The organism is Pseudarthrobacter sp. RHLT3-21 (assembly GCF_059383495.1).
The window spans coordinates 223731-281242 of the sequence record NZ_JBWZCI010000004.1 but is presented as its reverse complement, the minus strand read 5'-3'; the positions used below and the strand labels follow the sequence as shown (position 1 = coordinate 281242).

The following is a 57512-nucleotide window of genomic DNA, read 5'->3' as shown; positions in this document are numbered from 1 at the left end:
CCGTCCAGAGTTGCAGCCGGGGGTCCACGTCACGGTGCTGGAGCCCGCCACGCTCGAGTGGTGATGCAACGTAGTCGTCGAACGCCTTAAACAGGCTGTCCGGAACCAGCTCAACATCGGCGCCCACCGGCGTCCCGGCGGGAGCGGCTGCCGCCATCACCACGCCGTGGCTGCGGGACAGGCTGAGGCTGACGCCGTCCACCCCGGGTTTTCTGTGCTCCGGGCTGCCGCAGCCGGAGCAGAGCCGGGTAACGGCCAAGCCGGCGGCGGCGACCGGTGGCAGGCCCAGCCGGTATGCGGCCAGCAGCCTGAAAAGAGCATGGGAAGCCGCGTAGTCAAGGCGGTCACCGGCCCGGGTGAAGCGGCCGGCGGCACTGACTTCGGCGGCGGAGAGATAGGCGGACAGCCCGCCCTCGGCAGGGCAGTCCGCCTCAAGGTCGCCTGAGCGGACGCAGAGGTACACGACGCCGGACCGGGCGCCGCTGCCAGCGCCGGACCGTGCGCCGACACCGGGGACTGTGCCGCCGTCGTCGGCCGTCACCGTTTGCTGATGCGCCGGTATTGGGCGATAGCCAGCGGGGCGAAGACGGCAATGATGCCCACACTGCACAGCACTGAGTACAGCACGGCATTTTCGGCGGGCCAGCCGCTCGGCACACCGAAGCCGGCCGGGGCCGGATTGCCAAAGAGTTCGCGGGCGGCGGTTGCCACCGCGGTGACGGGGTTCCATTCGGCGATGGTGCGCAGCAGGCCGGGGAGCGAGTTCACGGACACAAAGGCGCCGGAAACGAACGTGACCGGGAAAAGCCAGACCAGGCCCAGGCTCTGCGCCACTTCAACGCTCCGGGCGGTCAGGGCAATCACGGCCCCGATCCAGGAGACGGCGAAGGCAAACAGCAGTAGCAGAGCCAGCGCGGCCAGGGCCGGGGCCGGTCCGGTGGTGATCCGCCAGCCGATCGCGAGGCCGCAGATCAGTGTCACCAGTACCGACAGCACGCTTGTGAACAGGTCTGAGGAGGTGCGGCCCAGGATGACGGCCACACGGGACATCGGCAGGGACCGGAACCGGTCGATCAGCCCGAGCTGCAGGTCCTTGGCCAGGTACACGGCCGTGAAGGAGGCGTTGAACGTCAGGGTCTGCGCCAGGATGCCGCCGATCAGGTAGCTGCGGTACTGGTCCCCGCCCAGCGTGCCGCCGAAGACGAACCCCAGCAGCAGCACAAACATAACCGGCTGCACGATGCCTGTGACCAGCGCGCCGGGTGTGCGAAGAACACTGAGGAGGTTGCGGCGGGCAATGACTGAACTGTCCCGGGCGGCTGCGGTGATGGCGCTCATGCGGGCACCCCTTCCTTCTGGGCGGTTGCTTCGTCCCCGGCGGCCGCGTAATTCCCGGCGGCGGGCGCGTGGCCGGTGAGCTGCAGGAACACATCGTCCAAGGTGGGGCGGCGCAAGGAGGCCTCCTCAACCGGCAGCGCGCGGGCGTCAAGTTCGGAGAGGACCCGGACCAGAAGGCGGTGGCCACCGGCGGCGGCCACGGAGACACGCAGGTTCTGCGGATCCAGTTCCGGGCGGCAATCCGGCCCGGCTGCCCGTTCCAGCACGGCGGCAGCGGCGGTGAGGTCCGCGGCGTTGCGCATGACGACGTCGATCCGTTCCGAACCGGCGTTTTGCTTCAGTTCCGTGGCGGTCCCCTCGGCAATGACGCGGCCGTGGTTGATGACGGCGATGTGGTCTGCCAGCCGGTCCGCTTCCTCAAGGTACTGGGTGGTCAGCAGCACGGTGGTGCCGTCCGCCACGAGGCGGGACACCACGTCCCAGGTGTCCAGCCGGCCGCGCGGGTCCAGCCCGGTGGTGGGCTCGTCCAGGACCACCACCTTGGGCCGGGCCACGATGGCCCCTGCAAGGTCAAGCCGCCGGCGCATGCCGCCGGAAAAGGTTCCGGAACGTTTGCCGGCGACGTCGGTCAGCCGGAAGTTTTCCAGCAGTTCGTTGGCCCGGGCCGAGGCGTTGCGCCTGTTCATGCCATAGAGCCTGCCCACCATGTGCAGGTTTTCGAAGGCGGTGAGTTTCTCGTCCACGGCGGCGTACTGGCCGGACAGGCCCAGGTTCCGGCGCACCAGGTCCGGGTCAGCCAGCACTGAGTGGCCGGCCACCCGCGCGTCGCCGCCGTCCGGGGACAGCAGCGTGGTGAGCACTTTGACGGTGGTGGTTTTTCCGGATCCGTTGGGTCCCAGCAGGCCCAGAACGGTCCCCTCCCGGGCGTGCAGGGAGAGGCCGTCCAGGGCTTTGAAGCTGCCGAAACTCTTGGTGACGTTCTCGACCCGGATCAATGCGCGGCGGCGAGCTCGGCGACCTTGCGCGGAGCCATGTCCGTCCAGGTGCGGGACACGTAGTCGAGGCAGGCCTCGCGGTTGTCCGGGCCGAACATGGTGACCCAGCCCTGCGGAACGGCGGCGAAGGCCGGCCACAGCGAGTGCTGCTGATAGTCGTTGACGAGGACGGAGAACGTTGCGGACTTGTCATCGAATGGATTCGTCATGGTGACTTTCCTGTCTGTTCTGGCGGGTGGATAGGCTCCCCTTCTGTAACAGGAGCATCACTGGTTATTCGGCTCCGCTGCCCAGCCGGATGGCCAACGCGGGCATTATTGTGCTGAGAGACCGGTCACTTAAGAGCTCTGAATGGCGGGTGTCCACGGCGATATCAGTGATGGTTCCGGTGATGTAAGGGGCCCAGGCCGCGCTCCCTGGCGTGCCTTCCGGCACTTCGTCGGTGGCCTGGAAGAACAGCAGGTCGCCAGTGAACACCTGGGGCTGGTCCTGGCGGATCAGCTTTGCCAGCGCTGGGAAGTTGCCCGCCATGGCCTGGACCGAATCCAGCGGAACGTTGCCCAGCGGATTGTGGTTTTCCCGCAGGATTTCCTGGGTGCGTGCGGCGTCCAGGGCCTGCAGGTCCTCGCCTGCAAGATCGTAGCCCTGGGCGTCGAGATAGCTTGCCCAAAGCGCCGGTCCCGTTCCGACGTCGGCATTGTCATCCTGGCCGGGAAATGCATCCAGGATGGCCAGGAACGCCACCTCCTCGCCGAGCTCCTGCAGCCTGGTGGCAAGCCGGTGGACCAGGGACCCGCCGAACGAGTAGCCCATCAGGTGATAGGGCCCCTCGGGCTGCACGGTGCGGATCTGCGCAATGTAGTCATCGGCCAGTCCGGTCAGCGTTGCCGCCTGGACCGGATGGGTCCGGCCCGGCTCCATCCCGGGCATCTGCAGGCCGATCAGGGGGCGTTCCGGGTCCAGCCGGCCCAGCATCGAGGCATAGCCCCAGCTGATGCCGGACGCCGGGTGCACCGCGAACAGGGGTTGCTTGGTTCCCGTGGTGCGCAGCGGGAGCAGCTGCCTGAGGCTGTCCGCGGCGCTCTCGCCAGCCCCCTTCGATGCCTCCAGGAGCAGCCCTTCCACCGTGGGGGCCCGGAACAGCGACTGGACCTGCAGGTCCGTTCCCAGCGCGGCGTTGACCCTGGCAATCAGCGGCTGCGCCAGGAACGAATGGCCACCCAGTTCGAAGAATGATTCGTCCACTCCGGCGCGGTCCAGGGACAGCACGTCGGCGAAGATGCCGGCCACGGTCACTTCACGCGGGGTCCGTGGACTCCGCCCGGCGTTGCGGGTTGCGGTGCCGGGGTCCGGGAGCGCCGCTGTGTCCACCTTCCCGTGCGGGGTCAGCGGCACGTCAGGGATGACCACGACGGCGGCGGGCACCATATAGTCCGGCAGCAGGCCCCGCACGTGGTGGCGGACGACGTCGGACAGGGCACCGCTGGCGGGTTCCGCACCGGCCGCCGGCACAACGTAGGCGATCAGGCGAAGGTCGTCGTCGTTTCCGACAGCACGGACCACCGCCTCGCCGACGCCGGGCGCGCTGCGGAGTGCATTCTCCACTTCGCCGGGCTCCACCCGGAAGCCGCGGATCTTCAGCTGGTCATCGTTGCGGCCGGCAAACACGAGCCGGCCGTCGGCGTGCCGGTAGGCCACATCGCCGGTGCGGTACATCCGTTCGCCGCTGCCCGCGAAGGGGTCCGCCACAAACCGCTCGGCGGTCAGCCCGGGCATGCCGCGGTAACCCCGGGCCAGCTGGCGGCCAGCGATGTACAGCTCACCGGCCGCGCCGGGCAGGGCGTGCTGCAGCCTCGCGTCGAGGACATAAAGCCGTGTTCCCGCGGTTGGCCTGCCCAGGACAGGTGTCTCCGTGTCACCCACCCGCGCCACCACGGTGTCCACGGTGGCTTCGGTGGGTCCATACAGGTTCCACGCCTGGACGCCCGGGTGCGCCGCGACGGTTTCCCAGAGCCCGGCGTCGAACGCTTCGCCGCCGAGGGCCAGGCTGAAGGCATCCGCGCCGCCGGCGTGTCCGTCCAGGAGGCCGGTGAATGCCGGCTCGGTGAGGAGCTGGCGCAGGTAGCCGGGGGTGGTTTCCCAGGCGTTGATGCGGTGCCGGGCGAAGTAGGCGGCAAGCTGCCGGGAGTCCCGGCGGGTGTGGTCGGCGATCAGGTGCAGCTCGTGGCCCGCCACCATCCAGAGGATCGGGTCCCAGGACGCGTCGAAGCCGACGCCCGTGGTGTGTGCCACGCGCCGGCGGCTGATACCTGACAGAAGCGTCTCCCGATGTGAGGCGAGCAGCGCCGCCAAGGCGCCGTGGCTGACTTCCACGCCCTTGGGCCGGCCGGTGGAGCCCGACGTAAAGATCACGTAGGCCAGGGCCCGGGGGCCGGGGCTGTGGACGGGGACCTCGTGCACGTTTACTTCGGCTGCGAGGCCGGCGCCGGCGGATTCGGCGGCCAGGTCTTCGAGGAGGAGGACGCGGGGCCGGACAGCGAGGCCGTCAAGGATCAGCGGCACCCTGCCGGCCAGTGCCGCGGTGGTCAGGATTGCCTGCGGTGCGGCATCCTCAAGGATGGCCGCGGCGCGCTCGTCCGGGTACTCGGTGTCGATGGGGTTGTAGACGGCCCCCGCGGACAGGACACCCAGCAGGCTTTGCACCGTTCCCGACGAGCGCGGCAGCAGCACAGAGACAACGTTGCCGTGGCTGACTCCCGCCGCGGTCAGCCCGGCAGCGATCCGGGACGCCGAAGCTGCCAGGCCGGCGAAACTCAAGGTCCCGCCGTCGGACGCTTCCTCGGTTCCGTCCGTTCCTGTGGCGACCAGGGCCGTGGAATCGGGCGTTGCCCTGACCGTCGCGGCGAAGGCTGCCAGGATTCCGGTTTCCTCGTTCCACGCGGCGGCCCCAACGCCGGAGTCCGAGCGGGCCCCGGCGGTGGCGGCCATCAGGCTGGCCGCTTCCGCTTCCCCGACCATCGGCAGGGCGGACACAGGGGTGTCGGGGGACACGGACGCGAGGTCCAGCAGCCGGCCGAAGTCTTCGGTGAGCCGTTGGGCGGTGTCCGTGCTGAACATGGCGGCGTTGTAGTCAACGGTCGCGGCCAGGCCGCCGCCGTCCTCGGGCCGGAAGGTGAAGGACAGATCAAACTTGGCTTCCCCTGACGCGGTCTCCGGCTCCGGAGTCACGGTGACGCCCGGCAGCTGCGGGACGGCAGGCGCCTCGTTGTCCACCGTGAGCATGGTCTGGAACAGGGGGTGCCGGCCCAGTTCCCGCTCCGGGTTCACGGCTTCGACGAGCCGTTCGAAGGGCACGTCGTCGTGGTCGAAGGCATCAAGGATGCCCTCCCTCGATCGGCCGAGCATGGTCCGGAGGCTGGGATCCCCGGCGGCACTGACCCGCAGCGGCAGGGTGTTCACGAAGAACCCCACAAGCTCGGCCAGGGCAGGATCCGTCCTGCCGGCGGTGGGGGAGCCAATCACCAGATCGTCGCCTGCACCGGTGCGGTGCAGGAAGGAAGCCAGCCCGGCGTGGAGCGCCATAAAGAGGGACGCGTTCGACGCCGAGGCCAGGGTGTTGAGGGCGGTGACGCTGCCGGGACTGATCCGGAACCTTAGCTGCGCACCGGGTTGGCGCGATTCGCGGGGGCGGCGGTGGTCCGCGGGCAGCGTGAGTTCGGCCGGGATCCCGGCCAGCGTGTGCTGCCAGTGTTCCAGCCCGGACGTAAGGGCTTTCCCGTCGAGCTGCTGCCGCTGCTGCTGCTGCTGCCGCTGCCAGATGCTGAAGTCCGCGTACTGCAGGGGAAGCGGGGCAGGTCCGGCCGCCGGACCCGTGCCAACCGCCGGACCAGTGCCGAGGGCGGCCTCGTAGGCGGCGGTGAGGTCACGCGCCAGCGGGGCCATGGAGGCTCCGTCGCTGGCGATGTGGTGCATCACCAGGTGCAGGACCCACTGGGACGGACCGCCGTCGGCCGCGGCGCGGATCAGCCGGGCACGCAGCGGCAGGTCGGTGCGGACATCGAAGCCGCGTTCGGCGTCCTCCCGCAGGAGCTGCCGGACGTGGTGGTCCGAGGCCGCGGTGCTGACGGCAAGGTGCGTGCCGGCGGCGCTCGTTTCCAGGTCCAGGATCAGCTGCTCGGGAACGCCGTTGGTCTCCGGGTAGATGGTCCGGAGGACTTCGTGCCGCTGGAACAAGGACTCGACGGCGGAGGCCAGGGCCGGCTCGTTGAGCTCGCCGGACAGGCGGACCGCCAGGGAGATGTTGTAGTCCGCTGAGCCCGGATCCAGCTGGTTCAGGAACCACATCCGGGACTGGGCGTAGGACAGTTCCAGGCGGTCGGGGCGGATGGCGCCCGGGCCGGCCAGCCACTCCGGGAGTGGAGTGGGCAGGTCCTGGGCTTCACGGGTGCTCGTCGTTTCGACAGATGCCGCGGCTGCCGCGGATGCGGCGGATCCGGCGGACCCTGTGGATCCCGTGGACGCTTTGGACCCGGCGGTACATACGGGCCCGCGCACGGCATCCAGCAGCCCGGCCGGGGTGGGCTGGTCAAAGAGGGTGCGCAGCGGCAGCTCGGTGCCGAACTCGTCCCTGATCCGGCCCATCATGGAGATGGCCAGCAGCGAGTGGCCGCCCAGGACAAAGAAGTCGTCCGCCATGAAGACGTTCTCCACCCCCAGGATTTCGCCGAAGATCCCGCACATGGTGCGTTCGTCAGCGGTGGCCGGAGCGGTGCCCAGGGCGCTGCCGGCGGCCATCGGGGCGGGCAGGGCCTTGCGGTCCAGCTTGCCGTGCGGCGTCAGCGGCATTACGGGGATGGGCATCAGGACGGCCGGGACCATGTAGTCCGGCAACCTGTCCGCAGCCAGGAGGCGGAGGTCCTCGGGCGTGATGCTTCCTGTGTAGTAGGCCACCACCCGGTGGGCCGGTTCGCCGTCGGGAAGGGCAACGGCCCGCTCAACGCCGGGGTGCGCGGAAAGCACCGCTTCAATCTCGCCGAGTTCGAGCCGGAACCCGCGGACTTTGACCTGCTCGTCCGTGCGGGACAGGAACTCCAGCGAGCCGTTGCGGGCGCGCCGGACCAGGTCTCCGGTGCGGTACATCCGGCCGCCGTCGGCCGCGAAAGGATTGGCCACAAAACGGGATGCTGTTTCGGCCGGCCGAAGATCGTAGCCGCGTGCCATGCCCGGTCCGGCCAGGTACAGCTCACCGGGGATGCCGGCCGGAACCAGGGCCAGGTACTGGTCCAGCACAAAAGTATCCGTGTTGGCGATGCCGCGGCCGATGCTCGGTGCGTCCCCGCTGATTTTGGCCGTGAGGGAGTCCACGGTGAACTCAGTGGGGCCGTAGAAGTTGTAGGCCTCCACCTGCGGCGTGGACGCCAGCAGGGTCCACAGCTCGGCCGGGACCGCTTCGCCGCCGAGGGCCAGCAGCAGCGGCTGGTCCCGCCCGGCATCCAGCAGGCCGCTCTGCAGCAGCTGGCCGGCGTAGGACGGGGTTGTCTCCAGAACGTCGATGGCGTGGTCGCGGCAGTAGCCGCTCAGTGCTTCCGCATCGCCGCGGACCTCATCCGCCACCATGTGGAGTTCAGCCCCGGCCACCAGCCAGAGCATCGGATCCCACGCGGCGTCGAAGCCCAGGCCGGCGATGTGCGCCACGGACACCGGGGAAGTGCCCGCATCCCGGAAGTGCGGGGCATACAGGGTGCGGTGGTGATGGAAGTAGAGGTTGGCGAGGGCACTGTGCTCCACGGCCACGCCCTTGGGGCGACCGGTGGAACCCGACGTGTAGAGCACGTAGGCCAGGTCCGCGGCTGCCGGGAGCCGCTGTTCCAGCGCCGCGTCCGGGACGTCCGTGCCGGCATCGTGCAGCATCTGCATGCTGAAGGTCCGGGGACCGCCGGAACCATAAGCTTCCGGTCCTGCCGCGTCCGGTCCAGCGGCGCCGGCTTCCGCCGTGTCAGCTCCTGCGGCGGCAGGTGCGGCGATCACGACAGCCGGGGCTCCGTCGTCGAGGATCATTCCGATCCGTTCCGCCGGATAGCTCAGGTCCACCGGAATGTACACGGCACCGGCGGCCAGGACGGCCAGGGATGCAACAACCACGTCGGCCGTGCGGGGCAGCAAAACGGCAACGCGGTCGCCGGGTTTAACGCCCGAGGCCACGAGGCCCTTCGCGGCGGATGCCACCCGGCCGTGGAGCTCGCCGAAGCTGATGCCATGGTCCGGCCCGGACGCGTCGATGAGCGCCGACGCCCGGGGAGTCCGAGCGGCGGTGGCAAGGAATGCATCAACCACGGTGCCGGACTCTTCGGCGTCCGGTCCTGGGGTTTTGGGGGTGCCGGTGCGGAGGCTCTGCTCCAACGCGAGATTCTGCTTTTCGTGCGATTGGATCCGGAGGCGGTCCAGCGTGATGCCGGGATCAGCGGCGAACTGCTCGACGACGGCAACGTAGCCTTCCACCAGCTGCTCGGCCGTGGCGCGGGTAAACAGTGCCGGGTTGTAGGCCAGGGATCCGCGGATGCCGGATGCGGCGCCTTCCCCGGCACGGTTGCCTTCTGCGGCGGCTTCGGCGGCTTCGGCGGCAGCTTCAGCAAGGTCCAGGAGCAGGTCGAACTTGGCCCCGCCGGGCTCCTGGCTGAGGTCCGCCGTGGCATCCAGCCCGTCCATGGCGAGTCCGGCCGCGGCGGTGTTCTGCAAGGTGAGCATGACCTGGAAGAGCGGGTGGCGGTGCTGGGAACGGGCCGGGTTGAGCTCCTCAACCACGCGTTCAAAGGGCGCATCCTGGTTGGCGTAGGCGTGCAGGTTGGTGTACCGGACGCTCTCCACCAGCTCGGCGGCCGTGGGGTTGCCGGAGGTGTTTGTGCGCAGCACCAGGGTGTTGACGAAGAAGCCCACCAGTTCGTTCAGCTGGGTGTCCGTCCGGCCGGCCACGGGCGTGCCCAGCGGGATGTCGTCACCGGCGCCGGACTTGGTCAGCAGGGCCGCGAGCGCGGCCTGCAGGACCATAAAGAGGCTGGCGTTGTGCTGCCGGGCCAGGGCGTTGAGCCGGGCGCTGGTTTCCGGCCCGATGGCCAGGGGAACGGACGACGCCGGCCCTGTTGCGCCGTGCGCGCCCCGGCTGTAGTCGAACGGGAGCCGGAGTTCCTCGGGGGCGCCGCGCAGTTCGCGCGTCCAGAAGTCCAGCTGCCGGGAGATGGCACTCTCCGGGTCGTCCTCGCTGCCCAGTTCGGCGCGCTGCCAGAGGGTGTAGTCGGCGTATTGGACCGGCAGGGGAGCCGGCGGCACGTCCTGACCGGAGGCCAGGCCGTTGTAGGCCTCCGAGAGGTCCCGGGCGAGGGGGGCAAGGGACCAGCCGTCAGCGGCAATATGGTGCAGGGTAATCGCCAGCACGTGATGGTCCGGGGCCAGCTGGAACAGGACAGCGCGGAGCGGAAGCTCGCGGCTGAGGTCAAATCCCCGGTTGGTTTCGGCCTCGAGGGCGCCGGCCAGGCCATCCGCGGAGCACTGCACAGCCAGCATTCCCGGCGGGCGCTCGCCGCCGGGCAGGATCTGCTGGACGGGTTCGCCGTCCACCAGCGGGAAAATGGTCCGCAGGGTCTCATGGCGGCCTGCCACGCGGCCGATGGCTGCCTCCAGCGCAGCAACGTCCAGGGACCCCTTGAGGTCCAGTACCACCGGGATGTTGTAAGCGCCCGATTCGGGGTCGAACCGGTTCAGGAACCACAGCCGCCGCTGGGCGAAGGACAGCGGCACCACGGCCGGGCGTTCCGCCGGTACGAGGGGATGGGCATTTCCGGCGCCAAGCTCGAGCGACTCGGCGAGGCCGGCCACAGTGGGCTTTTCAAACACGGTGCCGAGCGCCGGCGCCACTCCTGTCCTGTCCCGGAGGAGCGCCACGAGCCGGGTGGCCAGCAGCGAGTGGCCGCCGAGGTCAAAGAAGTCATCGTCCAGCCCCACGGCCTGGAGCCCCAGGACTTCCTTGAAGGCGTCGGACACGATCCATTCACGCCGGTTCCGTGGTTCGGTATCGGCGGATTCCTGGGCCGGCGCGGGCAGCGCGCGGGTGTCCAGTTTGCCGTTCGGTGTCAGCGGGATGGCCGGGATCTGCTGGATCGCCGCAGGAACCATGTAGCCCGGCAGTTGCCGGCGCGCCAGCTTCCGGAGTTCCACCGGGTCCAGTGCGGATCCGGTTTCGTCTGTGCTTCCTCCGCCGGCACTTCCCGCAACGGCGGCCGCGGTGACGTAGCCCAGCAGCTGGTCGTAGCCCGCGCGGTTTTTGCTCACCGCAACGGCCGCGTGTTCCACACCGTCCAGGCCACGAAGGACCTCCTCGATTTCGGCCAGCTCGATGCGGAAGCCGCGGATCTTGACCTGCGCATCCATGCGCCCCCGGAACTCAAGGGTGCCGTCGGGAAGGCGGCGGACGACGTCGCCCGTCCGGTACATGCGTGAGCCGTCCAGCGCGAACGGGTCGGCCACAAAACGTTCCGCGCTGAGGCCGGGCTGGTCGAGGTAGCCGCGGGCCAGGTTGATCCCGGCGACGTACAGTTCGCCGACGGCGCTGACGGGCACGGGGTTCAGGCCGGAGTCCAGGATGTAGTGGCGGCTGTTGCTGACCGAGCCGCCCAGGGTTGGTTCGGTGCCGGGCTCCATCACGGCCGTGAGGGAATCCACGGTGGTCTCGGTGGGGCCGTAGAAGTTGTAGGCCACCACCCCGTCCTTCTCCGCAAGGGCGCTCCAAAGCGTGGCATCCACGGCCTCGCCGCCAAGGGCCACCACTGACGGGTGCGTGTCCTGGTCGAACAGGCCGCCGGCCAGCAGCACCTTGGCGAAGGACGGCGTGGTCTCGATCGAGTCGATGCCGGTGCTAGCGAGGTAGCTGCTGAGCGCTTCGGGATCGCGGCGGGTCTGGTTGTCCACAAGATGGAGTTCGTGCCCGGCGATGAGCCACAGGATGGGGTCCCACGAGGCGTCGAAGGACAGCCCGGCGGTGTGCGCCACCCGCAGTTTCCGGCCCAGTCGGGCTTCCGCCGGCAGGAAGATGCTGTCCCGGTGGGAGGTGTAGAGGTTCAGCAGGGCGAGGTGTTCGACGCCGACGCCCTTGGGCCGCCCGGTGGAACCGGACGTGAAGATCACGTAGGCGAGGTCCTGCTGGCCGGCGGTGGGCACCGTCGCGGAGGCGTCCTTGCCGTCCAGGCAGGCGGCCATCAGGGCCGAGTCCAGGACGGTGACGGGCACGTCGGTGGTGAGTTCCTCGTGGCTGGCGCCCTCCCCGGTGAACGCGGAGGTGGTCAGCAGGCGGACCGGGGCGGCGTCGTCGAGCATGCCCTCAACCCGGCCGGCCGGGTAGTCCGGGTCCAGCGGAAGGTACGCGGCACCGGACTTCAGGATCGCCAGGATGGCGACCGGCAGCAGGACACCGCGGTCCAGCCGGACAGCAACGGTGCTTCCCGGGCCCGCGCCGAGGCCGCGGAGGAACCTGGCGAGCTGGTTCGAACGCGCCTCCAGTTCACCGAAGCTGAGCTCGCCGTCGGGAGCAACCACGGCGGTCCGTGCGCCGTCCTTCGCGGCGTTGAGCTGGAACTCCTCCACGATGGTGTGCCGCGGAAGGGTCAGGTCAGCCGCTTCCCCGGCAGCGAGCAGCGAGCGTTCCTCTGACCCGGTGGTGACTGCCAGATCGGCCAGGCGGGCGTCCGGCCGCGTGGCCACGTGCTCCAGGAGCCGGATGAACCGGTCCAGGTGGTCCTCGAGCCGGTGGGTGCTGTAGAGGGCGGCGTTCCCTTCGAATTGGACGGTCGCCGGACCCGCTCCGGTGGCCTGCCCGGCGCCGGGCGCCTGCCCGCCGTCGTCTGTTCGGTTGCCGGTGCCCGCGCTGGCGCCCAGCCCGTGGATAACGATCGAAAGGTCATCGATGGGTCCGGTGGAGAGGATGTTCATGGTGCCCCGGGCCGCGCCGAAGCTGATGTCGTCAAGGACAGGCAGGATATTCACCGACGGGCCAAGGTAGCCGCCCTGGGAGCCCAGGTCTTCATAGCGGAAGCGCTGGTGGACGAGGGCGCCGCGCAACGTTGCGCCGACCGCCTCGATGGTTCCGCGCACCGTCGCCCCGGGATCCACGCCCAGCCTGACGGGCACGATGTTGGACAGCATGGACGGCGTGGATTTGGCCAGTTTGCCGCGCCGCGCGGTCACCGGCAGGGCCACGGAGACGTCGCGTTCGCCGGTGATCCGGTGCAGGTAGAGGGCAGCCGCGGTGAGGACCAACGCGGGTGCACTGCCGGCGGCAGATGCCAGGGCGGCAGCAGCTGATCCGGGCAACGCCCGGCTGGCGCGCACCAGGGAGGTGGCGGCGGCGTCGGGCCGGCCGGCCAACCCGGCCGCAGGCGCGGCATCCGCCAGTTGCGCATCCCAATATGTGCGGTCTGCCGCGGCAGCGGAAGACTCCGGGTAGCTGCCTTCGACGGCGAGGAGTTCATTCAGCCGCCGGAAGCGGGGCCCACCGTCAGTGCTGCCGGTTTCGGGACCGGCCAGCTGTGCGTTGTCCAGCTGTGCGTTGTCCGGCAGCGAGTTGTAGAGCCCGGCCACACGCTTGAGGACCAGCACGGCCGAGTAGCCGTCCAGCATCAGGTGGTGCACGCGCTGGTAGAAGAAATGGCGTTCCGCGGAGATCCGGATCAGCTCGGTGTGCAGAAGCTCGTCCGTGGCGGCGTTGCGGGGAAGACCCAGATCGGAGTCCATCAGCGACCTGGCCTCGGCCTCCGGGTCCTTGGCCTTGCCCAGATCGGTGATGTCCAGGGCCGCTGCTTTGCGCTGGGGGTACTGGAACGGCCCGCCGTCATCCTCGGCGAAGGCCATGTTGAGGGCGTCGGTTTCGGATACCGCCTGGTGCAGCGCGTCGGCCAGCACCTCCACGTCCAGGGGCCCGACGATCTCGATGAACTGGCCGATCTGGAACATCGGGTTCTCCGGTGCCAGCTTCTGGGCGTACCAGATGCCGCGCTGGGCCGGGGTCAGGTCCAGCCTTGCCGCGGCGTCATGGGCGGGGAAGTTCAAGGAGTTCGGGGACATGTTCCTTCTCGGGTATCTGCTGCAGGGAAAGGGATCCGGGCACGCCAAAGGGACCCGCACTGCGGGGCCGGGCAGGGGAAGACTCCCACGGACCGGCCATCACGGCCGGCCTGCGGGAAATCAGGACAGGATTGTCAGCTGACGATTACTGGAACTGGCCGAACTGGAACGGGCCGGTATCGCCCATGTCCACCAGGGGGCCATCTACGACGGGGCCGTTCACCACGCCGCCATTGAGGAAGCCGCCGTCAACCAGCGGTCCGACAGTGAAATCGTTCCCGGCGGCCGGCTGGGTGGCCGAAGTGGCGGTGTCCGGAATCCCGCCGGCCTGGGCCGGCATTGACGTCACGGCGAAGGCAGAGAATGCCAGTGCTGATCCTGCGGCGATCCGGGTTGCGGTCTTGAAGGTCTTATTCACGTTCATCTCCAGTTAGGTAGCCAAATAGTTTCCACGCACCACGAAGGTGTCATAGGAGTATTCGGACCCGTTGGCAGTCCGGATGGGCCTACCTGGCTTGGCGCGCTCCGAGCCGCGACACGGCCAGCGCCAGCCACAGCTGCACACGGTCCGCCGTGACCGAAGGATCGTAGCCGGTCAGCTCGGTGATCTGCGCCAGCCGGTACCGCACGGTGTTCCGGTGCAGGGTCAGGGCTTCGGCGACGGCGGCCACGGAACCGTTGTTGTTCAGGTAGCTTTCCAGGGTGGTCACCAGTTCCGCACCGTGGGCGGCGTCGAACGCGCGCAGCGGGTTCAGCGACTCGTGGGCCATGTCGGCCAGAGGAACGTCTTCGCTGGCCAGCAACAGGGACGTCAGGCTCAGGCGTTCCGGCTCGTTCACCGGCAGGCCGTGGCTCGCCGCATCGCGCGCCTCGAAGTAGCTCCAGCGCAGGCCGTTGGGCTTGGTGTACGCGCCGCCGATCCCGATCGTCGCGTGGATCCCGGCCTCAGCCAGGTGGTCGCTGAGGCGCCTGGCCAGCGCAGGTGCCGCACCGCCGTCGTCGTTAATCACCACCACGAGGTCCTTCCCGACGACGGCGGCCACCGCGTTCTCCAGCGGCTGCGGCACCGAGGTGCTCACCAGTGCCTTGTGATGAGCGGCCGAAACGGCCAGCAGCACCACGTTCTTGCGCGTGCTGTTCAGGCCCACGCCGGCGAGCCGGCGCTGGGCCTCGCTGGTCTCCAGGGCGCCGTGGATGACGTCCTCCAGCACCTGGCCGCACAGGGCGCGCTGGGCCTGGCGCTGCTTGACCATGTTGTTCAGCTCCACGCTGATCAGGTTCTGGGCGTAGCCGATGATGCCCGAATCCTCGAAGGGCTGGCGGACCCACAGCGTGCAGGCATCGCGGCGACCGGTGGGGATGGGGTAGGAGGCCCAGGTGTCAGCGAAGGGGAGCTCGGCGCTGCTGTTGTAGAGGTGGGCGGTGAACTGGGTGAGGGCAATCTCCGTCCTCAGCATGCCGCCCAGGTGCTTCAGGAGCTGCGCGAGGCCGCCGCCGGTGAGGAGGGCGCGGGCCAGGACCTGGTGGCCCGCGATCAAGCGCTCCAGCTTGGCGACGTGATCAGCGGCCTGCGCTTCCGCCACCAGTTTGCCGATGGCAATGAACGGGGTCTCGTAAGGCACCTGGACGATCGGCAGCCCCCAGCGGTTGGCCTCGGCAATCAGGGCCGGCGGGACGGCGTCGTGCGTCAGTCCTGTCCCGAAGCCGATGCCCACGGCTCCGGCGCGCTGGACCTGCCGGACGAAGCGCCGCTGCTCGGGCGCGGACTTCAGGCGCATGCCGGTGGTGAGCACCAGTTCGCCGCCGCTGAGGAAGCGTTGCGGGTCTTCCAGTTCCGTGACGGCAACCCAGTTGATGTCCTCGTGCCAGGTGGTCTCGGCAAGGCCGGCGCTGGACAGGTGGAGGGAGTGCACGCCGAGCAACGTGGCGAGGGAAATGGCCATGGCTCAAGGATAGACGGGTGCTGGTCAACCGCACTAAACATTGCGTCCAAGGGTGTGCAGGTGGCTATTCCCCGGGGTGAAGGTGCTGGCATAGGCTCAAGGCAGTCGCAACCATCCGCTTCGCAGCTGATGTTCCCTATGAAAGAGGTTGTACACCGTGGTTCAAACCTTGCAGAACTTCATCAACGGTGAGTTCGTCACGCCCGCGGGCACTGACCTGCTGGACATCGTCAATCCCACCAACGGCGAGGTAGTGGCGCAGTCGCCCGTGTCCATCCAGGCCGACGTCGACGCTGCCATGACCGCGGCCAAGGATGCCTTCAAGACCTGGAAGCATGTCACCCCCGGGCAGCGCCAGCTGATGCTGCTCAAGCTCGCCGACGCCGTTGAGGCCAACAGTGATGAACTTGTGGAGGCCCAGCACCGCAACACCGGGCAGGTGCGTTCGCTCATCGCGTCCGAGGAAGTTGCCGCCGGCGCCGACCAGCTCCGCTTCTTCGCCGGTGCCGCGCGCATCCTGGAAGGTAAGTCCGCCGGGGAGTACTTCGAAGGCCACACCTCCTACGTGCGCCGCGAACCCATCGGCGTGGTGGCCCAGGTTGCCCCGTGGAACTACCCGTTCCTGATGGCCATCTGGAAGATCGGCCCCGCCCTCGCGGCCGGCAACACCGTGGTCCTCAAGCCGTCCGACACCACCCCCGAATCCACTCTGGTGCTGGCCCGCCTGGCAGGCGACATCCTGCCCGCCGGCGTCCTCAACGTGGTGCTGGGAACGGGTGCAACAGGCGCCATGATGGTGGAGCACAAGGTCCCCGGCCTGGTCTCCATCACGGGTTCGGTCCGCGCCGGCATCGCCGTCGCTTCCGGAGCCGCCAAGGGCCTCAAGCGCGCCCACCTGGAGCTCGGTGGCAAGGCCCCGGCCATCGTTTTCAAGGATGCCGACATCAAGAAGAGCGCCGCGGCCATCGCCGAGTTCGCCTTCTTCAACGCCGGCCAGGACTGCACCGCCATCACCCGGGTGCTGGTTGAGGATTCGGTCCACGACGACGTCGTGGCGGCCATGGTGGAGCACACCAAGACCCTGCACACGGGCTCGCAGAACGATGAAGACAACTACTTCGGCCCGCTGAACAACGTGAACCACTTCAACGCCGTCACCTCCGTGGTGGAGCACCTCCCGGAGAACTGCAAGGTCGTGACCGGTGGCCACCGCGCCGGCGACAAGGGCTTCTTCTTCGAACCCACCATCGTTACCGGTGCCAAGCAGACGGACGATATCGTCCAGAAGGAAACCTTCGGCCCGGTCATCACCGTGCAGAAGTTCACCTCCGAGGCGGAGGCTCTCGAACTGGCGAACGACGTCGAATACGCCCTCGCGTCCAGCGTCTGGACGTCCGATCACGGCACGGCCATGCGGATGAGCCGCGACCTGGACTTCGGCGCGGTCTGGATCAACACCCACATCCTCCTCACCGCCGAAATGCCCCACGGCGGCTTCAAGCAGTCCGGCTACGGCAAGGACCTCTCCATGTACGGCGTCGAGGACTACACCCGCATCAAGCACGTCATGAGCGCACTCGACGCCTAGCAACTCTCCCGGTGGTCGAGCCTCCCCACCGGCGCCCTAACCTCGCTTCGCTTCGGCCAGGTAACCCTGCCGGCGTGGGCCCATTCAGTAAAGAAAGAGACACCCATGACTGCCACAGCAAACGACATCACGTTCCGCCTGGAACAGAAGCGCCGTGTCCAGGCCGACTTCCCGGGCCCCAAGTCCATCGCCCTGACCGAGCGCCGCAAGGCAGTTGTCGCCGCCGGTGTCGCGTCTGCCGTTCCCGTTTACGTTGCGGACGCCGACGGCGGCATCATCCACGACGTCGACGGCAACTCCTTCATCGACCTCGGCTCGGGCATCGCGGTGACCAGCGTCGGCGCGTCCGATCCCGCCGTCGTCGGGGCCGTGAAGGAAGCCGTGGAGCACTTCACCCACACCTGCTTTATGGTCACCCCGTACGAAAGCTACGTGGCCCTCGCGGAGCAGCTCAACCGCCTGACCCCGGGCGACCACGAGAAGCGGACGGTGCTGTTCAACTCCGGTGCCGAGGCTGTGGAGAACGCCGTCAAGGTGGCCCGCCTCGCCACGGGGCGTGACGCCGTCGTCGCCTTTGACCACGCCTACCACGGCCGCACCAACCTGACCATGGCGCTGACCGCGAAGGCCATGCCGTACAAGACCAACTTCGGCCCGTTCGCGCCCGAGGTCTACCGCATGCCCATGAGCTACCCGTACCGCGAGGAGAACCCCTCGATCACCGGTGCCGAGGCCGCCAAGCGCGCCATCACCATGATCGAGAAGCAGATCGGCGGCGACCAGGTGGCCGCGATCATCATCGAACCCATCCAGGGCGAGGGCGGCTTCATTGTCCCCGCCGAGGGCTTCCTCCCCGCGCTGGCGGCCTGGGCCAAGGCCAACGGTGTGGTGTTCATCGCCGACGAGGTCCAGTCCGGTTTCTGCCGCACCGGTGAATGGTTTGCGGTAGACCACGAGGGCGTTGTCCCGGACATCATCACCATGGCCAAGGGCATCGCCGGCGGCATGCCGCTGTCCGCCATCACCGGCCGCGCGGACCTGCTCGACGCCGTCCACCCGGGCGGCCTGGGCGGCACCTACGGCGGCAACCCGGTTGCCTGTGCCGCAGCGCTTGCCGCGATCGGTTCCATGGAGGAATACAACCTTGCCGGACGTGCGCGCCACATCGAGGCGCTTGCTACGGGACGCCTGCAGGAGCTGCAGGCCGAGCTGGCCGGCGCCGGGACTGCCGTGATCGGCGACATCCGTGGCCGCGGCGCAATGCTGGCCGTCGAACTGGTCCAGGCCGGCTCGAAGGAACCCAACGCCGAGCTGACAAAGGCCGTGGCCGCTGCCTGCCTCAAGGAGGGTGTCATCATCCTCACCTGCGGCACCTACGGCAACGTCATCCGCCTGTTGCCCCCGCTGGTCATCACCGACGACCTGCTGAACGACGGCCTGGACGTCCTGGCTGCGGCCATCAAGGCCAACGCCTAGGACCCACCCCCACCACCCACAGCGCGAACTGGCAGCTAATGACGTCAAATCCCCGGATTTGAGGTCATTAGCTGCCAGTTCGCGCTATTCCAGGAAGGCGTCGCTGAGGAGTAGTTGGAGCCCCTCGGCCATAGTCGGGTGGGTGATGACGGCGTCGCGCACCTGCTGGTAGCGCAGGCCGCCCAGCATCGCCATCTGCACTACGCCGATGACCTCGCTGGCCTCGGCGCTGAGCAGTGCGGCGCCCAGGATCAGGTCGGTGCCACGGTCGACGACGGCTGTCCAGACGCCGTCGAGCTCGCTGATGGTGCGGGCCCGGGGAATCGCGGAAACGGGCATGCGGGCCACGCGGACGTTGTGTCCGGCCGCGCGTGCTTCAGTTTCGGTCAGCCCCACACGGCCGAGCTCCGGAGTGATAAAGACCGCGTAGGGAACCAGCCGGTCCTTCGTGCTGAGGTTACCTCCGGCCAGGTTGGCTTTCAGGATGCGGTAATCGTTCCAGGACGCGTGGGTGAACTGCGGGGAGCCGGCAATATCGCCGGCCGCCCAGACGCCGGAGGCCGTGGTGCGCAGGTGCTGGTCCATTGCCACAAACCCGCGCGGTGTCAGCTCGACGCCGGTTTTCTCCAGTCCCAGCCCTGCCGTGACCGGCTCGCGGCCCAGCGCCACCAGGATGTCCTGGGCGGAAACTGTGCCGCCGTCGGAAAGTTCCACGCGCACTGTGCCGTCGGTGGCACGCGTGACCCGGGTGGCCTCCACGCCGAGCCGGACCTCGATGCCGTCCCGGGTGAAGGCCTCTGCCACGGCGGCCGCGACGTCGGGATCTTCGCGGCCCAGCAGGTGCGCCCCGCGGTGCACCACCGTGACGCGCACGCCCATCAGATGGAGCATTGACGCATACTCGACGCCGATGTAGCCGCCACCCAGAACCACCATGCTGGCCGGCAGTTCCAGCAGCCGGAGGATGCTTTCGCTGGTCTGGACATCGGCGCCGGCAAGCCCGTCGATGGGCGGCAAGGACGGGACCATGCCGGTGCTAATGACCACGTTGGTGCCGCTGATGGTGCGGGTGCCGCCGCCGTCGAGCGCTACCTCCACGGTGCGGTCCGCCACAAACTTGGCCTCCCCGATCACCAGATCCATGCCCGAGGCGAGGAAAGACTTCCGCTGCCCGGCCACCATGGTGCCCACAACGTCGTCCTTGCGGCGGCGGAGGAGATTGACGTCCATGGCGGGGGACTCGGCGCCGGTGATGCCGAGCTCGGCCGCGCGGCGCTTGGTTTTCAGGAGCCGGGCGCTGTTGACGAGGGTTTAGGTGGGGATGCAGGCCACGTTGATGCACGTGCCGCCGATCATGCCCCGCTCCACCATGGCCACGCTTTGGCCGGCCGCGGCGAGGTCCATTGCCAGGGACTTTCCTGCTTTGCCGCCGCCGATGACGAGTAGATCCACGTTAGGAGACTGCATTCAGCTTTGCCCGCTTCCTATTCCTCGAGTTTTTGCGGGTGGCGCGGAGCATATCGACGGTCAGCAGCAGCAGGGCGAGCCACACTACGCCGAAGCCGATCCAGCGGCCGGGCGTCATGGCTTCCTGGAACACCACCAGCGCCACGATGAACTGCAGCACCGGGGCGACGTACTGGAGCAGCCCGATGGTGGTCATGGGCAGCCGGCGGGCCGATGCGCCGAAGAACAGCAGGGGCACCGCGGTGATCACGCCGGAGGCCACCAGGAGCCAGAAGTGCCCCGGACCCTGGCTGGCCAGGGTGGCCGAGCCGCTGACACCAAGGAACACCATGGTGGCCGCAGCGATCGGGGCCAGCACGATGGTCTCCACGCTGAGGCTGGTCACCGCATCCACCCTGGGGCCAACGCGTTTCTTCACAAACCCGTACAGGCCGAAGCTGAAGGCCAGCGTCAGTGCGATCCAGGGCAGTTTGCCGTAGCTCACCGTGAGTACGGCTACCGCTACAAAACCGATTCCGACGGCGGCCCACTGGAGCGGGCGCAGCTTTTCCTTGAGGACGAACACACCGATGAGGACGGAGACCAGGGGGTTAATGAAGTAGCCCAGGGCGGCTTCGACGGCCTGGCCGGTGGTGACGCCGTAGGTATAGGTCAGCCAGTTCACGGCAATGAGGGCGGCAGCGATGGCCAGCGTGCCAAAAACGGAGCGGTCGCGGAAGGCCTTGGCGAGCGCGCGCCAGGACCGGGTCACGGTGATCAGGAGGACGCAGAACAGCAGCGACCAGACCACGCGGTTGGCCACGATCTCCACCGCTCCGGCGGGCATCAGCGCAAAGAAGTACAGGGGGAGCAGCCCCCACAGCCCGTACGCCCCGAAGCCGAACAGGACTCCCGCCGTCGTCTCCTTGTCCACAGCCTTAAGACCGGATGGAGCGGTGACAGCGGTCTTGGGCAAGGAGTTCGTTTCAGGGGGAGTAGGCACCTAACCAATAACACCAGTTGTTGGACTCGTATTCCAGTCAATAGTCAGTACGCTTTCCTTCATGGAACCGATAAACCGGCAGGATGCCGCCCCGTGAGGCTCCGCCGCAGCAACGCGAACGGCCGAGGCTACCGTCGTGTGCCCGCCGGGACGGGCTTCAGCTACCGGGACCTGGACGGTTCCACGCTGCCGCCGGGGCCCGTCCGGGACAGGCTGGAAGGCATCGGCATCCCGCCGGCCTGGACGGACGTGTGGATTGCGCCGTTCGACAACGGGCACATCCAAGCCACGGGCCTGGACGCGGTGGGCCGGCGGCAGTACATCTACCATCCTGAATGGCGCGAGCGGAAAGACCGCGTGAAGTTTGACCGCGCCCTGCAGCTGGCGGAGTCGCTGCCCACCGCCCGCAGGCTGGTCACCCTGAACCTGCGCAGCGACGGTCCCAGCCGGGAACGCGTGCTGGCGGCGGCGTTCCGGATGCTGGACAGCGGGTCCCTCAGGGTGGGATCCGAGCGGTACACCAACGAGAACGGCAGCCGCGGCCTGGCCACGCTCCTGTGTGCGCATGTCCACGTCCGGAGGGAGTGCCTGGAGCTGAGCTTTCCGGCCAAGAGCGGGAAGGACTGGGAATCGGAGATTCACGACGCCGACCTCGCCGCCCTGGTGCGGACGCTCAAGCGCCGCGGTGGAAATGCCAGGCTGCTGGCATTCAAGGACGGCCGGACCTGGCGGCCGGTCACCAGCGCGGACATCAATGCCTACGTTAAGGAGCGGACGGGCCTGGACTTCACCGCCAAGGATTTCCGGACGCTGCACGGGACCGTGGCGGCCGCCGTCAGCCTGGCGCGCAGCGGTCCGCAACCTACAGTGGCGACGCGGAAGGGCGCCATCAGCGTGGCCATGCTGGAGGCTGCCGCGGTGTTGGGGAACACGCCGTCGATCGCCCGGAAGAGCTATGTTGATCCCCGGCTGCTGGACCACTATGCCGCGGGGGAGACCATCGACCCCAAACGCCTGGACTCCGCGGAGGCCGAGCTTCGGGCCCTGCTGTACCAAGAAGGTGATGTGGTGCCGCTGCAACAAAGCGGCTGAGGCCTCCAGCACGGGTTGCCGCGTGGCGGCGCGTCCCGCCCGTGCACATTCGGAACCCGCGCACATTTAGAATGGGGACATTGTGCGCAACTGCACTGTGCGCCTCCGTCGCAATCTCCTCGTTCCAGAAGGGCTCCCGGTGTCCAACCCAGGCGAAACCACCTCCAAACGTCCACTCCGCGTTGCTATTGTGGGTGCGGGACCGGCGGGTGTGTATGCGGCGGACATTTTGACCAAGTCCAACGGCGTCAAGGACGGCGATTTTGAGGTCAGTATCGACCTTTTTGAGGCCTACCCCGCCCCGTACGGCCTGATCCGCTACGGCGTGGCCCCTGATCACCCGCGCATCAAGGGGATCGTGAACGCCCTGCACAAGGTCCTGGACCGCGGCGACATCCGCTTCCTGGGCAACGTCACGTACGGCCGCGACCTCACCCTGCACGACTTCCGCGCCTTCTACGACGCCGTCATCTTCTCCACTGGCGCCATCAAGGACGCGGACCTGGACGTCCCGGGCATCGACCTGGCCGGATCGTTCGGCGGCGCCGACTTTGTGTCCTGGTACGACGGCCACCCGGACGTGCCCCGCGACTGGCCACTCGACGCGAAGGAAATCGCCGTGATCGGCAACGGGAACGTGGCGCTGGATGTGGCCCGGATGCTGGTCAAGCACGCCGACGAGCTCCTCACCACCGAGATCCCGGAGAACGTCTACCAGGGCCTGAAGAACTCCCCGGTCACCGACGTCCATGTTTTCGGCCGCCGTGGCCCGGCGCAGGTCAAGTTCACGCCGCTGGAGCTGCGCGAACTGAGCCACATGAAGGACGTGGACATAGTCCTGTACCCGGAGGACTTCGAGTTCGACGAAGCCTCCGATGATGCCATCCGCAGCAACAACCAGATCAAGACCATGGTGAACACGCTGACCAACTGGCTCGTGGAGGAGCACGCCGAATCGGAAGAACCGTCCTCCCGCCGCCTGCACCTGCACTTCCTGCACAGCCCCGTGGAGATTTACCAGGACCCCGACGACGGCGGATCCGGCCAGGTGGCCGGCATCAAGTTTGAGCGTATGGAGCTGGACGGCACCGGCAACGTCAAGGGCACCGGCGAGTTTGTGGACTACCCGGTCGAGGCCGTGTACCGCGCCATCGGCTACCACGGCTCACCCCTGGACGAGCTGGAATACGACGCCAAGCGCGGAGTGATCCCCAACGAGGGCGGCCGGGTGCTGGACGCGGCTGGCAGCCCCGTCCCCGGAATCTACGCCACCGGCTGGATCAAGCGCGGGCCGGTCGGCCTGATCGGCCACACCAAGGGCGACGCCCTGGAGACCATCGGCTTCCTGCTGGAGGACCGCCTGACGCTGCCTCCGGCGCAGAACCCGGATCCGCAGGCCATCATCGATCTCCTGACGGAGCGCGGCATCGAGTTCACCACGTGGGAGGGGTGGATCAAGCTGGACGCGCACGAAGCAGCCCTCGGCGCCGCGTGGACAGAAGGCGAGCCCGGCTCCGACGCGACTGCCGACGTCGTGCGTGAACGCATCAAAGTAGTCCCGCGCGAGGAAATGATCAACATCTCCCGCGCCTGACCCACACCCCCTGACCATTCCAAAACAGCGCGAACGGACACTTGCGGCCCCAGGGGCCGCAAGTGTCCGTTCGCGCAAGAGGGTTGGCGCTGGAGGCCTCGCGCCGGCGGCCAGTAGACTTGCAGGACCGAGGGGAGTTCGATGCGGAACCTGATCCTGCCGCCGGCGTCCGGCGGCGAAGCGACAGCGCTGGCTCAGCGTTATGCCCTGGCCGCCCATGAGCAGCTCGACGCCCAAGCGTTTCCGGGCGCACCGGAAATCCCCGGGCTGCGCAGGCTGATCCGGGAATCCTGGCAGCGGTCCGTCAAGTTGCATGCCAACCCTGACAACCCCGAAGCGCCACTTGCCCTGGACACTGACGAGCTCGAGGAATACCGGCGGCAGCACCCCTTGGCCAGCATCATGCCCGTGATCCACAAGCTCCTGGTCCAGCCCAGCCACGACAGTGGCCTGCTCGTTGCCGTCGGTGACGAAGTGGGCCGGCTGCTCTGGGTGGAAGGGGATCCCGCCCTGCAGCGCCGTGCCGAGGGCATGATGTTCGTCCCGGGCGCCGACTGGTCAGAGGCCACCGTGGGGACCAGCGCGCCGGGAACTGCCCTGGCCCTGGGCCGCGGGATCCAGATTTCCGGGGCGGAGCATTACCAGCGGTCCGTGCACGCGTGGAGCTGCACCGCGGTCCCGTTCCACGATCCGGATTCCGGCGCGCTGCTGGGCGTTGTGGACATCACGGGCAAGGCCAGTGCGGTGGCGGCCCACACCCTGTCCCTCGTCGAGGCGACCGTCGCTGCCGCGCAGGCGCAGCTCCGTGTTGAGCGACTGCAGCTGGCGGCGACCCTTGCCAGCCGGCCAGCCCGACGGCGGAACGCCAGTTCGGCGGCCAGGCCGGATTCGGCGCGGGCCGGGGGAGCCGGCGGCGCGAAGGAAGGCAGCCTGTACCGCAACAGCCTGCAGCTTCTGGGCCGCGACCAGGCGTTGCTCAGCATCGAAGGCAAAACGGTGGCGCTGTCCGCCCGGCACAGTGAAATCCTCGCCCTGCTCAGCACTCACCCCGAGGGGCTGAGCGCCGAGGAGCTCAGTGTCCTGCTCTACCCGGGCGACGGCCCCACCATGACGCTCCGCGCGGAAATGGTCCGGCTGCGCAAGATCCTCCAGCAGCTCAACCCGGCCGCCGTCCCGGAATCCCGGCCGTACAAACTCACCATGGACCTGGTCCCGGACAGCGGGCAGGTGCTGAACTGCCTGCAGCGCGGCGCCCACCGGATTGCGCTGGAAATCTACCGCGGCGCGGTGCTGCCGCGCTCCGAAGCGCCAGGCATCATCGACCTCCGCGACAGGGTCTCCTCTCTCATGCGCGAAGCGGTTCTGACTGACGGCAGTGCCGAGACACTGCTCAAGTACGCTGCCCTCCCGGAGGCGAGGGACGACGTCGACGTCCGGACTGCCGCCCTGAAGCTGCTGCCGCCGCGCTCGCCCAAGCGGGCCGCCGTCGTCGCGGACCTTGAGCGGCTGGAAGCCGAACTCAGCGCCTGACCGCCGCACCCCGCCGGTCGAGACCCAGTCACCTGCCGTGAGCTGGCTCACACCGGCGCAACCTGACTGCAACCTTCACACTCCTACGCTGAAACCAACGGCGGCCGCCAGCATCAGGCGCCACCTTTCATGCACAGCAAAGGAGCTAGCAATGACTGTTTACGCACAGCCCGGTACCGAGGGTTCGAAGGTCACGTTCAAGGACCGCTACGAGAACTGGATCGGCGGCGAGTGGGTTGCCCCCGTCAAGGGCCAGTACTTCGAGAACATCACACCCGTCACCGGCAAGGTCTTCTGCGAAGTGGCCCGCGGCACCGCCGAGGACATCGAGCTGGCACTGGACGCCGCCCACAAGATTGCACCCTCCTGGGGCAAGACCTCCGTCGCCGAGCGCGCCGCCATCCTGAACAAGATCGCCGACCGCATCGACGAGAACCTTGAGATGCTCGCCGTCGCCGAATCCTGGGACAACGGCAAGCCCATCCGAGAGACCCTGAACGCGGACATCCCGCTCGCCGCGGACCACTTCCGCTACTTCGCCTCGGCCGTCCGCGCCCAGGAAGGCCGGCTTTCACAGCTCGACGACGACACCACGGCCTACCACTACCACGAGCCCCTCGGCGTTGTGGGCCAGATCATCCCGTGGAACTTCCCCATCCTGATGGCCGTCTGGAAGCTCGCCCCGGCCCTGGCGGCCGGCAACGCCGTGGTCCTCAAACCCGCAGAGCAGACGCCGTCGTCCATTCTGGTCCTGATGGAACTCATCGGTGACCTGCTGCCGGCCGGTGTGCTCAACGTGGTCAACGGCTTCGGCGTCGAGGCCGGCAAGCCGCTCGCGTCCAGCCCCCGTATCCGCAAGATCGCCTTCACCGGCGAGACGTCCACCGGGCGCCTGATCAGCCAGTACGCCAGCCAGAACCTGATCCCCGTCACCCTGGAGCTTGGCGGCAAGAGCCCGAACATCTTCTTCAACGATGTTGCCGAGTCCGACGACGCGTTCTATGACAAGGCGCAGGAGGGCTTCGCGCTCTTTGCCTTCAACCAGGGCGAGGTCTGCACCTGCCCGTCCCGCGCCCTGGTCCAGGAGGACATCTACGATTCCTTCATGGCTGACGCCGTGGCCCGGGTGGAGAAAATCATCCAGGGCAACCCGCTGGACACCGAAACCCAGCTCGGCGCCCAGGCCTCCAACGACCAGCTGGAAAAGATCCTTTCCTACATCGACATCGGCAAGCAGGAAGGCGCCAAGGTGCTCACCGGCGGCGCCCGCGCCCGGCTGGAAGGCGACCTGGCCGGCGGCTACTACGTCCAGCCCACCGTCTTCGAAGGCCACAACAAGATGCGGATCTTCCAGGAGGAGATCTTCGGACCTGTTGTGTCTGTCTCCCGGTTCAGTGACTACAACGACGCGATGGAAATCGCCAACGACACCCTCTACGGGTTGGGCGCCGGCGTCTGGTCGCGGAACGGCAACGTCGCTTACCGTGCGGGCCGCGAGATCCAGGCCGGCCGCGTCTGGGTCAACAACTACCACGCCTACCCGGCCGGCGCCGCGTTCGGCGGGTACAAGTCCTCCGGCATCGGACGTGAAAACCACTCCATGATGCTGGACCACTACCAGCAGACCAAGAACCTCCTGGTCAGCTACAACGAGAACAAGCTCGGCTTCTTCTAAGCCGCCCTTAGCCCGGGCGGGGACGGATTAGCACTGATCCGTCCCCGCCTGCACCTCCCTGGCCACCCCTCAGGAAGGCAGCACCACCTCCACCGCACCATCGCTCCATCAACGCAAGGATTTCGCCAATGACGACGACAATGCAAGCAGCAGTAGTAACCGAGTTCGGCAAGGATCTCCAGATCCAGACCCTCCCCATTCCCACCCCGGGCCGGGGCGAGGCGCTGGTCAAGGTCCTCACAACCGGCGTCTGCCACACAGACCTCCACGCGGCGGAGGGCGACTGGCCGGTCAAACCGACACCGCCGTTCATCCCCGGCCACGAAGGAGTAGGCGAAGTGGTTGCCTTGGGCGAGGGTGTCACTGACCTGGCCGTCGGAGACCTCGTCGGCAACGCCTGGCTATGGTCAGCCTGCGGCGACTGCCAGTACTGCCGCACCGGCTGGGAGACCCTGTGTGAAGCGCAGAAGAACGCCGGCTACAGTGTGGACGGTTCCTTCGGGGAGTACATGCTCGTGGACACCCGCTTTGCCGCCCGCATCCCGGCCGGCTCGGACCCCGTTGAAGTCGCCCCGGTGCTTTGCGCCGGCGTCACGGTCTACAAGGGCCTGAAAATGACCGAAGCCAGGCCCGGACAGTGGGTCACCATTTCCGGCATCGGCGGACTCGGGCACATTGCCGTCCAGTACGCCGTGGCGATGGGCCTGCGGGTAGCCGCGGTGGATATCGCGGACGACAAACTCGCCCTGGCCAAGAAGCACGGTGCGGAGCTGACCGTCAACGCGCTGCACGAAGACCCCGCAGAAGTCATCCAACGTGAAACCGGAGGTTGCCATGGAGTCCTGGTCACCGCAGTACACCCGTCTGCTTTTGGCCAGGCGATCGGCATGGCCCGCCGGGGCGGGACGATTGTGTTCAACGGCCTGCCGCCGGGCGACTTCCCGGCACCGATCTTCGAGATTGTGCTCAAGGGCCTGACCGTCCGCGGCTCGATCGTGGGGACCCGGCAGGACCTCGAGGAAGCACTCGAGTTCTACGCCGAGGGCAAGATCCATCCCACGGTGTCCACCCGGGAGCTCTCCGAGGTCAACGCTGTTCTTGACGAGATGAAACACGCCAAGATCGACGGCCGCGTCGTCATCAAGTACTGATGATGGAGGCGAGGCTTGACGCGGCGGTCACGCTGCCCGGGGAGGACATCTCCCGCGTGGCGCTCACCGCCGAGGCCCTGGAACTGCTCAGGAAGCTGTGGGGCCAGCACGGGCCCCTCATGTTCCACCAGTCCGGCGGCTGCTGCGACGGGTCCTCGCCTATGTGTTATCCGGCCGGGGAGTTCATCACCGCGGAGGCGGACGTCCTCCTGGGACTGTTCGACATCGCCGACGGCCTGGAGCCGCAGCCCCTCGAGTTCTGGATGTCCAGGGAGCAGTTCAACTACTGGAGCCATACCCATCTGACCGTGGACGTGGTCCAGGGCCGGGGGAGCGGGTTCTCGGTTGAGTCGCCGGAAGGCAAGCGGTTCCTGATCCGGTCAAAGCTGATGGACTGGCCCGTCTAAACGCCAGCGCGAACGGACAGTTGAGGCCCTCCCAGCGGGGCCCCAACTGTCCGTTCGCGCTTAACCGGGACATGCAGGCATCTCATGATGCGGGACAGGTGTGAACGTCCAGTGCATGGACAAGTATCGTTGATGGGTCTGTTTCCAACACAAATCAGGATTGTGGAACTCCTTATGAACCTTCTCCGGACCAAATCCATCGAGCAGTCCATGGCCGACGCCGATGAACCCGGACGCAAGCTCAAGCGGTCGCTCAGCAGCTGGGACCTGATGATCATGGGTGTCGCCGTCGCTGTCGGCGCCGGCATTTTCTCGGTGGGCGCCAAGGCTGCGGCCAACTTCTCCGGCCCGGCGGTGACGTTGTCCTTCGCCATTGCCGCCGTCACCTGCGCCCTGGCCATCATGTGCTACGCCGAGTTTGCCACCGCCATTCCGGTTGCGGGGTCGGCCTACGTCTTCACGTACGCCACCATGGGCGAACTGCTTGCGTGGATCATCGGCTGGAACCTGATCCTGGAACTGTTCACCGCCGCGGCAGTGATCGCCAAGTACTGGGGCATCTACCTCAGCAAGGTGTTTGCGCTGATGGGGGCCGACGTGCCGCCGGCGCTGTCGCTCGGCGGCGTGGACCTCTACTGGGGCGCCTTCCTGATCGTTGCCGTCTTCACCGTGCTCCTGGTGCTGGGGACCAAGCTCTCCGCCCGCGTGGGCAACGTGTTCACCCTGATCAAGATCGCCGTAGTGCTGTTTGTGATCGTGGTGGGCTTCACCTACGTGAAGTTTGAAAACTACACGCCGTTCGTGCCCGCCGCAGAGCCCACCGCCGGTGGCGCGGCAGACGTCCTGAAGCAGTCATTCTTCGGCTTCCTCACCGGCGCCGCGCCTGCACAGTACGGCACCCTTGGCATCTTCGCCGGCGCGGCCCTGGTGTTCTTCGCCTTCATCGGCTTTGACGTCGTGGCCACGTCCGCGGAAGAAGTCAAGAACCCGCAGAAGACCCTGCCGCGCGGCATCTTCGGCGGCCTGGCCGTGGTGACCGTGCTCTACATCCTGGTGTCCCTCGCGCTCACCGGCATGGTGTCTTACACGGACCTCGCAGCAGCAGAGACGCCCACCCTCACCACCGCATTCGAGGCCGTCGGCGACACCACCGCGGCCAAGGTCATCGCGTTCGGCTCCCTGATCGGCCTCACCACGGTCATTATGGTGCTGCTGATGGGACTGTCGCGCGTGGTGCTGGCCATGAGCCGCGACGGTTTGCTGCCCCGCGCACTGTCCAAGACCAGTGAAAAACGTTCGACGCCGGTCCGCCTCCAGATCATCTGCGGCGCCGCGGTAGCACTTGTGGCCGGCCTGACAAACGTTGACCTGCTGGAAGAAATGATCAACATCGGCACGCTGTCCGCGTTTGTGGTGGTGAGCCTGGGCATCCTGGTGCTGCGCAAGAAGCGCCCGGACCTGAAGCCGTCCTTCCGCGTCCCGTTCGGCAAGGTCCTCCCGGTGGTTTCCGCGGTCCTGTGCCTGTACCTGATGACGAACCTCGCCGTGGAGACGTGGATCTTCTTCGCCGGCTGGCTGGTCATCGGCGTCGTGATCTACTTCGCCTACGGCCAGCGGCACTCCCGCCTGAACGAAAAGTTCGCCGAAGCAAAGTCGACCGTGGACGGCACGGATTCCAGCAGGGATTCCAGCGCGGAATCCAGCGCGGATTCCAGTGCGGACGCCAGCCTCGCCGGCAGTGATGCCGCAGCCGACGACGAGGCACTCACCCGCCGGTAAGCCCGCAGCTGCCAAGGCTGCAAACCACGGCAGAGGCACCCGTCCACCCCTTTGGTGGCAGGGTGCCTCTGCTGTTTAACCCGCCTTTTGTGATCTGGCCGATAAGCCCTATATGGTCGTGCTTGAAGTTTTCGGGATGTCGTCCCGATAATCGGAATGTGCTTCGGCACCAAAGAGAAATGGTGAACTGTGGCTGAGAACGATGTTGTTCGCAGTAAATCGGCGGTCCTGGACCCCGAAGGCAATGAGGTGTCCCCCGGGACCACTGACAAAGCGCCGGTTCGCAGGGCCGCATGGGCCGGCCTGATCGGAACCGCGCTCGAACAGTACGACTTTGTGATCTACGGAACCGCGTCGGCGATCATCTTCAACAAGATCTTCTTCCCGAACATTGACCCAGCCATCGGCATCATCGCCGCGTTCGGTGCCTACGCCGTCGGCTTCGGTGCACGCCCCCTCGGTGGCCTCTTCTTCTCCAAGTACGGTGACCGGCTGGGACGCAAGTGGGTGCTGGTGGCCACGCTCTTCCTGATGGGCATCGCCACGTTCGCCATCGGTCTGCTGCCCACCTACGAGCAGGCGGGCATCTGGGCCCCGGTGCTGCTGGTTGCCTGCCGCTTCCTCCAGGGATTCGGCGCCGGCGCTGAACAGGCGGGCGGCGTGGTCCTGGTTGCCGAAACTGCGCCCAAGGGCAGCCGCGGACGCTATGCTTCGCTCGTCTTCGTTGGTGCCGCCGCCGGTACCGCACTGGGCGCCGTTGTCTGGATCCTCGTGCAGATGATGCCCCGCGAAGCCCTGGAAGCCTACGGCTGGCGGCTCGTGTTCTTCTCGTCGATCTTCGTCACCATCGCCGCTTACATGATCCGCCGCAAGCTGAAGGAATCACCCGTCTTTGAGGAAAAGAAGGAAGAGATCGACGGCGTCATCCGCGCCACTCCCGTGGCCGACGTCGTCAAGAACGGCCGTGCGGGCCTGATCCGGGTCTTCTTCATGAACGTGGGCGCCAACGCGCACTCGTACATCTTCCAGGTGTTCCTGGGCTCCTACCTGATCACGCAGCTCAAGATTGACGCGACGTTCATTCCCAAGGTCCTGCTGGTGGGCGCGCTCTTCGCCTGCGTCTCGGCATACGCCTTCGGCAGCCTGTCCGACCGCTATGGCCGCCGCAGGATGTACCTCATCATCACGGCGTTCCTGTTTGTCTTCCCCGTCCCGGCCTTCCTGCTGCTGAACACCGGAAACCTGTTCCTGATTTCGCTGGTGATCGTGCTCGGCTTCATCTTCGCCGCGCAGGGATCCGTGGGCGTCCAGGCAGCGTACTTCCCCGAACTCTTCGGCTCCCGCTACCGCTACGCCGGCGTCGCCCTCGGCCGGGAGTTCTCCTCCGTCTTCGGCGGCGGCATCGCCCCGCTCATCTGCTCGGCCCTGGTCACCGCGTTCAGCGGCTCCTGGATACCCGTCGCCATCTACATGATAGCCATGATGGGCATCAGCCTCGTCACCACCATCAAAGCCCCCGAAACCGTCGATCGTGACCTGCTCACCGAAGAGGACGCCAAGTAATGCCAGCCACGCCCACCCGCATCGTCATCACCGACTGCGACCACGACTCCATCGCCATCGAGCAGGCCGTCGCCGACGCCGCCGGTGTGGAACTGGTCCTTGCCCAGTGCCGGACCGAAGAGGACGTTATTGCCGCCGCGGCCGGCGCCGACGCCATCGTGGTCCAGTACGCCCCCATCACGGACCGTGTCCTCGCGGCCCTGCCGCAGCTGAAGGCGATCGGCCGGTACGGCGTGGGCGTGGACACCCTCGACGTCGAGGCGGCCACCGCCCGCGGCGTTGCCGTCTGCAACGTGCCGGACTACGGCACCGAGGATGTCAGCGACCACGCCATTGCCCTGGCCGTCAGCCTAGCCCGCGGAATCACCCGGCTGGACCGCGGCATGCGTCGCGGGGAACACTCGCTGCTCCCGGTCCAGCCGCTGCACCGGATGTCCACCAAAGTCTTCGGCGTGGTGGGCCTGGGCCTGATCGGCGCGGCCACCGCGCGCAAGGCCAAGGGCCTGGGCTATACGGTGATCGGGTCTGACCCGCTCGCTGAAGTCGGTACGACGACGGCGGATGGAGTCGCCGTCGTCGGGTTTGAGGAAGTGATTTCCCGCGCTGACGTGGTGTCCCTCCACGTTCCGCTCAACTCCCATAGGCATCACCTGATCAACGCCGGCGTGCTTGCGCAGATGAAACGTGGCGCAGTGCTGGTCAACACCTGCCGCGGGGGAGTGGTGGACACCGCTGCGGTTGCCGATGCCCTGGCCAGCGGCCAGCTCTACGGTGCTGGGCTGGACGTCTTCGAAGAGGAACCCCTGGCCCTGACCAGCCCCCTGATCGCCTGCGAAAACGCCGTGCTCACCCCGCACGCCGCCTGGTACAGCGAGGAATCCTATGCGGAACTGAAGCGCCGCACCATCGAGAACGTCCTCGAGGTCTGCGCCGGACGCATGCCGCGCAATGTGATGAACGCAGGAGTGCTGGTATGAGCGCAGCACTCCTGAACAGCACCATGCGCGCCGCCGTATGGACGGCGCCGGACACCATTGAGCCGCGGCAGCTGCCCCTGCCTGAAATCCCCGCAGGCTGGGCCCTGGTCCGGACGGAAATGACCGGACTGTGCGGCTCTGATTTTTCCATCCTGCACGGAACGCACCCCCGCGCCGAGGCTCCCCTGGTCATGGGCCATGAGATCACCGGCATCGTGGAGGTGGCGGCGGAGACCGGCCCGGCAGCGGGCACCAGGGTCACCGTGGAGCCCCTCATCCACTGCGGTGAATGCCACCCGTGCAGCGGCGGGGACACCCATGTCTGCCGGGCGCTGAAACTGTACGGGATCGACGTCGCAGGCTCCCTCGCCGAGTACGTGGCCCTGCCTGCCTCCGGGCTCATCCCGGTCAGCAACTCGGTGCCCCTCCAGGAGGCGGCCCTCGCCGAACCCCTGGCCGTCGCCGTCCACGCCGTATCCCGGGCGGGCCTTTCCGGCGGGGAACGGGTGGTGATCTTCGGCGCCGGGCCCATCGGCATCCTGACAGCCCTGGTGGCACGGCACCAGGGAGCCGGCAGCGTCCTCATTTCGGAGCCCTCGGAGGCCCGCCGCCAGGTGGCCGAAGAACTCGGGTTCGCCACGGTGGCACCTGGGGAGGACCCCATTCAGGCCACCCTTGCCGCCACCGGCGGGGACGGCGCGGACATCGTCTTCGACTCCGCCGCCCACCCCTCGGTTGCCGCGATGCTGCCCCGGGCCGTACGGGTGCGCGGCACCATCGTCCTGGTGGGCGTCTACAAAAAGCCCGTCGAACTCGACCTCCAGGCCCTGACGTTCGCCGAGAACACCGTGGTGGGCGTCCGGGTCTACACGAGGGCGGCAGTGGAGCGTGCGGTGGAACTCATCGAAGGCCGTGAACTGGGGCTGGACCGCATTCCCACCCAGGTGTTCGCACTGGAGGACACACGCCAGGCCTTTGACCAGGCGATGGCGTCCGGACGCGTCCTCAAAGTCTTTGTCAGTCCAGCCGCGGCGCCCGCCGCGAAAACCCAGGAAAGCTCATGAACCACACAGCAGAGAATTCGCCGTTTGACCTCAGCGGCAAAACCGCAGCCGTAACCGGCGCCTCGCGCGGGATCGGCCTGGGCATTGCCCTCGGGCTGGTCAACGCCGGCGCCAGCATTGTGGCACTCCAGCGCGGCCCGTTGGCCCCGGAACTGGCAGCCGCGGCGGAAAAGGCAGGCGTCAGCGCCGCCGCCGTCCACGTGGATCTGGCCAGCGAAGAATCCGTGGCCGCGGCCACGGCGGAAACGCTCGCGGGACACCAGATCGACATCCTGGTCAACAACGCCGGAACCCAGATCCGGCACAACGCGACCGAGTTCCCGCTGTCCGACTTCGACCGCGTTATGGCCATCAACACCCGCGCCGTCTTCCAGCTGTGCCAGGGCTTCGGCACCCCCATGGTGGAACGCGGTGGGGGAAAGATCATCAACATGGCCTCCCTCCTTACGTTCCAGGGCGGCCTGCGGGTTCCGGCCTACGCCGCGTCGAAGGGCGCTGTGGCTCAGCTGACCAAGGCGTTATGCAACGAATGGGCGCCCCGCGGCGTGAACGTCAATGCGGTTGCGCCGGGCTATATCGCCACTGACATGAACGAGGCGCTGCTGGCAGACGCCCAGCGCAGCGAACAGATCTCGGTGCGGATCCCGGCGGCACGCTGGGGTACCGCCGGCGACCTCGCCGGCGCGGTGGTGTTCCTGGCCTCCCCGGCCGCGGACTACATCCACGGCGTAGTACTTCCGGTCGACGGCGGGTGGCTGGCCCGATGAGTAACCTCCAGAGCCCTCCCGTTTCCGCCATCCTGCAGGCCAACCCTGTGGTGGCCGTCCTCCGCGCCCGCCACGCCCGTGAGTACGCCCCGGTCATCGACGCCCTCGTCAAGGGTGGCGTGCGGTCCATCGAACTGACCCTCAGCACTGACGGCGTGTTCGACCTGCTGCCCGACATCAAACGGCAGTTCGGCACCGACGCGGAAATCGGCGTCGGCACCGTCACCTCCGGTGACCAGGCTGTCCGGGCGCTCGACGGCGGCGCGGACTACCTGGTGACGCCCGCCATGGTGACCGACGTGATCCGCGCGGCCGTTGCTGCCGGCGTTCCTATCTTTCCCGGGGGCCTGACGCCCACCGAACTCCTGACCGGCATGCAGGCGGGGGCAACGGCCGTGAAGCTGTTCCCCGCCTCCACCGTCGGCCCGGGCTACATTGGGCAACTGCGCGGGCCCTTCCCGGACATGCGGGTCATTCCGTCCGGCGGCATCGGCATCGATGACGCCGCGGACTGGATCGCCGCAGGGGCCCTCGCCGTCAGTCTCGGCGGACCGCTGCTCCGTGACGCGTTCTCCGGCGGCGACCTCGCCGCCCTCACCGCCCGCGCCCGGCAGCTCAGTTCCCTGGTAGCGGACGCCGTCCAGGTGAGGGGTGCCCGGTGACCTTCACCGACGTCGTGACCCTCGGCGAAACAATGGGCCTGATGAAGGCCGAGACGCCCGGTCCGCTGGCCCAGGTGTCCTCGCTCAGCCTGGGCATGGGCGGCTCCGAGAGCAACTTTGCCATCGCGCTGCGGCGCCTGGGCACCTCGGTAACGTGGGTTGGACGCGTCGGCAACGACAGCCTCGGTGAACTCGTCCTGCGTGAGCTCGCCGCCGAGGGCATCGTGGTTGACCCCCTGCGCGACGAGTCGGCACCCACCGGCCTCATGATCAAAGAGCGCCGCACCATGGACCAGCTCAAGGTCTGGTACTACCGGGCCGGAAGCGCAGGCTCCCGGCTGTCCCGGGAGGACATCCCGGCCGAGCGGATTGCCAACGCCCGGCTGCTGCACCTCACGGGCATCACGCCCGCGCTTTCGCCGGAGGCAGCCCGGGCGGCACAATATGCGCTGGACGTTGCCCGCGAAGCAGGTGTCCTGGTCTCGTTCGACCTCAACTACCGCGCCGCGCTGTGGTCCGCCGACGAAGCCCGCGACGTTTTCCGGACCTTCATCGCCCAGGCAGACATCGTGTTCGCCGGGGACGACGAAGCCGCCATCGCGGTAGGAAAGTCCGACGATTCCCTGGAACTTGCCCGCCGGGTTGCCGCCCTCGGGCCGAGCCAGACGGTCATCAAGCGGGGAGCCGCAGGCTGTGCCGCGGTGATCGACGGGGTGGAATACGTGCAGGACGCCGTCCGGGTCAACGCCATCGACACCGTGGGGGCCGGCGACGCCTTTGTGGCCGGCTATATCTCGGACCTGTTGGCCGGTGCCTCGGTCCAGGAGCGTTTGCTGACCGCGGTCCGCACAGGAGCCTTTGCCTGCCTGGTGCCCGGCGACTGGGAAGGCATGCCCCGCCGGCACGAGCTGGCCATGCTGGACGCCACGGAACCGGTGGCACGCTGAGCCTGGGCTGAACCCGTAGCCGGAACTGATCCCGCAAAGGGGCCGGCGGAAAGGGCCTGGATCGGCGCGCGGGCGCTAGATCCAGGCCCTTTCAAATCCTGGCGGCAGGCAGCGGCTCAGCTCTGGCTGCACGTCCTGGAGGAGCGACACGAGTGACTCAATCCGTTCCTGGGTCATGTGAACGCTGGGGGCTGAGATGGATACGGCAGCTGCGACCTTGCCGAGCAGGTCCGGGATGGCGATGGCAACACACGTGATGCCGAGTTCGTTCTCCTGGTCGTCCAGCGCGTAACCGTCCGCCCTTGCCCGGTCCAGCACTGTCCGGAAGGCGTCAACATCCTGAATGGAGCGGGGTGTGGCGATCGCAGCCGTATCGAAGGCGCGGACCGCCTCGTCATTTCCATGCTGGGCTGCCAGCAGGGCCTTGCCCATGGCAGTGTTTTGCGCCCGCAAACGTGCCCCGGGGCGGGACGCCATTTCAATGCCGCGATGGCCGCGTGCCTTGGCAAGGTACAGGACATCGTCACCGCTGAGGATGCCCAGGTGCGTGGTGTCCTGCGTGGTCTTGGCGATCCCGGCGAGGATGGTCTGCACGGTGTCGGGGAGGCTGATCTTTGCCTCCGCCTTCGTGCCGAGCTCCAGCAGTTTGATGCCCAGGTGATAACTGTGGTCCGGCTGCTGGCTGAGATACCTGCCTGCCACGAGAGTGGTCAGCATGCGGTGAGTCGCCGAGCGGCTGAGACCGGAAGCCAGTGTGATGTCTTCGAGCCGGTGGGCGCCCGCAGCGACGTGGTCTAGCAGGCTGAGTCCGCGCTCCAGCGTTCGGGCCCCTGCGGGATTAGCTTCCATACCCCCAATTATCCCACGTATAGGGAGCTATCCCATCTACAGGAAATGTCGCGTCACGGCGCCGCATGCCGGCCCACCCAGTCCACCAGGGGCCGCAGCTGGTCCCACAGCGCCGCGATTTCCTGCGCCGCCGCCGGTGAGTCCAGCCACTCCGGCTGGCCCAGTTCCATGCCGGCGGACAGCGACTTGTGTTTCAGCAGCTCCGCCCGGGGATGGTCCTTGTCGAAGCCTCGCGGCACTGTCTTGAGCTTTTCGCCCTCCACAGTAAAGCCCGCGGCAGCCACGGTATCCACGATGTGCCGCAGCGCTTCGCCGGTCCCGGACGCATCCACGGCGTTCCGGAAGCGGGCCAGCTGGGCCGGCGTACTGGTGTGGCAGCCGCCGCCCACCAGCAGCCCGTCGGCGCTCACCTGAAGGTAATATCCCAAGCCTTCCTGGGCCGACGCGAAGGCTCCCTGGGCAGTCTTGTAGGGCGATTTGTCCTGGGAGAACCTGATGTCCCGGTTGGGCCGGAAGATCTTGCCCGGCCCGAACCGCGGCTCCAGTTCGGCCAGCAGGGCAGTGACCGGATGCCGCACCAGAGTGTTGTAGCTGTCCTTGTGCTCCAGCCACCACTCCCGGTTGTTGTTGTGCTCAAGTTCGGCGTAGAAAGCGAACGCCCCCGTGGGGATCCCCTGGAATGTAGTCATGCTGTGATCCTAGGGGCCGCCGGTAGCCCCGGCCAGAGTGGCAGGCGCCTATGTGGAAAGCGTGGACACCAGCCTCCTATGGCGCGGTGCCGCGCGTCCCTCCCCGATCCTGTACGCGCGTACCGGGAGGATAACAATGGCCAGATCCGGTTGACCACAGGCGTCCTCTGAACCAGACTTAATTCGAAAGTTTGTTCGGACACCGAACAAGCTGGTCGTGGGGGCGTCACACTCCCATGCCACTTCACAAAGGAGTGAACATGAAGCGTCGTAGTGTTATCGCCGTGCTTGCCGCAGCATCGGTCCTCGGCTTGTCAGCCTGCGGGTCCGGTTCGCCGAGTTCTACCGGCACTGGATCCGCCCCCGCCGGTGGAGCCGGGAGCGGAGAGCTGACCAAGGTAAGTGTGGGGGTCATCCCGATCGTGGACTGCGCACCGATCTACCTGGGCAGCAAGCTGGGGTTCTTCAAGGATGAGGGCCTGGAGTTGGACATCCAGACAGCCACCGGCGGCGCGGCAATTGTCCCGGGCGTGGTCAGCGGCAGCTTCGACTTCGCGTTCTCCAACCTGATTTCGGTCATGGTTGCCAAGGACAAGGGTCTCGACCTGAAGTTCGTCGCCAACGGAGTATCTACCACCGGTAAAAAGGGGAACGATGTCGGCGGTGTCGTCGTCCCGGCCGGGTCGAGTGTCCAGTCCGCGAAGGACCTCGCCGGCAAGACCGTCTCGGTGAACAACCTCTCCAATATCGGCGACACCACCATAAAGTCGGTCATCGAAAAGGACGGCGGCGATCCGAACAGCGTGAAGTTTGTTGAGGTGGCCTTCCCGGACGCCCCGGCGGCCCTAGCCAACAAGCAGGTGGACGCAGCGTGGATCCTGGAACCCTTCCTTTCCAAGGCTGTGGCCGAAGGTGGCACAATCGTCTCCTCGAACTTCGTCGAGATGAGCCCGGAGCTGGACATCGCCGGCTATTTCACCAAGGGGGACACCATCAAGGGCAAGGCCGAGCTGACGGCGAAGTTCACCCGCGCCATGAACAAGTCTCTTGAGTATGCCCAGGAGCACCCACAGGAGGTCCGCGACATCGTGGGCACCTACACCAAGATCGACGACGCCACCCGCGCCAAGATGATCCTGCCGCGCTACCGCGTCGAATTCAACAAGGACGCCTTCAAGACGCTCGGTGACGCCGCCGCCAAGTACGGCACGCTGACCAAGGCTCCGAACGCCGGCGACCTCCTCCCGTGAGTTCAGACGCAATAGCTTCCGGAGGTCCCGTCCCCAGTGTGGGGCGGGACCGCCGGTCTGTCCGCAGGCTGCCGGTAAAACAGTTGCTCGGCCTGGCCGGAATCGTGGGATTCCTTGTTACGTGGGAGCTCATTCCCCGCCTCGGCATCATCAATGAACGCTTCCTCCCGCCGGCCAGCGAGGTCATTGTGGCGCTGGCCCGGGACTTCGGCCTGACCGCATTCTGGATCTCTGTCGGCGAAACCATGACGGCCTGGTTCCTGGGACTCGTCATTGCCGTCGCCCTGGCCGTGCTGCTGGGTTTCGTCATCGGCTCCAGTGACTTCCTGCGGAAAGCGACCAACTCCACGGTGGAGTTCCTGCGGCCCATCCCTTCGGTGGCCCTGATCCCACTGGCGGTGCTGCTCTTCGGCGTGAAGATTGAGTCGTCCCTCATGCTGATCACCTACGCTGCCTTCTGGCAGGTCCTGATCCAAGTGCTCTATGGTGTGGCCGACGTCGACATGGTGGCCAACAACACCGCGAAGACATACGGCCTGGGCCGGATGGCTCGGATCCGCTACGTCGTTTTCCCCACCGCCCTGCCCTACCTGATGACCGGCGTCCGGCTGGCCGCCACCGTGGCACTGGTCCTGGCCATCACGGCGGAACTGGTGATCGGCTCGCCTGGCCTCGGCCGGGAAATCGCCCTTGCCCAGTCCGGCGGCGCCATCTCCGGCATGTATGCCCTCGTGCTGGCCACCGGCCTGATCGGCGTGCTGATCAACGCCCTGATGCGCTTCATTGAGAAGAAGACCCTGTCCTGGCATTCCTCCGTCCGTTCCGAGGTGATCGTATGAAAGCCCTGACAACCCTCGGCTACCTACTGGCACTGCCCGTCCTGCTGGTCCTACTCTGGTGGGCCTCGACCCTCGGGGCGGTCAACTTCTTTGTCCCCACCCCGGCCACCCTGGTCGGGAAATTCGGTGAGGTCTGGTTCGGTCCCCGCTTCTTCTCCGACGTGCTGCCCAGCATCGGCAGGCTGGTGGTGGGCGTCGCCGCGGCGATCGTGATCGGCGTCGTCGGCGGTGTCCTGATCGGCTCGGTCAGATGGCTCCGTGCCCTGCTGGAACCGGTGCTGGAGTTCTTCCGCGCCATCCCGCCGCCCGTCCTGGTCCCGGTCCTGATCCTGCTGATGGGCATCACGGACTCCATGAAGGTGGCGGTCATCATCTCTGGCTGCGTCTGGCCGGTGCTGCTGAACACCATCGAAGGGGTCCGCGCCGTGGACGGGGTCCTCTCGGACTCGGCCCACACCTACGGCATCGACGGCTGGGCCCGGATCAGGTATCTGGTGCTGCCTTCGGCCAGCCCGCAGATCATGGCCGGCGTGCGCCAGTCATTGTCCCTGGGGCTGATCCTGATGGTCATCTCCGAGATGTTCGCCTCGTCCTCGGGGCTTGGCTTCACCATCGTCCAGTTCCAGCGCTCCTTCGCCATTCCGGAAATGTGGTCCGGCATCGTGGTGCTCGGTCTGCTGGGCGTGGGCCTGTCGTTCATCTTCCAGTGGGCCGAGCGGAACATCCTGCGCTGGTACCACGGCCAGAAAGAGGTAGAAAATGCAGCCTGACACCACCCGCCCGGCCCAAGAAGCGATGCTCTCGGTCCGCGGCCTGAAGAAGGTGTACCAGACCGACGGCGGCGACATCGAAGCTGTGCGTAACCTCACCTTCGACCTGCGCGCCGGCGAGCTGGCCTGCCTCGTGGGCCCCTCCGGCTCCGGCAAGACGACACTCCTGAAGTGCATCTCCGGGTTGATGGCCCCCACCGAGGGAGAGGTGCTCCTCGACGGCAAACGCGTGTCCGGACCGCCGAAGAAGATGGCCGTGGTGTTCCAGGAATACGGCCGGTCGCTGTTCCCCTGGATGCGGGTCCGGGAAAACGTTGATCTGCCGCTGAAGAACCAGGGCGTGCCGAAGGCTGAACGCGACAGGCTCGTGGACGAAGCCCTGGAGGCCGTGGGCCTGTCCCACGTTCCGCGCTCCTACCCCTGGCAGCTCTCCGGCGGCATGCAGCAGCGCGTGGCGATTGCCCGCGCCATCGCCTATCAGCCCGAGGTCCTGCTGATGGACGAACCCTTCGCGGCCGTGGACGCACAGACCCGGGCGGACCTGGAGGACTTGATCCGGGTGGTCTGGAAGAAGCTCGGCGTGACCGTGCTCTTCGTCACCCACGACATCGACGAATCCATCTACCTCGGCGAACGCGTCATCATCCTGTCGTCCTCTCCGACAGTCATCCAGGAGGACATCGTGATCGACCTCCCGGACGACCGGGACCAGCTCAACACCAGGTCTCTGCCGCGCTTCACCGAGCTCCGCCACCACGTGTACGAGCAGATCCAGCTCGCCAAAAAGGGTCATCGGCCCGCGGCGGCAGGATCGACTGCTGCGGCAGGCACCTCCGCGGCGGGCCCGACGACGGCGGCGCCCTCTGGTGCCGACGTCGCCTAGCCACTTACAGCACAACAAAAAAGACCCCGCCACGGAATTCCGTGGCGGGGTCTTCTTTTGTCTGGAGCTGGTTAGCCGATCTTGTTGGCAGCCTCGGCGTCGGAGTCAGTGGAGCCCGCACCCAGGTTGGCGCGCAGCTTGGCGCCGAGTTCGGCGTCCACGTTGGTCCAGTACTGGATGGCGCGTTCCTTGATCCCGGCGTTCTTCACGCCGCCCACCGCGCCGGTGATGGTGTCCAGCAGACGGGCCTTGGCGCCGTCGTCGAACACCTCGCGGTACAGCGTGCCGGCCTGGACGAAGTCGCCGTCCTCGGCGTGCAGGGAGTGCGCGGAGAGCGTGAGCTCGCCGTCGTTCTCCCAGCCGCCGGCCGGGGAAGCCGGCTCAACGGCAGCGGGGCCGTTGAAGGAGTTGGGGGCGTAAACCGGTACGGACGGGGCGTTGAAGTGGTAACGCCCGGCGCCGTCCTGGCTGTAGTTGTTGACCTGGTTCTTCGGCTGGTTCACCGGGATCTGCGCGTGGTTGGTGCCCACGCGGTAGCGGTGTGCGTCGGCGTAGGAGAAGATGCGGGCCTGCAGCATCTTGTCCGGGGAAGCGGCGATGCCCGGAACGAAGTTCGACGGCGCAAAGGTGGCCTGCTCGATCTGCGCGAAGTAGTTCTCCGGGTTCTTGTTCAGCTCCATGGTGCCCACGTGGATCAGCGGGTAGTCCGAGTGCGGCCACACCTTGGTGAGGTCGAACGGGTTGAAGCGGTAGGCCTTGGCGTCTTCGTACGGCATGACCTGGACGTGCAGTTCCCAGGACGGGAAGTTGCCCTCGGCGATGTTGTCCTGCAGGTCGCGGATGTAGAAGTCCGCGTCCGAGCCGGCCAGCTCTTCGGCCTGGTCACCGGACATGGTCTTGACGCCCTGGTTGGACTGGAAGTGGTACTTGACCCAGAAGCGCTCGCCCTCGGCGTTGATCCACTGGTAGGTGTGCGAGCCGTAGCCCTGCATTTCACGCCAGGAGGCCGGCAGGCCGCGGTCGCCCATGAGCCAGGTGACCTGGTGTGCGGATTCGGGGGACAGGGTCCAGAAGTCCCACTGCATGTCGGCGTCGCGCAGGTGGGTGCCCGGGAGGCGCTTCTGGGAGTGGATGAAGTCCGGGAACTTGATGCCGTCGCGGATAAAGAAGACGGGGGTGTTGTTGCCCACGAGGTCGTAGTTGCCCTCGGACGTGTAGAACTTGACGGCGAAACCGCGGGGATCGCGCCAGGTGTCCGGGGAGCCGCTCTCGCCGGCGACGGAGGAGAAACGGATCAGCATCTCGGTCTCGACGCCCGGCTGCAGGAACGCTGCCTTGGTGTACTTGGAGATGTCCGAGGTGGCCTTGAACGTACCGAAAGCGCCGCCGCCCTTGGCGTGCACTATGCGCTCCGGCACGCGCTCGCGGTTGAACTGGGCGAGCTTTTCGATCAGGTAGTGGTCCGTGAGGATGATGGCGCCGTCGGCACCGACGGACTGTGCGTGCGCGTCGGAAGTGACGGGCGCGCCGGACTGGGTTGTTGAGATGTTCGCAGTCATTTTTCTCCTATTTCTCGATTACTTGTGAGGGACGTTCAGAAGGAAGTTTTTGGGACTCTTGGCAGTCCTGGCAGATGCCCTGGTACATCACGTCGGCGATCTGGATGGTCATCGGCTTGGAGTTCTCATCCCAGTGCGGGGTGAGGCACGGCGCGTGCCCGACGGCGCATTCCACGTCCTCCACACGGCCGCAGCTGATGCAGATGGCGTGGTGGTGGTTGTCACCGACGCGGGTCTCGTACAGGGCGGGGGAATGCGGCGGCTCGAAGCGGCGCAGCATGTCCAGGTCGGTCAGGTCGCCGAGGACGACGTAGACAGACTGTGCCGTCAGTTCGGGGAGTTCGGCGCGCGCGGCGGCCAGGATGGACTCCGCCGGGGAGTGGGGGTGATGTTCGACGGCGGTCAGCACGGCGAGCCGCTGTTTGGTCACCCGGCGGCCGTGGGCACGCAGGGCGGCAGCCCATGCGTCGTGGCCGCCAAAGTGTTCCATCATGCTTCTATTGAACCACTTATTATGAGTCGATCACAATAAGGCTTGGCTTACCTTCGGCAAATCCAGGAATTCCTGCATGGGGTTGACCGATTCTCCTGCCGAGCGGCCCATGGCGTGGACTTCGAGCCCGCCGGGTCCGGGCTCCGGCACTACACCGCTCAGTCCGGTCACGCCGGGGCGTTCGGTCAGGCCCTGGACGGCCGCGGCCAGCGCCAGCAGCTGGCCGGGTGTCAGGCCGGGTCCGCCCGGCGCCGGCGGCAACGCCGGGGAGAGTATGGTGTGGTGCGCTCCGGCCCTGACCTGCGGGGCCCTGGTAATGAGTTCCGGGAGGGTGCCGTCCACCGGCGGGGCCGGGTCCTCGAGATGGCAGTTCGCGGCAGTCTCGCTGGCCGGCATTGCAGTGAACTGCCAACTCGCGTCTGCCGGGCGCTCCACAGCCAGCCGGCGCAGCGCGGCGCGGAGGCCGCCGTCGTACTCTTTGAGCTCTTCCGCTGCGGCCGGCACCCGGCGCTGCGCGGGAAGGCGCAGCTGTTCGCCGGGCGTGACCGGCTCTGCGTCCCAGCGCCCGAACACATGGAACGTGGGGGTGGAGGACTCCACCTCCGGTTCGCCGATGGCCGCTCCGATGGGGTGCCACCGGTGCGCAAACACCACAGTGCAGCGGCTGGCACCCAGAACCTCGGCGAGGGCCTGCCGCGCAATGTTGTGGCAGTGCAGCCAGTCGGTGGCCGAGCGGAGATCGAACGCGATGGCCGGATTGGTGAGCCGGATCAGCAGATGGCCGGCGTTCAGGGCAGTCCGGGGCCGGACAACCTCCCAGAATGCCGAGGCAAAAAGCAGCCGCCTGGACACATTCATAAGCCAACTCCTTTCCCCCGCCTGAGGATACCAAGCGTGTGACAGATGTGACAGAACAGGACACTGCTGCGCCATTAGGGTTGCAAGGTGGGGAAACTGCTGGCCGATATCACACCGCTCCGGGAGAGCCCGGCCTTCCGCCGGCTCTGGCTGGGTTCCGCCGTTTCGGCCGTGGGGAGCCAGCTCACGCTGGTGGCCGTGAGCCTGGAGGTGTACCGGCTCACGCAGGACAGTTTCTATGTGGGTCTGCTGGGTGTGTTTGCGCTGGTGCCGCTGGTGTTCGGCGGCCTGCTGGGCGGGTCCATCGCCGATTCCCACAACCGCCGCACGGTGGCGCTCCTGGCAACCTCTGTCCTGTGGATGACCACCGGCCTGATCGCGCTGCAGTCCTGGCTGCAGCTGGGAAATGTCTGGGTCCTTTACCTCCTGGTGGCGCTGCAAAGCGGCGCCCAGGCCATTAACCAGCCGGCACGCAGTGCCATCATCCCCACGCTTATCCGCAAGGAACTGCTTCCCGCGGCCAACGCGCTCAGCATGATTTCGTTTGGGTTGGCCATGACAGTGGGACCTCTGCTGGCGGGTGTGCTGGTGGCGTGGGTGGGCTTTGGCTGGACCTACACCATCGACTTCATCAGCTTCGCGTTTGTGCTTTGGGCCGTGTTTAGGCTGCCGTCCATGCCGCCTTCAGCGAGCGCCGGGCGGGCCGGGATGCGGTCTGTGATCGAAGGGTTCCGGTTCCTGGGCACCCGGCCCAACCTGCGGATGACCTTCATCATCGACCTCGTGGCCATGATCCTGGCCCAGCCGCGCGCGCTGATGCCCGCCATCGGTGCGCTGATGATCGGCGGCGGCGAAGCCACGGTGGGCATCCTGCTGGCCTCCACCGCGGTGGGCGCATTCCTGGCCGGTCTCTTTTCCGGGCCGCTCGGCCATGTCCGGTGGCAGGGGAGTGCCGTGGTGTGGTCGGTGATGGGCTGGGGCGCCTCCATCGCGGGCTTTGGCGTGGTGGTGCTCCTTGCAGGACGGACGGACGACGGCGGGGCCACCCTTTGGCTGGTCCCTGCGGCTTTGTGCTGCGCCCTCGCCGGAATCGCAGACTCCATCAGTGCCGTCTTCCGCAACACCATCCTGCAGGCCGCTGCGCCGGACCACCTGCGGGGACGGCTTCAGGGGGTCTTCATTGTGGTGGTGGCCGGCGGGCCGCGGGTGGGTGACCTGCTGGCAGGCGGCGGGACTAAGATTTTGAGTGAGGGCTGGGTCCTGCTGTTGGGCGGGGTTTTGTGCATCGCGGTGGCCTGGCTGGCGGCACAGCTGCAGCCGGGCTTCCGGAAGTACGATGCCCGCGACCCGGTGCCTTAGGACCCTGCCGTGTTGGGGCAACTTTGTCAGGGCGACGTGGAGGAGCGGACGTGCACAAGCATTACAACGGCCTGAAAACTGCGGCGCTCTTTGGCGTCCTGTGGGCGGTGCTCCTGGGCTTGGGCGGCCTGATCGGGATCAATACCCGCAGTTCAGCGCCCATCTGGATCATGGCCCTGATCGGCGTGGCCACCACGGCGTACGGCTACTGGAACAGCGATAAGATCGCCATCCGCTCCATGCAGGCCTACCCCGTCACGGAGGCCCAGGCACCACAGCTGTACCAGATTGTCCGGGAGCTCTCGGTCCGGGCTAACCAGCCGATGCCGCGCATCTACCTCTCACCCACCATGAACCCGAACGCGTTCGCCACCGGCCGGAATCCCAAAAACGCCGCCGTGTGCTGCACCGAGGGGATTCTGCAGCTGTTGGATGCCCGCGAGCTGCGCGGGGTCCTGGGCCACGAGCTGATGCACGTGTACAACCGGGACATCCTCACGTCCTCGGTGGCGGCCGCGGTGGCCGGCGTCATCACGTCCGTGGGCCAGATGCTGCTGTTCTTCGGCGGCGACCGGCGCAACTCCAACCCGCTGGCCATGCTGGCGATGGCGCTTCTGGCACCGTTTGCGGCGTCCCTGATCCAGCTGGCCATCTCCCGGACCAGGGAGTACGACGCCGACGAGGACGGTTCGCAGCTCACTGGTGATCCGCTGGCGCTCGCCTCAGCCCTGCGCAAGATTGAGCAGGGAGTCCGGATCGCGCCGCTGCCGCAGGAGCAGAAGCTGGTCAACACCTCGCACCTGATGATCGCCAACCCGTTCCGCGGCGGGGCGATGACCAAGCTGTTCGCCACGCACCCGCCGATGAAGGAGCGGATCGCCCGGCTGGAACGGATTGCCGGCCGGCCGCCGAACTGAGGACAACCGAACTGAAGCGAACCGAACTGAGGCGAATCGAACGGAGGCCAACTGACATACCGGGGCGCCGCCGTCGTACTTCCAGCCCAGGACGCGGGTCTGGGCTTGGGACGCGCTTCCAGCCCGCGGACGCGCGTCTTCAGTGGTCCCCAGGCCGATCGCGTGTCCTACGCCCGGAGGGTGTTAGCTAGCGGAAGTTGACGAACTGCAGGTCTGCCTCGTCGAAGCCCTTCAGCAGTGCCATGGTGGCCTGCAGGTCATCGCGGGACTTTGACGAGACACGGAGTTCGTCGCCCTGGATCTGGGACTTGACACCCTTGGGGCCTTCATCGCGGATCAGCTTGTTGATCTTCTTGGCCAGGTCCTGCTCGATGCCTTCCTTGATGGAGGCTTCCAGGCGGAATTCCTTGCCGGATGCGTACGGCTCGCCGGTGTCGAGGGACTTCAGCGAGATGCCGCGGCGGATCAGCTTGGACTGGAGCACGTCCAGCACAGCCAGGACGCGTTCCTCCGAGTTCGCCTTCATCAGGATCTTCTCGTCGCTGAAATCGACCTCGGCGCCGACGCCCTTGAAGTCGTAGCGCTGGACCAGTTCCTTCTGTGCCTGGTTCAGCGCGTTGGCCACTTCCTGCTTGTCCACTTTGCTTACGACGTCGAACGTTGAATCGCCTGCCATGATTCTCCTTGTGCTGGTGGGTGCCCTGAATTGGCTCTGCAGGGCGCGGATCGCTGTATTCCAGCCTATACGGATCGGCTCTGGCGCTGGAGCGGATTCGGCATGTTTCCGGATTCACAGTTCCCTCATAGCGGACGCACTGCGGGAACGAAGCCGGGTGATGGAGAGTTGAGGAAGTTGGAAGTAGCTCGAAAGGGAACACCATGCCACGCACCGCCGTCCGTTACGTCACCCGAACCACCGCCGCAGCCGCCGGCGCCGTGGCCACTGCCGCAACCTCGGTTGCCGCAGCAGCCATCGCCGCCTCCATCATCTTCAGCCCGGTCCCGGATGCCTCGACCCGCATGGACGGTGTCAGCGAGGACCTGCTGCGGGCGGTCCAGCTGAACCAGATCACCGAGGAGCAGGCCGTGAAGTTCGAGGCAAGGCTGGCCGGACGGATTCTCGGCGACGCCTGAGTCCCGGGTTTCCGCGGAATGGCGAGGCTTTTGGCGGCCTTTTCCGGGGTCTGCCGCCTCGATTCGATTCTTCGGCAGAAGTTCTGTAAAGTTGTCTTGCCCGCGGTTACTGGAAGCGGAACGGCCCGGAAACGGACGTTCTGAACACTGCAGCCGGGGGTGATCTTCTTTTGAAGTTCGGCAGATTACCCGAGCGGCCAAAGGGGGCTGACTGTAAATCAGCTGGCAACGCCTACGGGGGTTCGAATCCCTCATCTGCCACCCAAGGAAAAGCCTCCGGAACCACCAGGTTCCGGAGGCTTTTTGTGCCCGCCGCCAGGCCCCCACTCCCATCCGAAGCTCGTTCGCAGCTCCTGGCCTTGATGGTTAGGACTCGCGGACAAGCTTAGGATTTGTGCTCGAACAGGCCCTACGCGAGCCTGCAAGTCCGGGGAGAAACCGTCGTCGACATCAGTGTTGGCCCCGGCGTAGGCTGGCACTATCGGCGCACGTGCCCCCGATGCCCTGTGTCGATACATCAATCGATGAAGGAGAACCAATGAGTGTTGTACGTGAATTTATGACAACGGATGCACAGTGTGTTAAGGAGCATCAGTCCCTCGCAGATGCTGCTCGGATGATGTTGGATCTGGACTGTGGATCGCTGCCGATCTGCGGCGATGACGGCAAGTTGAAGGGCATGATTACCGACCGCGACATCGTGCTCAGGTGCGTTGCTGCCGGCCGTGATCCCCGCGAGATGCTGGCCGGCGAGCTCGCCACCGGCAAGCCCTACTGGGTTGACGCCGATGCCAACGTTGACGCAGCCATCGAAATCATGGAAAGGCACCAGATCCGGCGGCTCCCGGTCATCGCCGGCCACAAGATGGTTGGCATCATCAGCCAGGGCGACATCGCGCGCAACTACACCGAGGAGCGCGTGGGCGAACTGGTGGAGCACATTTCGGAACGCCACCCGATGTCTGCGTAGTCAGACAAATTCCCGCATGGCCTTGTTCGCGGCTCCTTGCCTTGAAGGTTCGGAACCGCGAACAAGCTTTTGGAATGCTTGACCGCCAACTGGGCTGGACCGGGCCTGATTCAGCGCAATCTAGTTGAGCGCGATCAGGAGCATCTGGTTTGTTCCCGGGATGCAGGTCTGCAGGATAGCCCGGGGGAACCCGCCGAATACCGCGATGACATCGTTGGTGGTTCCAGGGTTGGGGACCTGGCCCCTGGCTGTTGCCGTATACGTCCCGTAGCCCGGGATGCTGACGGTCTCGCCCACGCCTATGCCGGAGAAACGAGCCCACCCGCCGCAGAAGTCGTGCTCCGTGATGAAGAGCGAGTAGCCGTCGTTGGGTGTGAAGTGGATTGGCCCGATGCAGGCGTCCACCATGGCCTGTCCGCCTGCGCCCGCAACGTAAATCGTGCGGACAGCGGGCGCGGCCTGGACCGGCGCCGGTGCCGGGACGAAGGCCGGTGAATAAGCAACGGGTGCGGCCGGAGCCGGAACTGGAGCGGAAACCTCGACGGCGGGTCCCGTCAGCTTCAGCGTTTGGCCGGGGACGATGGTGCTGTAGAGGCCCAGCCCGTTGGCGGCCAGCATCGCGTTTGTGTCAACACCGTACCGGGCCGCGATCCCACCCACTGTGTCGCCGGGAACCACTGTGTAGACGTTGGAGTCGCCCGCCGGTGCCGGAGCAGGTTCGGGAGCTGGTGGCGGGGCAGCCTCGGCCGGGGCCGACGGCGGCACGGCAGCTGCGACCTCCGGCTGAGCGCCAGCTCCCGCACTGCCAAACTCAACGGACCCAACATAAGGCGCATCCAGGGGCACCGCGGCCAAAGGCCGGGCAACCCGCACAACTGGAGAGGCCGCCGTCGTAATGGCATCCGGTGGTGCCGACAACTCGGCTGTGGGGGCGGGGCCGGCCAGCGCGCCGACGCCGAAGGCGGAAATCACGGCAGCGGTGGCCATGCCTGCCCACAGCTTGTTGCTGATCGGCCGGCGGCCCGGTATCAGTTCGACCCGCGGGACGTCAGTTTCGAAATTGCGGCGGGGTGGTTCGGAAGTCTTTGCGGTCAACTGGTACATGGGTGGCCCATCGCAGGTCGGCCCGGCAACAGGGCGGCAGTGGTGCCGCGGGTTCCAAGTGCAGGACGGATCGAGGTGTGATGCGCTGCGCGGTCCCGCCCTTTGAACGGAACCGCGCACGGAAGCGCATGATGGGAGCCCCCGCATACCCAGAAGATACGGATGCTCCGCTATGAAGCGGCATCATCCACCCCAGCTCGGAGGATGCGCCGGCAACTTTGTTTGGCCCTACGAATTTCGAGTCTAGGAAGCTGCGACAGGCACTGCACCAGTAGGCATTACCTGAATTATTCCGCCGAATACTTGGCCCCGCGGCGGCATCTACTCGCGGTTCAGGCGGCGACTACTCGGTGGTCGGCTGCCCGGCCCGCTGGACGTTCTACCCCGCCGGACACTTCCACCCCGCTGGACGGTTTCTACAGCGTGGGGCGGTCCTTGAGGTCGGCCACCTCGCGCCGCAGCGCAGCGATCTCCGTGACCAAGCCGGCCAGTTCTGCCCGCAGGGGTTCCTCGATGGACTCCGCGGCAGCCTCCGTGGACTCCTCAACGCGCTGGACCAGCCAGGAAGCGATGGATGCGGTGACTATACCCAGCACGGCGATGCCGCTCATCATGAGGGCCGCGGCAACCATCCGGCCGACCGGCGTCACAGGGTACATATCGCCGTAACCCACGGTGGTGATGGTGGTGATGGCCCACCAGAGAGCGTCGCCGAACGTCAGGATCTTGGCATCGGCGGCAGACTGTTCAACGTCGAGCACCGCCAGCGCCCCGACAAATACCAGGAGCGCCGCTGATCCGGCCACGTACGTGACCACCCGGCCCCTGAGAGTCTCGCCGATGGTCCGGTGCAGCACCGAAAGCAGCGTAACCAGCCGGAGCAGGCGCAGCGGCCGGAAGAATGGCAGGGCCACGGTCAGGAGTTCGTGCAGGTTCCAGAGGAACCAGCGCCTGCGGTCCGTGGCGAGCCACACGTTCGCGGTGTAGTCCAGGGCAAAAATACCCCACGTCAGCCACATCAGCGTCTCAAGCCATTCCGCGCCGCTGCCCTCGACGCGGCCAATCACCTGCCACGCGTAGGCCGCCAGGAAAACCAGTGCCGTCCCCATCCGCGGCCACTCGGCAAGGTCCGGGTAGCGTTGTTGCGTCGTGCGCCACATCCTACGTGTCTGCCCGGCCCTCCGGACTTGTCAGCACGTTACTGCCGGGTAACATTGGGGGATGCACCTGCTTCTGCGCACCCTCCTGATGCTGTTCACGTCAGCCCGCCGCTCCGCACTGACCATTTGGGACCCGTCGTCCCTGCCGCTGCGCGTCCTGCCCACCGACATCGACATCGCCATGCACGTCAACAACGGCATGTACTTTTCCCTCATGGACCTGGGCCGGTTCGATCTAATGGTCCGCAGCGGCGTGTGGAAGACCATGCGCCGGCGCGGCTGGAGCCCGGTGGCGGCAGGGGAGACCATCGCCTTCCGGAAGTCGCTGCAGCTGTGGCAGCAGTACACCATCGAAACAAAGATCATCGGCCTGGATGCCAAGGCCATCTACTTTGAGCAGCGCATGGTGTCCGACGGCGAGATTTACGCACGTGCCTACATCGCCACCCGCCTGGTCAGCAAGGGCAGGCCGGTGAGCCAGGAGGAGATCCTGCGCGAGTTCGGTCAACCCCCGGCGGATCTGGTGCTGCCCGAATGGATCCACGAGTGGCGCGAGACCAACGCCCTGCCCGGCAGCCGGACTCCCGCGCCGCACCTCTGGGAGGCCTCATCCGGGATAACCGCGCCTGACAGCCCCACCCGGTAGCCAGGGCCTGACCGCCGGCCGCGCCTGACCGCCGGTGACTCCGAAAGCTACGCGCCGACGTCGCGCCTGTTCACGGCGAACGCGGCCACGGCAACCAGAGCTGCCGAGATGACCCAGAGCCACCCGGCCGCGGCCCAGTCCGCACCGTTGGCCACCGGTGAATTTCCGTAGGCCCAGTGGTAGGGGCTCAGGTCCAGCAGCCACTCCACGTCCTTGCTCTGCCGGCCGACCGCGTTGAAGACGTAGCCAAGAACGCCGACGGCGGCGCCCGCGGCCAGTCCGTACGTCCGCCTGCCGGACACAGCCCCGGCGCATAGCGCGGCAGTTCCGCTCAGCAGTGCCAGCCCGGCGAACAGCACTGACGCGCCGAAGAGGTTCTCGGGCCGGATGGCCAGCTGGGCCGAATCATTAAGCAGCCGGACCAGCACAAAGACCAGGGCCGCGAGCAGCACCACGCGCAAAAACAGGGAAAGCGCGCGCTCCAGCACCACCTGGACGCGGGTCACCCCGTGGGCGAGGGTCAGCTCCAGCTGGCCGGATTCCTCATCCCCGCCCACGGCGGCGGCGCCCCACCCTACGGAGGCGATGGTCATCAGCAGGAACCCGAGGAGTCCGTACAGCGTGGCCTGGGTGTAGCCGGGGCCGGTGGCGATCTGGTCGTAGTTCAGCGCCTTGGTCATCTCGGCCGGGAGGGCATCGATCATGTCCTGCATCTGCGCGCTCCCGCCGATGGACGGGTACAGCGGCAGGTACAGGAACGTGGCGGCGGCCAGCCCGGCGGCCCACCCGAGGGTGGAGCGCCACGTATCAAAGAAGGCCCGGCGGAACAGCGGGAGTGTGGTGGTCATCGCGCGGCCTCCGTAGTGCCGGATACCGCAGGGACCGTGTCTTCGGGACTTGAATACATCTTCAGCACAGCCTCCTCAAGATCCGGTTCCTCCAGCACCAGGTCGGTCAGCTGCAGCGTGCCCAGGGCCCTCACCAGTGGCTGGATGGCCCCCTCCAGGGTGGCCGAAAGGGTGACGCTGCCGTCGGAATCCAGCACCTCAACATGCCCGACGCCGGGTACCCCACCCAGCAGCGCGCCGGCGTCGTGCGCTGTGATTCCGTTCGCGGTGAACCGGACCCGGCGCACCGCACCTTCCCGAAGCCCGCTCACGGACTCGACGGCGATGATCCGGCCGTCCCGGAGGATGGCCACGGTGTCTGCGGTCTGCTGGACCTCGCTGAGGACGTGGGAACTGAGGAAGATGGTCTGGCCGTTGTGCTGCGCCTCGCGGACCATCGCATGGAATTCCTGCTGGACCAGCGGATCCAGGCCGCTGGTGGGCTCATCGAGGACCAGAAGCTCGGGGTTGTGCATAAACGCCTGGACCAGGCCGAGCTTCTGTTTGTTGCCCTTGGACAGCTTGCGCGTGTGGCGGTCCAGGTCCAGCCCAAGCCGTTCGGCGAGGCCGTCGATCCTGCCCGGGGGCACCGGACCGCTGATGGCCTGGTAGTGGGCCAGGAGTGTCCGGCCCGTCACGCGGCCCTCGAGGAACAGTTCGCCCGGAAGGTAGCCCACCCGGCGGCGGAGCTCCGGGCCTCCCGCCCGGGGGTCCTTGCCCAGGACCCGGACCTGCCCGGACGTGGGGCGGATGATGTCCAGCAGGCAGCGCATGGTGGTGGTCTTGCCGGCGCCGTTGGGGCCGATCACACCGAACACAGAGGCCGCCTCGACAGCAAAATCCACCCCGTGAAGCACCTCGCGCCGGCCGAATTTCTTGGTCAAGGACTGGGTGGAGATAGCCTGGGCCATGAAACCTCCTGTGTGCGGCAGCCAGCGGCTGGTCACCCCAAGGGTAGGCCTCGCAATGCCCGGTGTACACGGACGCTCCCCGGATATTCCCGATGACGCGGGGAGCGAACAGGACGCACCCGGCCGGGACATCGGCCTGCGCCTCGCGTACCGTTGAAGGCATGGCTACCGTAGACATCACAGGTGAACAGTTCGCATCGACCATCGAAGGCAACGACATTGTCCTGGTGGACTTCTGGGCTGAATGGTGCGGTCCCTGCAAGCAGTTCGGACCCACGTACAAGGCCGTGTCGGAGAAGCACTCCGACGTCCTGTTCACAAAGGTGGACACCGAGGCCCAGCAGCAGCTCGCCGCCGAGGCCGGCATCACGTCCATCCCCACGCTGATGGCCTTCCGCGAAAAGGTCCTGGTATTCTCCCAGCCCGGTGCCCTGAACGCCCAGCAGCTGGAGCAGGTTGTTGACGCGGTCAAGGCCCTGGACATGGAGGAAGTTCACGCCCATGTGGCGCGCTCGCAGGCAGAAGCCGCAGCGGCCGCGGAAAGCAACCCGGGCACCGCCGGAAAGACGTCGGGCCCCCAGGACGGCACGCAGATCCCCGAGGCGTAAGCGCCCCTGGTTCCTCTTAAACAACATTGACTGCTCCGTAAGGGCCCTTTTGAACGTTCAAAAGGGCCCTTACGGAGCAGTCGATGGTTAAATCGAGGGTTACAGGCGTTCCAGCTGCACGGGCTCGGCCAGCAGCGCGCTCAGGGATTCGTTCAGGTCCTGGACGGCGGTGCCCTTGGAGTGCTTCGCAAGCAGTTCCTCGGATTCCCACTGTTCCGTCAGGACCAGCTTCGCTTCGGTGGCTTCGGTCAGCTCGTAACGGATGCAGCCGGCTTCGTTGACCACCTCGTCGATGGCGATTTCCAGGGCAAGCTTCACACGGAAGAACTCGCCGTCGTTGGGGATGAACGTTGCCTGCAGGTCGATGGGTGCACTCATGGATTTCACAATACCGGGACTCGGCATGCAGGCCCGCCCTGTTTACGCGCGGACACCCTCCTGTTGCGCTTCTCTTGCCCGGTTCCTGTTGGTAGCGTGCCACCATGCGCGCTTACACAGCCGGGGACACTGACGTCCCGCTCCTCGAGGAAACCATCGGCCAGAACTTTGAGCGGGTGGTGGCCCGGTTCCCCTTCCACGACGCGCTGATCGAGGCCGCGCCGGTTCCGGGCGCTGATGCCCGCCGCTGGAGCTACACCAAAATGAACGACGACGTCGACCGCATCGCACGTGCGCTCCTCGCCTCGGGCGTGGCCAAGGGGGACCGGGTGGGTATCTGGAGCCCGAACTGCGCCGAGTGGACGCTGCTGCAGTACGCCACGGCCAAGGCCGGCGCCATCCTGGTCAACGTGAACCCGGCCTACCGGAGCCACGAACTGGAGTTTGTGGTGACGCAGAACGGCATGCGGATGCTGGTGACGGCACCGTCGGACCGGAACAGCGACTATGTAGGGATGGCGCGCCAGGCGCTCGCAGGCTGTCCTGACCTTCAGGAACTGGTGTTCCTGCCGGATCACGGCATGGACGGGCTCGACGCCGGTGACCCCCAAAGTGATGGGGAGCTGACGTACGCCGAGCTGCTCAAGCGGGCTGACGCCGTCGGCCATTCCGGCCTGAAGGCCCGCATGGCGGAACTGGACCGGCACGATCCCATCAACCTGCAGTACACGTCCGGGACCACGGGCTTCCCCAAGGGCGCAACGCTGACGCACCACAACATCCTGAACAACGGCTTCTCCGTCGGTGAACTGCTTGGCTACACGGAGCATGACCGGGTGGTTATTCCGGTGCCGTTCTACCATTGCTTCGGGATGGTGATCGGCAACCTGGCCGCGCTCAGCCACGGTGCGGCCACCATCGTCCCCGGCCGCGGCTTCACGCCGGCGGCGGCGCTGGAAGCGGTCCAGGATTTCGGCGGGACGTCCCTGTACGGCGTGCCCACCATGTTCATCGCCGAGCTGGCGCTGCCGGACTTTGCCTCGTACGACCTGGCCACGCTCCGGACCGGCGTCATGGCAGGATCGGTGTGCCCCATAGACGTGATGAACCGGGTGATCTCGGAGATGCACATGGTGGATGTGGCCATTTGCTACGGCATGACCGAGACCTCCCCGGTGTCCACCATGACCCGGAACGGTGACACCCTGGAGCAGCGCACCGAGACGGTGGGCCGCACCATGCCGAGGCTGGAAAGCCAGATCGTGGACCCTGGCAGCGGCGAGGTGCTGGAGCGCGGCGAGATCGGCGAGCTGTGCACCCGCGGTTACGCGGTGATGGCCGGGTACTGGGCCCAGCCGGACACGACCGCGGAAGCCATCGACGCCGACCACTGGATGCACACCGGCGACCTCGCCCGGATGGACAACGATGGCTACGTGGTGATCGAAGGCCGGATCAAGGACCTGGTGATCCGCGGCGGCGAAAACATCTACCCGCGCGAGATCGAGGAGTTCCTGTACAGCCACCCGTCCATCCAGGATGTGCAGGTGATCGGGGTGCCCGATGCCAGGTACGGCGAGGAACTGATGGCCTGCATCATCCTCAAGCCCGGCGCGGAACCGCTGGACCCGGCCGCCGTTGCCGACTTCTGCCGCGGGAAACTGGCACACTACAAGATCCCGCGCTACGTGGACGTCCGCGAAAGCTTCCCCATGACCGTTTCGGGGAAGATCCGCAAAGTGGAGATGCGCGAGGAAGCAGTGGCCCGGCTGGGGCTCTGACCCACCCCGCGTTGCTTTGGCCGCTCAGTGCCGGCGGTGGTCCTGGATGGTCATCCTCGGCCCGAACGTCGGTTTGCGGAAGCCGCTCAGCCCGATCATCCTCACCACCCGCTGCCGGTGCCCGGTCCATGGCGCGAGCAGGGCCAGCATGCCGGCGTCGTCCGTCCGGTGGCCGGTGAGGGCGGCGCCCACATAGGCGGCGAGGTGGTAGTCGCCCACCGCGATGGAATCAGGACAGCCGTGGGTCCGCTGTACCACTTCGGCCGCGGTCCACACCCCGATGCCGGGAATCACCTGCAGTTTTGCTGCCGCCTCCGCAGCCGGCAAGGCCGACAGCCGTTCAAGCGCGACGGCGGATCGCAGGGCCCGCATGACGGTCGCCGAACGTTGGGGTCCCACGCCGGCCTGGTGCCATTCCCAGGAGGGGATGCGCAGCCACTGGTCAGGGGTGGGCTGGAGGCGGAGCCCTTCCGGCGCGGCGTTTCCGGCCGCCGGAGCCGGTGCGCCGAACCGGTACATCAGGTACCGGTAGCCGCGGCGGGCCTCAATGACGGTCACCTTCTGCTCGAGGATGGTGGGCACGAGGCAATCAACCACCCGTCCGGTGGAGGGCAGGCGGACAGCAAGGTTCCGGCGTCGGGCGTCACGGACCAGCCGGGGGAGCGTGGCATGGAAGGCGGGCGCGTCAAACGCCGACCAATCGTCCTCGGAGCCCAGGAGCCGGGGCACGCCGGCGAGTGCGGCGGCGGAACCGGGACCCCAGGCCTGGGCATCAACAGCCCCATCCGAAGCAGCGGTGAGGTGCAGCGTGACGGGACCGTCCGGCGTCGTAAACGCCGTCCATAACCCGTCCGGCCGGAACGAAAACGACGGATCACCCGTGCCGCGCAGGAGGGTGCCCAGCGTCTGGTGCAGGCTGTACGGGCCGTCCGGATGCCACCGCAGGGACGCGTCCGCGGCGGCGGCAAGCCGGGCGGGGGCGTCAAGAATGGTCATGTATTCATGGTCCCACGGTGGGCTGACAACGTAGCTTCCGGAGACCCTTACAGAGCGAAGATGGCGGGACTAGACTCCATCGTGTGGCGCGGGGCGTCCTCGCCTTCCCCTCGCATTCAAAGGAGCATGCCGTGGCTGGAGTAGTGCATTTCGAGATCCCCGCCGATGACAACCAACGCGCCAACACCTTCTACCAGAGCGCGTTTGGCTGGACCCTGACCCCCATGCAGGAGATGGATTACACCATCGCCATCACCACGCCGTCGGACGAACAGACAGGTATGCCCAGCGCGCCAGGGGCCATCAACGGAGCACTGTTCCCCCGCACGGACAACCTCAGGACCCCCATCATCACCATCGATGTGGAG

General features: G+C 66.9%; 49 protein-coding genes, 1 tRNA gene and 1 pseudogene (2 of these 51 cut by a window edge). 29 read left to right on the top strand and 22 right to left on the bottom strand.

Going from position 1 to position 57512, the window contains the following annotated elements; all coding sequences use genetic code 11:
- From AC50YA_RS07060 to AC50YA_RS07030, 7 genes are all read right to left on the bottom strand, one after another.
- A protein-coding gene (locus AC50YA_RS07060) for a 4'-phosphopantetheinyl transferase family protein (RefSeq protein WP_494981591.1) crosses the window boundary here: on the bottom strand, positions 1-541 show its 5' portion. Its footprint begins 245 nt before the window's first position; only the first 541 of its 786 coding nucleotides appear in the window; its start codon is at positions 539-541; its stop codon lies off the left edge, out of view.
- Positions 538-1338 (bottom strand): ABC transporter permease, encoded by an 801-nt coding sequence (locus tag AC50YA_RS07055; protein WP_494981590.1) that lies wholly within the window; start codon positions 1336-1338, stop codon positions 538-540. The genes AC50YA_RS07060 and AC50YA_RS07055 overlap by 4 nt, the downstream gene beginning before the upstream one ends.
- Positions 1335-2333: an ATP-binding cassette domain-containing protein gene (locus AC50YA_RS07050; RefSeq protein ID WP_494981589.1), complete on the bottom strand. Its 999-nt coding sequence runs from the start codon at positions 2331-2333 to the stop codon at positions 1335-1337. Before AC50YA_RS07050 ends, AC50YA_RS07055 begins: the two co-directional genes overlap by 4 nt.
- Positions 2330-2542, bottom strand: coding sequence for an MbtH family protein (locus tag AC50YA_RS07045; RefSeq protein ID WP_111906740.1), 213 nt, complete (start codon positions 2540-2542; stop codon positions 2330-2332). Before AC50YA_RS07045 ends, AC50YA_RS07050 begins: the two co-directional genes overlap by 4 nt.
- Positions 2543-2606: 64 nt before the next feature.
- Entirely contained in the window at positions 2607-13439 is a 10833-nt protein-coding gene (locus AC50YA_RS07040; protein WP_494981588.1) for an amino acid adenylation domain-containing protein, read from the bottom strand.
- Positions 13440-13584: 145 nt separating this feature from the next.
- Positions 13585-13857, bottom strand: coding sequence for a hypothetical protein (locus tag AC50YA_RS07035; protein ID WP_494981587.1), 273 nt, complete (start codon positions 13855-13857; stop codon positions 13585-13587).
- An 88-nt stretch (positions 13858-13945) separates the two neighbouring features.
- Positions 13946-15382, bottom strand: coding sequence for a PucR family transcriptional regulator (locus tag AC50YA_RS07030; RefSeq protein WP_494981586.1), 1437 nt, complete (start codon positions 15380-15382; stop codon positions 13946-13948).
- Positions 15383-15539: 157 nt separating this feature from the next.
- On the opposite strand from AC50YA_RS07030, the gene AC50YA_RS07025 reads away from it, so the two are divergent.
- Both AC50YA_RS07025 and gabT read left to right on the top strand, forming a co-directional pair.
- Positions 15540-16970, top strand: coding sequence for a gamma-aminobutyraldehyde dehydrogenase (locus AC50YA_RS07025; protein WP_494981585.1), 1431 nt, complete (start codon positions 15540-15542; stop codon positions 16968-16970).
- Between the two features lie 105 nt (positions 16971-17075).
- Positions 17076-18446, top strand: coding sequence for a 4-aminobutyrate--2-oxoglutarate transaminase (gabT, locus tag AC50YA_RS07020; protein WP_494981584.1), 1371 nt, complete (start codon positions 17076-17078; stop codon positions 18444-18446).
- An 84-nt stretch (positions 18447-18530) separates the two neighbouring features.
- On the opposite strand, the gene AC50YA_RS07015 is transcribed toward gabT, so the two are convergent.
- From AC50YA_RS07015 to rarD, 3 genes and pseudogenes are all read right to left on the bottom strand, one after another.
- The gene (locus AC50YA_RS07015) at positions 18531-18884 is read right to left on the bottom strand and encodes an oxidoreductase dimerization domain-containing protein (protein ID WP_494981616.1); all 354 of its coding nucleotides are present in this window, start codon (positions 18882-18884) and stop codon (positions 18531-18533) included.
- 72 nt (positions 18885-18956) lie between these two features.
- A pseudogene (locus AC50YA_RS07010) lies at positions 18957-19898 on the bottom strand (dihydrolipoyl dehydrogenase family protein); the annotation flags it as partial.
- Position 19899: 1 nt separating this feature from the next.
- Positions 19900-20895: an EamA family transporter RarD gene (gene rarD, locus AC50YA_RS07005; RefSeq protein WP_494981583.1), complete on the bottom strand. Its 996-nt coding sequence runs from the start codon at positions 20893-20895 to the stop codon at positions 19900-19902.
- A 93-nt stretch (positions 20896-20988) separates the two neighbouring features.
- On the opposite strand from rarD, the gene AC50YA_RS07000 reads away from it, so the two are divergent.
- The 13 genes from AC50YA_RS07000 to AC50YA_RS06940 all read left to right on the top strand — a co-directional run bounded on the left by AC50YA_RS07000 (position 20989) and on the right by AC50YA_RS06940 (position 36103).
- The gene (locus AC50YA_RS07000; protein ID WP_494981582.1) at positions 20989-21987 is read left to right on the top strand and encodes a DNA topoisomerase IB; all 999 of its coding nucleotides are present in this window, start codon (positions 20989-20991) and stop codon (positions 21985-21987) included.
- Positions 21988-22126: 139 nt separating this feature from the next.
- Positions 22127-23581 (top strand): FAD-dependent oxidoreductase, encoded by a 1455-nt coding sequence (locus AC50YA_RS06995; protein ID WP_494981581.1) that lies wholly within the window; start codon positions 22127-22129, stop codon positions 23579-23581.
- A 141-nt stretch (positions 23582-23722) separates the two neighbouring features.
- The gene (locus tag AC50YA_RS06990) at positions 23723-25111 is read left to right on the top strand and encodes a GAF domain-containing protein (protein WP_494981580.1); all 1389 of its coding nucleotides are present in this window, start codon (positions 23723-23725) and stop codon (positions 25109-25111) included.
- Positions 25112-25262: 151 nt separating this feature from the next.
- Complete coding sequence (gene exaC, locus AC50YA_RS06985; RefSeq protein ID WP_494981579.1) at positions 25263-26786, top strand: acetaldehyde dehydrogenase ExaC; 1524 nt, start codon at positions 25263-25265, stop codon at positions 26784-26786.
- Positions 26787-26914: 128 nt separating this feature from the next.
- A complete protein-coding gene (gene adhP / locus AC50YA_RS06980) occupies positions 26915-27937 on the top strand; it encodes an alcohol dehydrogenase AdhP (RefSeq protein WP_494981578.1) in 1023 nt (340 codons plus the stop codon).
- Positions 27937-28344, top strand: a complete 408-nt coding sequence (locus AC50YA_RS06975) for a DUF779 domain-containing protein (RefSeq protein ID WP_494981577.1) — start codon at positions 27937-27939, stop codon at positions 28342-28344. Before adhP ends, AC50YA_RS06975 begins: the two co-directional genes overlap by 1 nt.
- 174 nt (positions 28345-28518) lie before the next feature.
- On the top strand, positions 28519-30123 hold the full coding sequence (locus tag AC50YA_RS06970; protein ID WP_494981576.1) for an APC family permease: 1605 nt from the start codon (positions 28519-28521) through the stop codon (positions 30121-30123).
- 189 nt (positions 30124-30312) lie between these two features.
- Positions 30313-31686 (top strand): MFS transporter, encoded by a 1374-nt coding sequence (locus AC50YA_RS06965; RefSeq protein WP_494981575.1) that lies wholly within the window; start codon positions 30313-30315, stop codon positions 31684-31686.
- Positions 31686-32663, top strand: a complete 978-nt coding sequence (locus AC50YA_RS06960; RefSeq protein ID WP_494981574.1) for a C-terminal binding protein — start codon at positions 31686-31688, stop codon at positions 32661-32663. The genes AC50YA_RS06965 and AC50YA_RS06960 overlap by 1 nt, the downstream gene beginning before the upstream one ends.
- Positions 32660-33727 (top strand): zinc-dependent alcohol dehydrogenase, encoded by a 1068-nt coding sequence (locus AC50YA_RS06955; protein WP_494981573.1) that lies wholly within the window; start codon positions 32660-32662, stop codon positions 33725-33727. Before AC50YA_RS06960 ends, AC50YA_RS06955 begins: the two co-directional genes overlap by 4 nt.
- Complete coding sequence (locus AC50YA_RS06950) at positions 33724-34494, top strand: SDR family oxidoreductase (protein WP_494981572.1); 771 nt, start codon at positions 33724-33726, stop codon at positions 34492-34494. The genes AC50YA_RS06955 and AC50YA_RS06950 overlap by 4 nt, the downstream gene beginning before the upstream one ends.
- Entirely contained in the window at positions 34491-35156 is a 666-nt protein-coding gene (locus AC50YA_RS06945; RefSeq protein ID WP_494981571.1) for a bifunctional 4-hydroxy-2-oxoglutarate aldolase/2-dehydro-3-deoxy-phosphogluconate aldolase, read from the top strand. Before AC50YA_RS06950 ends, AC50YA_RS06945 begins: the two co-directional genes overlap by 4 nt.
- Entirely contained in the window at positions 35153-36103 is a 951-nt protein-coding gene (locus AC50YA_RS06940; RefSeq protein WP_494981570.1) for a sugar kinase, read from the top strand. The genes AC50YA_RS06945 and AC50YA_RS06940 overlap by 4 nt, the downstream gene beginning before the upstream one ends.
- A 75-nt stretch (positions 36104-36178) precedes the next feature.
- Here the strand turns inward: AC50YA_RS06940 and AC50YA_RS06935 are convergent, their stop codons facing one another.
- A complete protein-coding gene (locus tag AC50YA_RS06935) occupies positions 36179-36952 on the bottom strand; it encodes an IclR family transcriptional regulator (protein ID WP_494981569.1) in 774 nt (257 codons plus the stop codon).
- A gap of 53 nt (positions 36953-37005) precedes the next feature.
- On the bottom strand, positions 37006-37641 hold the full coding sequence (locus AC50YA_RS06930; protein ID WP_494981568.1) for a DUF2461 domain-containing protein: 636 nt from the start codon (positions 37639-37641) through the stop codon (positions 37006-37008).
- A gap of 260 nt (positions 37642-37901) precedes the next feature.
- On the opposite strand from AC50YA_RS06930, the gene AC50YA_RS06925 reads away from it, so the two are divergent.
- Genes AC50YA_RS06925 through AC50YA_RS06910 form a run of 4 tightly spaced genes read left to right on the top strand, consistent with a single transcriptional unit; the run spans position 37902 to position 41383 of the window.
- Positions 37902-38891, top strand: a complete 990-nt coding sequence (locus tag AC50YA_RS06925) for an ABC transporter substrate-binding protein (protein WP_494981567.1) — start codon at positions 37902-37904, stop codon at positions 38889-38891.
- Positions 38888-39730 carry an ABC transporter permease gene (locus AC50YA_RS06920; protein ID WP_494981566.1) on the top strand — a complete coding sequence of 281 codons (843 nt, stop codon included), beginning with the start codon at positions 38888-38890 and terminating at the stop codon, positions 39728-39730. The genes AC50YA_RS06925 and AC50YA_RS06920 overlap by 4 nt, the downstream gene beginning before the upstream one ends.
- Complete coding sequence (locus AC50YA_RS06915; RefSeq protein WP_160673372.1) at positions 39727-40500, top strand: ABC transporter permease; 774 nt, start codon at positions 39727-39729, stop codon at positions 40498-40500. Before AC50YA_RS06920 ends, AC50YA_RS06915 begins: the two co-directional genes overlap by 4 nt.
- Positions 40490-41383, top strand: coding sequence for an ABC transporter ATP-binding protein (locus AC50YA_RS06910; RefSeq protein ID WP_494981565.1), 894 nt, complete (start codon positions 40490-40492; stop codon positions 41381-41383). Before AC50YA_RS06915 ends, AC50YA_RS06910 begins: the two co-directional genes overlap by 11 nt.
- A gap of 71 nt (positions 41384-41454) precedes the next feature.
- Here the strand turns inward: AC50YA_RS06910 and AC50YA_RS06905 are convergent, their stop codons facing one another.
- Genes AC50YA_RS06905 through AC50YA_RS06895 form a run of 3 tightly spaced genes read right to left on the bottom strand, consistent with a single transcriptional unit; the run spans position 41455 to position 44293 of the window.
- Positions 41455-42942, bottom strand: a complete 1488-nt coding sequence (locus AC50YA_RS06905; protein ID WP_494981564.1) for a catalase — start codon at positions 42940-42942, stop codon at positions 41455-41457.
- A 7-nt stretch (positions 42943-42949) separates the two neighbouring features.
- Positions 42950-43435, bottom strand: coding sequence for a Fur family transcriptional regulator (locus tag AC50YA_RS06900; protein ID WP_494981563.1), 486 nt, complete (start codon positions 43433-43435; stop codon positions 42950-42952).
- A 30-nt stretch (positions 43436-43465) separates the two neighbouring features.
- Positions 43466-44293 carry a hypothetical protein gene (locus tag AC50YA_RS06895; protein WP_494981562.1) on the bottom strand — a complete coding sequence of 276 codons (828 nt, stop codon included), beginning with the start codon at positions 44291-44293 and terminating at the stop codon, positions 43466-43468.
- Positions 44294-44380: 87 nt separating this feature from the next.
- On the opposite strand from AC50YA_RS06895, the gene AC50YA_RS06890 reads away from it, so the two are divergent.
- The gene (locus AC50YA_RS06890) at positions 44381-45652 is read left to right on the top strand and encodes an MFS transporter (protein ID WP_494981561.1); all 1272 of its coding nucleotides are present in this window, start codon (positions 44381-44383) and stop codon (positions 45650-45652) included.
- Positions 45653-45702: 50 nt separating this feature from the next.
- A complete protein-coding gene (gene htpX, locus AC50YA_RS06885; protein WP_494981560.1) occupies positions 45703-46569 on the top strand; it encodes a zinc metalloprotease HtpX in 867 nt (288 codons plus the stop codon).
- A gap of 187 nt (positions 46570-46756) precedes the next feature.
- On the opposite strand, the gene AC50YA_RS06880 is transcribed toward htpX, so the two are convergent.
- A complete protein-coding gene (locus tag AC50YA_RS06880; protein WP_160673354.1) occupies positions 46757-47245 on the bottom strand; it encodes a YajQ family cyclic di-GMP-binding protein in 489 nt (162 codons plus the stop codon).
- A 203-nt stretch (positions 47246-47448) separates the two neighbouring features.
- Between AC50YA_RS06880 and AC50YA_RS06875 the strand changes: the two genes are divergently transcribed.
- The 3 genes from AC50YA_RS06875 (at position 47449) to AC50YA_RS06865 (ending at position 48673) form a co-directional block, all read left to right on the top strand.
- On the top strand, positions 47449-47703 hold the full coding sequence (locus tag AC50YA_RS06875) for a hypothetical protein (RefSeq protein ID WP_494981559.1): 255 nt from the start codon (positions 47449-47451) through the stop codon (positions 47701-47703).
- Between the two features lie 179 nt (positions 47704-47882).
- A tRNA-Tyr gene (locus tag AC50YA_RS06870) sits at positions 47883-47964 on the top strand.
- 277 nt (positions 47965-48241) lie between these two features.
- Positions 48242-48673, top strand: coding sequence for a CBS domain-containing protein (locus AC50YA_RS06865; protein WP_494981558.1), 432 nt, complete (start codon positions 48242-48244; stop codon positions 48671-48673).
- A 120-nt stretch (positions 48674-48793) separates the two neighbouring features.
- On the opposite strand, the gene AC50YA_RS06860 is transcribed toward AC50YA_RS06865, so the two are convergent.
- Positions 48794-49777: a LysM peptidoglycan-binding domain-containing protein gene (locus AC50YA_RS06860; protein WP_494981557.1), complete on the bottom strand. Its 984-nt coding sequence runs from the start codon at positions 49775-49777 to the stop codon at positions 48794-48796.
- Between the two features lie 416 nt (positions 49778-50193).
- Entirely contained in the window at positions 50194-50937 is a 744-nt protein-coding gene (locus AC50YA_RS06855; protein ID WP_494981556.1) for a potassium channel family protein, read from the bottom strand.
- Positions 50938-50998: 61 nt separating this feature from the next.
- Here AC50YA_RS06855 and AC50YA_RS06850 point away from each other — a divergent pair, with 61 nt between their 5' ends.
- Positions 50999-51583, top strand: coding sequence for an acyl-CoA thioesterase (locus tag AC50YA_RS06850; RefSeq protein WP_494981555.1), 585 nt, complete (start codon positions 50999-51001; stop codon positions 51581-51583).
- Positions 51584-51630: 47 nt separating this feature from the next.
- Here the strand turns inward: AC50YA_RS06850 and AC50YA_RS06845 are convergent, their stop codons facing one another.
- On the bottom strand, positions 51631-52431 hold the full coding sequence (locus AC50YA_RS06845; RefSeq protein ID WP_494981554.1) for an efflux permease Rv1217c-related protein: 801 nt from the start codon (positions 52429-52431) through the stop codon (positions 51631-51633).
- Positions 52428-53381: an ABC transporter ATP-binding protein gene (locus AC50YA_RS06840; protein ID WP_494981553.1), complete on the bottom strand. Its 954-nt coding sequence runs from the start codon at positions 53379-53381 to the stop codon at positions 52428-52430. Before AC50YA_RS06840 ends, AC50YA_RS06845 begins: the two co-directional genes overlap by 4 nt.
- On the opposite strand from AC50YA_RS06840, the gene AC50YA_RS06835 reads away from it, so the two are divergent.
- Both AC50YA_RS06835 and trxA read left to right on the top strand, forming a co-directional pair.
- A complete protein-coding gene (locus tag AC50YA_RS06835; protein WP_494981552.1) occupies positions 53380-53538 on the top strand; it encodes a hypothetical protein in 159 nt (52 codons plus the stop codon). The genes AC50YA_RS06840 and AC50YA_RS06835 overlap by 2 nt on opposite strands.
- Positions 53539-53542: 4 nt before the next feature.
- The gene (gene trxA, locus AC50YA_RS06830; RefSeq protein WP_494981551.1) at positions 53543-53989 is read left to right on the top strand and encodes a thioredoxin; all 447 of its coding nucleotides are present in this window, start codon (positions 53543-53545) and stop codon (positions 53987-53989) included.
- 99 nt (positions 53990-54088) lie between these two features.
- On the opposite strand, the gene AC50YA_RS06825 is transcribed toward trxA, so the two are convergent.
- The gene (locus tag AC50YA_RS06825; RefSeq protein ID WP_494981550.1) at positions 54089-54367 is read right to left on the bottom strand and encodes a putative quinol monooxygenase; all 279 of its coding nucleotides are present in this window, start codon (positions 54365-54367) and stop codon (positions 54089-54091) included.
- Between the two features lie 104 nt (positions 54368-54471).
- On the opposite strand from AC50YA_RS06825, the gene AC50YA_RS06820 reads away from it, so the two are divergent.
- Positions 54472-56148, top strand: coding sequence for an AMP-binding protein (locus AC50YA_RS06820; RefSeq protein WP_494981549.1), 1677 nt, complete (start codon positions 54472-54474; stop codon positions 56146-56148).
- Positions 56149-56172: 24 nt separating this feature from the next.
- Here AC50YA_RS06820 and AC50YA_RS06815 read toward each other — a convergent pair whose 3' ends face one another.
- Complete coding sequence (locus AC50YA_RS06815; RefSeq protein ID WP_494981548.1) at positions 56173-57144, bottom strand: DNA-3-methyladenine glycosylase family protein; 972 nt, start codon at positions 57142-57144, stop codon at positions 56173-56175.
- Between the two features lie 131 nt (positions 57145-57275).
- On the opposite strand from AC50YA_RS06815, the gene AC50YA_RS06810 reads away from it, so the two are divergent.
- Positions 57276-57512, top strand: the 5' portion of a protein-coding gene (locus AC50YA_RS06810) for a VOC family protein (protein WP_494981547.1). It continues 156 nt past the right edge of the window; the window shows 237 of its 393 coding nt (coding positions 1-237); the start codon lies at positions 57276-57278; the stop codon falls past the right edge of the window.

Bases quoted from the DNA above. Each gene is read 5' to 3' on its own strand.
- AC50YA_RS06915 (WP_160673372.1), top strand. From the start codon at position 39,727: ATGAAAGCCCTGACAACCCTCGGCTACCTACTGGCACTGCCCGTCCTG.
- AC50YA_RS06975 (WP_494981577.1), top strand. From the start codon at position 27,937: ATGATGGAGGCGAGGCTTGACGCGGCGGTCACGCTGCCCGGGGAGGAC.
- AC50YA_RS06880 (WP_160673354.1), bottom strand. From the start codon at position 47,245: ATGGCAGGCGATTCAACGTTCGACGTCGTAAGCAAAGTGGACAAGCAG.
- AC50YA_RS07045 (WP_111906740.1), bottom strand. From the start codon at position 2,542: ATGACGAATCCATTCGATGACAAGTCCGCAACGTTCTCCGTCCTCGTC.
- AC50YA_RS07030 (WP_494981586.1), bottom strand. From the start codon at position 15,382: ATGGCCATTTCCCTCGCCACGTTGCTCGGCGTGCACTCCCTCCACCTG.
- AC50YA_RS06935 (WP_494981569.1), bottom strand. From the start codon at position 36,952: ATGGAAGCTAATCCCGCAGGGGCCCGAACGCTGGAGCGCGGACTCAGC.
- AC50YA_RS06955 (WP_494981573.1), top strand. From the start codon at position 32,660: ATGAGCGCAGCACTCCTGAACAGCACCATGCGCGCCGCCGTATGGACG.
- AC50YA_RS07055 (WP_494981590.1), bottom strand. From the start codon at position 1,338: ATGAGCGCCATCACCGCAGCCGCCCGGGACAGTTCAGTCATTGCCCGC.
- AC50YA_RS06930 (WP_494981568.1), bottom strand. From the start codon at position 37,641: ATGACTACATTCCAGGGGATCCCCACGGGGGCGTTCGCTTTCTACGCC.
- AC50YA_RS06990 (WP_494981580.1), top strand. From the start codon at position 23,723: ATGCGGAACCTGATCCTGCCGCCGGCGTCCGGCGGCGAAGCGACAGCG.
- AC50YA_RS06900 (WP_494981563.1), bottom strand. From the start codon at position 43,435: ATGATGGAACACTTTGGCGGCCACGACGCATGGGCTGCCGCCCTGCGT.
- AC50YA_RS06820 (WP_494981549.1), top strand. From the start codon at position 54,472: ATGCGCGCTTACACAGCCGGGGACACTGACGTCCCGCTCCTCGAGGAA.
- AC50YA_RS06860 (WP_494981557.1), bottom strand. From the start codon at position 49,777: ATGTACCAGTTGACCGCAAAGACTTCCGAACCACCCCGCCGCAATTTC.
- AC50YA_RS06840 (WP_494981553.1), bottom strand. From the start codon at position 53,381: ATGGCCCAGGCTATCTCCACCCAGTCCTTGACCAAGAAATTCGGCCGG.
- AC50YA_RS06905 (WP_494981564.1), bottom strand. From the start codon at position 42,942: ATGACTGCGAACATCTCAACAACCCAGTCCGGCGCGCCCGTCACTTCC.
- AC50YA_RS06850 (WP_494981555.1), top strand. From the start codon at position 50,999: ATGCACCTGCTTCTGCGCACCCTCCTGATGCTGTTCACGTCAGCCCGC.
- AC50YA_RS06845 (WP_494981554.1), bottom strand. From the start codon at position 52,431: ATGACCACCACACTCCCGCTGTTCCGCCGGGCCTTCTTTGATACGTGG.
- AC50YA_RS06875 (WP_494981559.1), top strand. From the start codon at position 47,449: ATGCCACGCACCGCCGTCCGTTACGTCACCCGAACCACCGCCGCAGCC.
- AC50YA_RS06815 (WP_494981548.1), bottom strand. From the start codon at position 57,144: ATGACCATTCTTGACGCCCCCGCCCGGCTTGCCGCCGCCGCGGACGCG.
- AC50YA_RS06855 (WP_494981556.1), bottom strand. From the start codon at position 50,937: ATGTGGCGCACGACGCAACAACGCTACCCGGACCTTGCCGAGTGGCCG.
- trxA (WP_494981551.1), top strand. From the start codon at position 53,543: ATGGCTACCGTAGACATCACAGGTGAACAGTTCGCATCGACCATCGAA.
- AC50YA_RS06835 (WP_494981552.1), top strand. From the start codon at position 53,380: ATGAAACCTCCTGTGTGCGGCAGCCAGCGGCTGGTCACCCCAAGGGTA.
- exaC (WP_494981579.1), top strand. From the start codon at position 25,263: ATGACTGTTTACGCACAGCCCGGTACCGAGGGTTCGAAGGTCACGTTC.
- AC50YA_RS06960 (WP_494981574.1), top strand. From the start codon at position 31,686: ATGCCAGCCACGCCCACCCGCATCGTCATCACCGACTGCGACCACGAC.
- AC50YA_RS06945 (WP_494981571.1), top strand. From the start codon at position 34,491: ATGAGTAACCTCCAGAGCCCTCCCGTTTCCGCCATCCTGCAGGCCAAC.
- adhP (WP_494981578.1), top strand. From the start codon at position 26,915: ATGACGACGACAATGCAAGCAGCAGTAGTAACCGAGTTCGGCAAGGAT.
- AC50YA_RS06910 (WP_494981565.1), top strand. From the start codon at position 40,490: ATGCAGCCTGACACCACCCGCCCGGCCCAAGAAGCGATGCTCTCGGTC.
- AC50YA_RS06970 (WP_494981576.1), top strand. From the start codon at position 28,519: ATGAACCTTCTCCGGACCAAATCCATCGAGCAGTCCATGGCCGACGCC.
- AC50YA_RS06865 (WP_494981558.1), top strand. From the start codon at position 48,242: ATGAGTGTTGTACGTGAATTTATGACAACGGATGCACAGTGTGTTAAG.
- AC50YA_RS06925 (WP_494981567.1), top strand. From the start codon at position 37,902: ATGAAGCGTCGTAGTGTTATCGCCGTGCTTGCCGCAGCATCGGTCCTC.
- gabT (WP_494981584.1), top strand. From the start codon at position 17,076: ATGACTGCCACAGCAAACGACATCACGTTCCGCCTGGAACAGAAGCGC.
- AC50YA_RS07040 (WP_494981588.1), bottom strand. From the start codon at position 13,439: ATGTCCCCGAACTCCTTGAACTTCCCCGCCCATGACGCCGCGGCAAGG.
- AC50YA_RS06825 (WP_494981550.1), bottom strand. From the start codon at position 54,367: ATGAGTGCACCCATCGACCTGCAGGCAACGTTCATCCCCAACGACGGC.
- AC50YA_RS06895 (WP_494981562.1), bottom strand. From the start codon at position 44,293: ATGAATGTGTCCAGGCGGCTGCTTTTTGCCTCGGCATTCTGGGAGGTT.
- AC50YA_RS06950 (WP_494981572.1), top strand. From the start codon at position 33,724: ATGAACCACACAGCAGAGAATTCGCCGTTTGACCTCAGCGGCAAAACC.